Annotated in this window: 50 protein-coding genes (1 of these 50 only partly in view); 27 read left to right on the forward strand and 23 right to left on the reverse strand. The window is 30.3% G+C overall.

Translation table 11 applies throughout. The annotated features are described in order from the left end of the window. Positions 1–215 precede the first annotated feature (215 nt). Both GOY08_RS14225 and GOY08_RS14230 read right to left on the reverse strand, forming a co-directional pair. Positions 216–2,039: an acyl-CoA dehydrogenase gene (locus tag GOY08_RS14225; RefSeq protein ID WP_158999590.1), complete on the reverse strand. Its 1,824-nt coding sequence runs from the start codon at positions 2,037–2,039 to the stop codon at positions 216–218. A gap of 60 nt (positions 2,040–2,099) precedes the next feature. Next, positions 2,100–3,662, reverse strand: coding sequence for a tetratricopeptide repeat protein (locus GOY08_RS14230; RefSeq protein ID WP_158999591.1), 1,563 nt, complete (start codon positions 3,660–3,662; stop codon positions 2,100–2,102). A gap of 191 nt (positions 3,663–3,853) precedes the next feature. On the opposite strand from GOY08_RS14230, the gene GOY08_RS14235 reads away from it, so the two are divergent. After that, positions 3,854–4,522 carry a lysophospholipid acyltransferase family protein gene (locus tag GOY08_RS14235; RefSeq protein ID WP_158999592.1) on the forward strand — a complete coding sequence of 223 codons (669 nt, stop codon included), beginning with the start codon at positions 3,854–3,856 and terminating at the stop codon, positions 4,520–4,522. 6 nt (positions 4,523–4,528) lie between these two features. Here GOY08_RS14235 and GOY08_RS14240 read toward each other — a convergent pair whose 3' ends face one another. The 3 genes from GOY08_RS14240 to GOY08_RS14250 all read right to left on the reverse strand — a co-directional run bounded on the left by GOY08_RS14240 (position 4,529) and on the right by GOY08_RS14250 (position 8,742). Next, entirely contained in the window at positions 4,529–6,631 is a 2,103-nt protein-coding gene (locus tag GOY08_RS14240; RefSeq protein ID WP_158999593.1) for a hypothetical protein, read from the reverse strand. A 212-nt stretch (positions 6,632–6,843) separates the two neighbouring features. Further along, positions 6,844–8,322 carry a M20/M25/M40 family metallo-hydrolase gene (locus GOY08_RS14245; protein ID WP_158999594.1) on the reverse strand — a complete coding sequence of 493 codons (1,479 nt, stop codon included), beginning with the start codon at positions 8,320–8,322 and terminating at the stop codon, positions 6,844–6,846. Positions 8,323–8,355: 33 nt separating this feature from the next. Beyond that, a complete protein-coding gene (locus tag GOY08_RS14250) occupies positions 8,356–8,742 on the reverse strand; it encodes a J domain-containing protein (RefSeq protein WP_158999595.1) in 387 nt (128 codons plus the stop codon). A 117-nt stretch (positions 8,743–8,859) separates the two neighbouring features. Here GOY08_RS14250 and ccsA point away from each other — a divergent pair, with 117 nt between their 5' ends. The 11 genes from ccsA (at position 8,860) to GOY08_RS14305 (ending at position 24,379) form a co-directional block, all read left to right on the forward strand. Beyond that, positions 8,860–9,711 (forward strand): cytochrome c biogenesis protein CcsA, encoded by an 852-nt coding sequence (gene ccsA / locus GOY08_RS14255; RefSeq protein WP_158999596.1) that lies wholly within the window; start codon positions 8,860–8,862, stop codon positions 9,709–9,711. Between the two features lie 22 nt (positions 9,712–9,733). Then, positions 9,734–10,777, forward strand: coding sequence for an asparaginase (locus tag GOY08_RS14260; protein ID WP_158999597.1), 1,044 nt, complete (start codon positions 9,734–9,736; stop codon positions 10,775–10,777). A gap of 12 nt (positions 10,778–10,789) precedes the next feature. Continuing rightward, positions 10,790–12,175, forward strand: coding sequence for a glutamyl-tRNA reductase (gene hemA, locus GOY08_RS14265; protein WP_158999598.1), 1,386 nt, complete (start codon positions 10,790–10,792; stop codon positions 12,173–12,175). Positions 12,176–12,198: 23 nt separating this feature from the next. Continuing rightward, entirely contained in the window at positions 12,199–13,278 is a 1,080-nt protein-coding gene (locus tag GOY08_RS14270) for a hydroxymethylbilane synthase (RefSeq protein ID WP_158999599.1), read from the forward strand. A gap of 24 nt (positions 13,279–13,302) precedes the next feature. Then, positions 13,303–14,049 (forward strand): uroporphyrinogen-III synthase, encoded by a 747-nt coding sequence (locus tag GOY08_RS14275; RefSeq protein WP_158999600.1) that lies wholly within the window; start codon positions 13,303–13,305, stop codon positions 14,047–14,049. 107 nt (positions 14,050–14,156) lie between these two features. Next, positions 14,157–14,663, forward strand: a complete 507-nt coding sequence (locus GOY08_RS14280) for a hypothetical protein (RefSeq protein WP_158999601.1) — start codon at positions 14,157–14,159, stop codon at positions 14,661–14,663. A gap of 33 nt (positions 14,664–14,696) precedes the next feature. Continuing rightward, positions 14,697–14,948 (forward strand): BolA family protein, encoded by a 252-nt coding sequence (locus tag GOY08_RS14285; RefSeq protein WP_158999602.1) that lies wholly within the window; start codon positions 14,697–14,699, stop codon positions 14,946–14,948. Between the two features lie 35 nt (positions 14,949–14,983). Next, entirely contained in the window at positions 14,984–15,295 is a 312-nt protein-coding gene (gene grxD, locus GOY08_RS14290; protein WP_158999603.1) for a Grx4 family monothiol glutaredoxin, read from the forward strand. A gap of 117 nt (positions 15,296–15,412) precedes the next feature. Then, entirely contained in the window at positions 15,413–16,810 is a 1,398-nt protein-coding gene (locus tag GOY08_RS14295; protein ID WP_158999604.1) for a TIGR01777 family oxidoreductase, read from the forward strand. Positions 16,811–17,155: 345 nt separating this feature from the next. Continuing rightward, positions 17,156–19,048, forward strand: coding sequence for a hypothetical protein (locus tag GOY08_RS14300; RefSeq protein WP_158999605.1), 1,893 nt, complete (start codon positions 17,156–17,158; stop codon positions 19,046–19,048). Between the two features lie 45 nt (positions 19,049–19,093). Further along, a complete protein-coding gene (locus GOY08_RS14305) occupies positions 19,094–24,379 on the forward strand; it encodes an RHS repeat-associated core domain-containing protein (RefSeq protein ID WP_158999606.1) in 5,286 nt (1,761 codons plus the stop codon). 68 nt (positions 24,380–24,447) lie between these two features. Here GOY08_RS14305 and GOY08_RS14310 read toward each other — a convergent pair whose 3' ends face one another. The 10 genes from GOY08_RS14310 to GOY08_RS14355 all read right to left on the reverse strand — a co-directional run bounded on the left by GOY08_RS14310 (position 24,448) and on the right by GOY08_RS14355 (position 36,497). Continuing rightward, a complete protein-coding gene (locus GOY08_RS14310; RefSeq protein ID WP_158999607.1) occupies positions 24,448–25,890 on the reverse strand; it encodes a hypothetical protein in 1,443 nt (480 codons plus the stop codon). A gap of 291 nt (positions 25,891–26,181) precedes the next feature. Beyond that, positions 26,182–27,039: a twin-arginine translocase subunit TatC gene (gene tatC / locus GOY08_RS14315; protein WP_158999608.1), complete on the reverse strand. Its 858-nt coding sequence runs from the start codon at positions 27,037–27,039 to the stop codon at positions 26,182–26,184. Next, positions 27,040–29,901, reverse strand: a complete 2,862-nt coding sequence (gene polA / locus GOY08_RS14320) for a DNA polymerase I (protein ID WP_158999609.1) — start codon at positions 29,899–29,901, stop codon at positions 27,040–27,042. Between the two features lie 41 nt (positions 29,902–29,942). Then, a complete protein-coding gene (gene lysS, locus GOY08_RS14325) occupies positions 29,943–31,427 on the reverse strand; it encodes a lysine--tRNA ligase (protein WP_158999610.1) in 1,485 nt (494 codons plus the stop codon). 11 nt (positions 31,428–31,438) lie between these two features. Continuing rightward, the gene (locus tag GOY08_RS14330; RefSeq protein WP_158999611.1) at positions 31,439–32,278 is read right to left on the reverse strand and encodes a metal ABC transporter permease; all 840 of its coding nucleotides are present in this window, start codon (positions 32,276–32,278) and stop codon (positions 31,439–31,441) included. Between the two features lie 53 nt (positions 32,279–32,331). After that, positions 32,332–33,003 (reverse strand): ATP-binding cassette domain-containing protein, encoded by a 672-nt coding sequence (locus GOY08_RS14335; RefSeq protein ID WP_158999612.1) that lies wholly within the window; start codon positions 33,001–33,003, stop codon positions 32,332–32,334. Positions 33,004–33,026: 23 nt separating this feature from the next. Further along, complete coding sequence (locus GOY08_RS14340) at positions 33,027–33,998, reverse strand: metal ABC transporter substrate-binding protein (protein WP_158999613.1); 972 nt, start codon at positions 33,996–33,998, stop codon at positions 33,027–33,029. Further along, the gene (locus GOY08_RS14345; protein ID WP_158999614.1) at positions 33,995–35,254 is read right to left on the reverse strand and encodes an ABC transporter permease; all 1,260 of its coding nucleotides are present in this window, start codon (positions 35,252–35,254) and stop codon (positions 33,995–33,997) included. Before GOY08_RS14345 ends, GOY08_RS14340 begins: the two co-directional genes overlap by 4 nt. Then, positions 35,251–35,934: an ABC transporter ATP-binding protein gene (locus GOY08_RS14350; protein WP_158999615.1), complete on the reverse strand. Its 684-nt coding sequence runs from the start codon at positions 35,932–35,934 to the stop codon at positions 35,251–35,253. The genes GOY08_RS14345 and GOY08_RS14350 overlap by 4 nt, the downstream gene beginning before the upstream one ends. After that, a complete protein-coding gene (locus GOY08_RS14355) occupies positions 35,931–36,497 on the reverse strand; it encodes a ZrgA family zinc uptake protein (protein WP_158999616.1) in 567 nt (188 codons plus the stop codon). Before GOY08_RS14355 ends, GOY08_RS14350 begins: the two co-directional genes overlap by 4 nt. A gap of 123 nt (positions 36,498–36,620) precedes the next feature. Between GOY08_RS14355 and GOY08_RS14360 the strand changes: the two genes are divergently transcribed. The 6 genes from GOY08_RS14360 to GOY08_RS14380 all read left to right on the forward strand — a co-directional run bounded on the left by GOY08_RS14360 (position 36,621) and on the right by GOY08_RS14380 (position 40,773). Further along, positions 36,621–37,127, forward strand: a complete 507-nt coding sequence (locus tag GOY08_RS14360) for a Fur family transcriptional regulator (protein ID WP_158999617.1) — start codon at positions 36,621–36,623, stop codon at positions 37,125–37,127. Continuing rightward, positions 37,115–37,951, forward strand: coding sequence for an MnmC family methyltransferase (locus GOY08_RS14365; protein WP_158999618.1), 837 nt, complete (start codon positions 37,115–37,117; stop codon positions 37,949–37,951). Before GOY08_RS14360 ends, GOY08_RS14365 begins: the two co-directional genes overlap by 13 nt. Before the next feature lie 308 nt (positions 37,952–38,259). After that, entirely contained in the window at positions 38,260–38,769 is a 510-nt protein-coding gene (locus GOY08_RS14370; protein ID WP_158999619.1) for a DUF3015 family protein, read from the forward strand. A gap of 211 nt (positions 38,770–38,980) precedes the next feature. Then, the gene (locus GOY08_RS15650) at positions 38,981–39,115 is read left to right on the forward strand and encodes a hypothetical protein (RefSeq protein WP_268892506.1); all 135 of its coding nucleotides are present in this window, start codon (positions 38,981–38,983) and stop codon (positions 39,113–39,115) included. 288 nt (positions 39,116–39,403) lie between these two features. Further along, positions 39,404–39,685 (forward strand): HU family DNA-binding protein, encoded by a 282-nt coding sequence (locus tag GOY08_RS14375; protein WP_158999620.1) that lies wholly within the window; start codon positions 39,404–39,406, stop codon positions 39,683–39,685. Beyond that, complete coding sequence (locus tag GOY08_RS14380; protein ID WP_158999621.1) at positions 39,682–40,773, forward strand: mandelate racemase/muconate lactonizing enzyme family protein; 1,092 nt, start codon at positions 39,682–39,684, stop codon at positions 40,771–40,773. The genes GOY08_RS14375 and GOY08_RS14380 overlap by 4 nt, the downstream gene beginning before the upstream one ends. A gap of 12 nt (positions 40,774–40,785) precedes the next feature. Here GOY08_RS14380 and GOY08_RS14385 read toward each other — a convergent pair whose 3' ends face one another. Next, positions 40,786–42,291, reverse strand: a complete 1,506-nt coding sequence (locus GOY08_RS14385; RefSeq protein WP_158999622.1) for a hypothetical protein — start codon at positions 42,289–42,291, stop codon at positions 40,786–40,788. A 328-nt stretch (positions 42,292–42,619) separates the two neighbouring features. On the opposite strand from GOY08_RS14385, the gene GOY08_RS14390 reads away from it, so the two are divergent. The 3 genes from GOY08_RS14390 (at position 42,620) to GOY08_RS14400 (ending at position 47,189) form a co-directional block, all read left to right on the forward strand. Next, positions 42,620–45,583: a hypothetical protein gene (locus GOY08_RS14390; RefSeq protein ID WP_158999623.1), complete on the forward strand. Its 2,964-nt coding sequence runs from the start codon at positions 42,620–42,622 to the stop codon at positions 45,581–45,583. 690 nt (positions 45,584–46,273) lie between these two features. After that, positions 46,274–46,777 carry a hypothetical protein gene (locus GOY08_RS14395; protein ID WP_158999624.1) on the forward strand — a complete coding sequence of 168 codons (504 nt, stop codon included), beginning with the start codon at positions 46,274–46,276 and terminating at the stop codon, positions 46,775–46,777. A gap of 73 nt (positions 46,778–46,850) precedes the next feature. Beyond that, entirely contained in the window at positions 46,851–47,189 is a 339-nt protein-coding gene (locus GOY08_RS14400; RefSeq protein ID WP_158999625.1) for a carboxymuconolactone decarboxylase family protein, read from the forward strand. Here the strand turns inward: GOY08_RS14400 and GOY08_RS14405 are convergent, their stop codons facing one another. Then, positions 47,190–48,437, reverse strand: coding sequence for a protoglobin domain-containing protein (locus tag GOY08_RS14405; RefSeq protein ID WP_158999626.1), 1,248 nt, complete (start codon positions 48,435–48,437; stop codon positions 47,190–47,192). A gap of 252 nt (positions 48,438–48,689) precedes the next feature. Here GOY08_RS14405 and GOY08_RS14410 point away from each other — a divergent pair, with 252 nt between their 5' ends. Genes GOY08_RS14410 through GOY08_RS14435 form a run of 6 tightly spaced genes read left to right on the forward strand, consistent with a single transcriptional unit; the run spans position 48,690 to position 53,644 of the window. Next, positions 48,690–49,331, forward strand: coding sequence for a hypothetical protein (locus tag GOY08_RS14410; protein ID WP_158999627.1), 642 nt, complete (start codon positions 48,690–48,692; stop codon positions 49,329–49,331). Between the two features lie 12 nt (positions 49,332–49,343). After that, positions 49,344–50,078: an oxygen-binding di-iron domain-containing protein gene (locus GOY08_RS14415; RefSeq protein WP_158999628.1), complete on the forward strand. Its 735-nt coding sequence runs from the start codon at positions 49,344–49,346 to the stop codon at positions 50,076–50,078. Positions 50,079–50,101: 23 nt separating this feature from the next. Then, positions 50,102–50,464 (forward strand): methyl-accepting chemotaxis protein, encoded by a 363-nt coding sequence (locus tag GOY08_RS14420; RefSeq protein WP_268892507.1) that lies wholly within the window; start codon positions 50,102–50,104, stop codon positions 50,462–50,464. A gap of 21 nt (positions 50,465–50,485) precedes the next feature. Then, the gene (locus tag GOY08_RS14425) at positions 50,486–52,255 is read left to right on the forward strand and encodes a chemotaxis protein CheA (RefSeq protein WP_158999630.1); all 1,770 of its coding nucleotides are present in this window, start codon (positions 50,486–50,488) and stop codon (positions 52,253–52,255) included. Between the two features lie 19 nt (positions 52,256–52,274). Further along, entirely contained in the window at positions 52,275–52,724 is a 450-nt protein-coding gene (locus GOY08_RS14430; RefSeq protein WP_158999631.1) for a chemotaxis protein CheW, read from the forward strand. Then, a complete protein-coding gene (locus GOY08_RS14435) occupies positions 52,721–53,644 on the forward strand; it encodes a chemotaxis protein CheV (protein WP_158999632.1) in 924 nt (307 codons plus the stop codon). Before GOY08_RS14430 ends, GOY08_RS14435 begins: the two co-directional genes overlap by 4 nt. A gap of 3 nt (positions 53,645–53,647) precedes the next feature. Here the strand turns inward: GOY08_RS14435 and GOY08_RS14440 are convergent, their stop codons facing one another. The 6 genes in view from GOY08_RS14440 to thiC are tightly spaced (at most 10 nt apart) and all read right to left on the reverse strand, a layout consistent with a single transcriptional unit that may run on beyond the window. Continuing rightward, positions 53,648–54,733: a HesA/MoeB/ThiF family protein gene (locus GOY08_RS14440; RefSeq protein WP_158999633.1), complete on the reverse strand. Its 1,086-nt coding sequence runs from the start codon at positions 54,731–54,733 to the stop codon at positions 53,648–53,650. Beyond that, the gene (locus GOY08_RS14445) at positions 54,706–55,329 is read right to left on the reverse strand and encodes a thiamine phosphate synthase (protein WP_158999634.1); all 624 of its coding nucleotides are present in this window, start codon (positions 55,327–55,329) and stop codon (positions 54,706–54,708) included. The genes GOY08_RS14440 and GOY08_RS14445 overlap by 28 nt, the downstream gene beginning before the upstream one ends. Next, positions 55,322–56,098 (reverse strand): thiazole synthase, encoded by a 777-nt coding sequence (locus GOY08_RS14450; RefSeq protein WP_158999635.1) that lies wholly within the window; start codon positions 56,096–56,098, stop codon positions 55,322–55,324. The genes GOY08_RS14445 and GOY08_RS14450 overlap by 8 nt, the downstream gene beginning before the upstream one ends. Then, positions 56,099–56,311 carry a sulfur carrier protein ThiS gene (gene thiS / locus GOY08_RS14455; RefSeq protein WP_158999636.1) on the reverse strand — a complete coding sequence of 71 codons (213 nt, stop codon included), beginning with the start codon at positions 56,309–56,311 and terminating at the stop codon, positions 56,099–56,101. After that, positions 56,299–57,381 (reverse strand): FAD-dependent oxidoreductase, encoded by a 1,083-nt coding sequence (locus GOY08_RS14460; protein ID WP_158999637.1) that lies wholly within the window; start codon positions 57,379–57,381, stop codon positions 56,299–56,301. The genes thiS and GOY08_RS14460 overlap by 13 nt, the downstream gene beginning before the upstream one ends. A gap of 10 nt (positions 57,382–57,391) precedes the next feature. Further along, on the reverse strand, positions 57,392–57,671 hold the final stretch of the coding sequence (thiC, locus tag GOY08_RS14465) for a phosphomethylpyrimidine synthase ThiC (protein ID WP_158999638.1). Its footprint extends 1,376 nt past the window's final position; only the last 280 of its 1,656 coding nucleotides appear in the window; its start codon lies off the right edge, out of view; the stop codon is at positions 57,392–57,394.

The raw sequence follows: 57,671 nt of genomic DNA on the forward strand, positions 1-57,671 counted from the left end.
CTCCTTATATTTAGCGTTAATGGAACCAAAATTCTTTGGATTTTTATTTCGTCTTGATCTTTAGTAATTGAAGGAGGCAGTAGGAAAAAATATTCCAATTTGTAAATTGAAAATTAATTTTATAGGAATTTTTTTATTATAATTGAAAAGGTTTTATTACATTATATAATAAAACCAAATTTTTTAATAAATATTAAAAATTAAGAGATGAGAAATTAAAACTCAAAATTTAGGCATGAAACATCTTCAGAGAAAACATTTGCTAAATAAGCTTTAGCTTCAGGTAATATGTGATGAGCAAAGAATTTTGCAGTTTTAATTTTATTATTATAAAACTTTTTGTCGCTTGTGGACAATTTATTATTTTTTAAGGAGTTTTGGGAAACAACTGCTTGCTCAAGCAGAAGGCCACTTATTATTGTATGCCCGAATGCCATCATAAAAGGATAAGCGTTCAAGATAGCCGCATGTTTATCCCCTTTTTTTGCTAATTCACCCATGTGCATTGCTGCTTTGCCAATCTTATTTACATAATCTCCTAATAATTGGACTTCTTTAGATATTTCGGCATTTTCCTTATTCGTTTCGATAAAGCTGACATGTCTTTGAATCCATTTCATAAAAATAGCACCATCTTCCATCCGCATTTTTCTTCCAACCAAATCAAGTGCTTGTATGCCATTCGTACCTTCATAAATTGAAGTAATTTTAGAATCTCTAAGTAATTGTTCTACTGGATAATCTTTTGTAAAACCATACCCACCATAAGTTTGAATAGATTGAATGATTGATTGAAATCCCATGTCTGTGCACCAAGACTTCATAATAGGTGTGAGTAACTCTAAAAATCCATGTGCCGTTTTCTTGTCTTTGTCATTTAAAGCATGTTGTGATTCGTCATGCATAAGTGCAGTGGTGTAACAAAGAGCACGCATTCCTTCGACTAAACTTCTTTGGCGAAGAAGCATTCTTTTCACATCAGGATGATTTACGATAGCAATGCGAGGAGGATTTTCATTTCCTTTTTTAACTGCAATATCTACTCCTTGAATTCTTTCTTTCGCATACTGCTCTGCATTTAGAAAAGCTACTGATGCTTGCCCTAGTCCCTGTAAACCGACACCAATTCTAGCTTCATTCATCATTAAAAACATATAATTGATGCCTTGATTTTCTTTTCCAATAAGAAATCCTTGGCATTGGTCATTATCACCAAAGCTCATGAGACAAGTTGAATTTCCATGGATTCCCATTTTCTCTTCTAATGAAATGCAATATAAATCATTTTTTTCTGTTACTTTACCTGTATCTTTATCGAAGCGAAATTTAGGAACCAAAAATAAGCTAACGCCCTCAATACCGTTTGGAGCACCTTCTATTCTTGCTAATACTAAATGCAGAATGTTTTCGGTGAAATCGTTTTCTCCACCAGAAATCCATTGTTTTACACCTTTAATGGAAAAAGAACCATCTTTGTTTCTTTTTGCCGTTGAACGTAAATCCCCTACAGCACTTCCCGCAGAAGGCTCTGTTAGACACATTGTTCCTGTCCAAAATCCTTCAGCAATTTTAGGGATACATGTTTTTCTCATCCAGTCTTCACCAAAGTGATAAACAACATGTGAAGCAGATCTTGTTAAGCCTGGATACATAGTAAAGGCTTGATTTGCACTAGAAAATATTTCCATAAAAACAGAAGCAACAATACCTGGAGCTTGAATGCCACCAGCTTCTTGCGAATCTGCAAGAGTTAGAAAGCCATTTTCAACAAACTGTTTGTATGCTTCTTTTGTGCCTGGTGGAGTAGTTACCTCTTTTGTTTCTTTATTATGTATGCACCCAATCCTATCACCAACTTTGTTTAGAGGGCCTAAGTTTTGATTGCATAATGTAATAGCAGAAGTTAACATTTCTCCAACTGATTCAATTGAATGATCCGAAAAATAAGGGATATCAAATAATTTTTGGATTTTAAGATATTCAAATAATACAAACTCAATTTCTCTTCTGTCAATCATAAAGGAACTTGTAGCGGCCATTAGTGACATCTCCTAAGAAAAAGCAAAATCATTAAAAATTCAAAAAGGAAAACCTCTAGATTAATTTGAATCTTTTTCAGTCGCAAGCCACTTATCATCAGAATCTTCTAAGATAATTGAAGCAAATTGTGATGAATATTCAGAGTCAGATTTTAACGAAGCAAAATCTGAATCAAATCTTGCAAGTTCAATTAGTTTTTTATCTTCAATAAGTGCAAGTTTCAAGTTTTGTAAAGCTTCACTTTTTTTTCCAAGTAGGGCAAGCATACAAGCTTTATTGTAGATGTAAATAGCAGTATTTGGCTTTATTTTAAGAGCTGTTTCAAAATCATTTAGTGCATTTAAGTAATCTGTTTTTTTATAGTATGAAATCCCTCTCTCTGCGAAAATATCATCCTTCGATTGATCTAGTGCAATAGCTTTACTGAACATATCTATAGAATCATCATAGCGTTTCTGGTTTCTGAAAATTTCTCCAAAAATTGTGTAAGATAAAGAGAAATTAGGTTGTTCTTTTATTAAATATTTCAGAGCATTTTCTACAATATATAATGCATTTTGTTTTTTATATTCTGTAACTAATGAAACAAAGAACTGTTTGTTTTCATAAGCTGTTTCAGCTGAGTAAACAGCAGCAGTTGCTGCGTCGGAGTGATTTTTGTTTTTAAAGTGAGCCATTGACATATGCGCATAAACTAACGAGAAAGCGGTTTTATTTATATAGGTATGTTTACTTAGAGTTGCTAAAAGTTTATTTAAATTATCAAGAGACATTTTATACTTATTTTGTAAACTATATTGCATTACAGCTAATTGTAATCTAGATTCAATATCATTACCTAATGCAATGGCTTTTTCAAATGCATATGATGCCATTTCAAAATTTTTCAGCATAAGATAGGATAAAGCTGTTTTATGCCATAACCATCTATCAGGATAATTTTCTGAAAATTCTTTTAACATACTTGCAGAAATTTCTGGTTGATAGAGTTTTGTAAAAGCTATGGCCACTGATTGAGAAATATCATCAGTTGATGCTCCATTTTGTAAAGCAAATTTAGCATTTTCTATTGCTTCAGTTGGTTTTTTTTCAGCAAATAATCTAGCTTTTTCTATATAAGAATCTAAATGATTTGGATATTGATTGAGAGCTTCGAGATATAACTGTTCAGCAGCTTTAGCTTGTCCTGAGTAATATAAGATATCCGCTTTAGCAAATAACACTTTTGGTCTGTTAGGTGCTAATTCGTATGCTTCAGTCACTAGTTCCACACTTTTTTGCAATTCATATGGGTGTCTTAAACCTTGTGAAACCTGGATTTGAATAAGTTTTGAAAGTTCTATATAAGCATCTATGTCATTGGGATTTAATCTTATACATTCTATTAATAACTTTTCTGCTTTATTTTGTTCTCCAGGAAGAGCATTTATTAAGATAGCTTTTGCTTCTTTAAATAGTTTTTTTGCTATTTCAGTATCATTTTTTTGTTGTTTTTTATTCGTTGAATTATTTAAGTTAGCAAATTTCTGGATATCATTTTCATTTAAGTCATTAGCATAAGTTAACAACTCTATGTTAATACTGTTGCATAATATGCTTAAAGAAATAATTTTTTTTAGCAAACAATATCCTTCCTCAGCATGGGTGAATTCTATAAGCGGTATTCTCCCTATTGTGCATATCGACTTATTTGATGAATTATTAAGTTTTGTGTTATGAGGATTAGCTAGTTGAAATTATTGAAATTTTAACCTTATGATCATATTGGCTTAAAATTTCCTAGTATTCGTTATATATTTCATAGAGAGTATAAATGGCTAGAAATATTGTTTTTATTTTGGGTTATTATTTTTATTTATTGCTTGTGAAGACCTGCAAAGTTCGTCTAGTAGGATTTGATAACGTTGAAGAATATTGGCGGCAGAAAAAAAATGTAGTTTTTTGTTGCCCGCATAATGCAATATTAGCTTGTTTTATAGGGGTAGATTCTGTTCACAGACCAAATGTGGTACTGATTTCTAGTTTAAGTCAAGATGGTGAACTTGTTGCAAAATTACTCATAAAAAGAAGATTCGAAATGATTCGCGGTTCATCTAATAGAGGAGGAAAAAAAGCCCTTCTCGAATTACAAAAAGCTGCAAAATTAGGAAAAAGTGTGGGAATAGCTTTTGATGGCCCCAAAGGCCCTCCATTTGTTCCAAAGCGTGGAATTGTTGCATGCGCAAGAGTTGTAGATGGCCCCATTTTTTTTATCCATGCCCATGTTACAGGAAGTCGAATTTGGGGATTAAAAAAAGCGATACGAGTAAATTCTTGGGACAGATTTTTAGTTCCTTTACCTTTTTCAAAAATTTCAGTTCATTTTGAAAAAATCCCTGATAAAACTGAAGTCAATTTTTCTGACGATGAGCAATATGAAAAATTTGTTTTAAAAACTGTAGAAGAAAGAACCACTGAGTTATATAAACATATTTATAAATAAAAATTTTTAATCTGTTTTTTGAACAAAAATTGTTTGAGATTCTTTGTTTTTATTAACAACATCATTAATATCTAATATATAAAATCCTTGATATTGATTAGTTATATTTGATTTTTTAAAGAGAATAATTTTATCTTTTAATTTAATTGAATAATCTATAAGTTGAATATCATTTTTAGGTATTGAAGATAATAATTCAGTAAGAGAACCAGTCTCAATAACAGAATATTTAGTTGTATCTAGTATGTCATAATTACCATCTTTTTTTAGAAAGTATAGTTCATCATTATTAGATTTAGGAACTATAAACGCACTAAAAACATTGTTTACATAATTTTTATCAAGAGTTTTTTCAATTAAATAATTTCCATTATGCCCAGAATATGTCCCACTAATTACACTTGAAGCTTTAAGAATGTTTCCATTATCATCTATAAATCGAATATCCCAAATACCATTCCAAATATTCCCAATTTGATTAATACTATTTTTATTTTCACCAAATGCGAGGAGTTTTTTACCTGAATTAAAAGCATCAGTAGGATTACTACTTATCCAGTCTCGAGCCCCCCAATATTCGTATACAGTACCAAGACCAACAAATAATCCACTTTTATTAGACAAAAGTCTAAAACTTCCTTGTGATTCAGTGAGTATTAATGTGCTATTATTCATTGAACTAAAAGCATTAATAAACTTTATTTTCGTTTTGTTTAGATCAGAAAGTATATTGCAAATAGTAAATTTAAAATTATTTGTAATATTTCCAGATTGAATTTTTTGATCAGAACAATTTTCATTTAATATGTTTTTATTTTCTGTTATTGGTAAAGTAGCTACAGTTATGCTTGATCCAAATAAGTCACCATCTTTTAATCCAAATGTCATTCCAATATTTTCTTTAGATTTTCCGCCAATTAATTCAAGACATTTATTTCCATCTAAATCACATTTAAAGATAGATCCTGTTTTATTATTATCTTGATCTTTTCTGCCTTCAGCACCTATATAAATATAATTGTCAAAAACAATTAAACTAGAGCCAAAGCGGTCTCCATTTTCAAGAATAATTTCATGTTTTTTCTGGTTCTTTACTCCAAATAACTCAATACATTCTTCACCATTAGTGTTGCAACGAAAAACTGCTCCAATATTTTCAGAATTAATTCCAGATAAAAGACTACTTTTTCTTCCAGGTGCTCCTATATAAAGATATTCATTATTTCCATAAATACTAGATCCAAATTGGTCATTATTATTTAAGTTTAAATTAGTTATATTAAACTCTTTGCATTTTTTTCCTGATATTTCGCAAATAAAAGCAGTTCCAGACTCTTTATTTCTATTATTTGCACCAAAATAAATAAATTTTTGTGTTAAGTAAATACTTGACCCAAAATTATCATTTGGCAAAAGTTTGATATCAGGATTTCCAATTTTACCGCCTATAAATTCACTTCCACTAGTTAAAGTAATATTAAATTTAAATATTGCTCCTATATCATCATTTTGTCTAATTGTATTTAGGTAACTATCTCTCCCTGTAGCTCCAATATATATATTATCTTTTGTTGCAAAAAGACTTGAACCAAATCTATCATTTGAAACTAGATTAATAGAACTTAAATTGATTAATTCACAAATTTTTCCTAACAAGTCGCATTTATAAATTGCGCCATTAGATGATTTTGGATCATGCCTTGAGAATTGATCATAACCTGGTTTATATTTTGCACCAATGTAAATAAAGCTTTGATTAGCAGCTACACTTGAAGCAAAATGTTCGCCCTTTAATATGCTGATTACTTCATTTGGTTTTTCAAGATATTGTTGTAAATCCAAATTGCCGCCAATATATTCTAAGCATTTTGAACCATCAACTTGGCATCTAAAAACAGCACCTTTACCGGCTCTGCCTTCAGCGCCAATTAATAAATAATTTTGCATGTCTTGTTTAGGATTCATATCAATTGTAGCAACTGAAATATTAGAAGAACTACCATTTATATTTGATTGTCCATTTTTTAGTGAACAGCTGTATAGTGTAACTGCTCCTATCCATACTGAAAGATTTCTTATACCTAACAGTTTTTTATGGACATAAAACATGAATCCTCCAAGAAAGAAAAGCAATTCTTTACTTGTTCGGTTTCTTTAATGTATAACTTAAGTGATTTAAATTAATATAAAAAAAGGTAATTATTTATAATATCTTAAAAAAATATTCCAGTTATTAATTATGCTCTAAATAATTTTTGAAAGAGTATTAGTTGAGAAGATTCTAAGTTATTTAAGAGATTTTAGTTAATAGTATAAATATTTTATACTTTTTTAAATTTAGCTAAATCTGCTAACATATATATTTGGCCTTGGATTGATTTTTGAAAATCGCTAAGTAACAAACTTTCATTTTCTGAATGAGCATTGGTATAGGGATCTTCAACACCAACTAAGATAGCAGGAATTCCGCCAAAAGCTTCAGTTAGTGGTTGTACAAACGGTATACTTGCGCCGCAGCCTATAAATTGTGTTGTATGTTTGTAAGCTTTTTCTAAAGAACGAGCTGCAATTTGATAAACTTCTTCATTTGGGTTTGATATTGACCACCAATTACTTGCGGATTCTGGTGTTACTTTTAACCTGAATCCAGGGGGGCATACACTTTCAATATGTTTAGTTAGTTTTTGCAAAATATCTTGCGGATTCATATTTGGTACAATTCGAATAGAGACACGAGCCCATGCTGAGTCTTGGATGATGTTACTTACTAGTTTTTTAGAACCACTTTGAATTGCATTAATGCTTAAAGATGGATATCTCCACAACTTTTCAGCAAATTCAGTTTCTTTCGCTGTAAAGGGAAGTCCATTTAGCAATCCAGTTGCTCCGCGAGCTATATTTTCCATTTTTAATTTTGCAAAATTTTCTTTTTCTAATTCAGTTAAAATTTTTAGTTCGTCTAAAATACCCTTGACTTTGATGTTACCTTTTTCATCCATCAAAGTAGATAAAATTTGTGTTAGGGCAAAAACAGGATCAGGTAAAATTCCTCCCCACAATCCTGAATGCACAGGATGATCTAAAGCTGAAACTTCAATATCAACAGCTACAAGTCCTCTTAGAGCAGTTGTAATGCTTGGAATTCCTGAGTCAACATTTGCGCAATCTGTTACGATAATGCTATCTGCTTTTAATTTTTCTTTATGCGTTCGTACAAATTGTCCCAGATTATTACTACCTATTTCTTCTTCTCCCTCAATGATAACTTTTACATTAACAGGAAGTTCGCCTATTGTTTTTAAATAAGCTGAAATAGCGGCTGTATGTGCAATAATGCCTGCTTTATCATCTGCAGTTCCCCGACCAAAGAGTCGACCATTTCTTTCTGTAGGAATAAATGGGTTTGAATTCCATTTTTCTTCACGCCCTGGTGGTTGTACGTCATGATGAGCATATAATAATAAAGTTGGAGCGTCTGGTTTATGCAACCATTCTGCATAAACGTAAGGGTGAACATCATTATTTAAATGTAAAATTTCAACATTTTCTAAGCCTGCTGTTTGTAAGCATTCAGCGGTTGCCTCTGCACTAAGCTTTACTTCTTTGGGATCAAACCCCTGTAAACTTACGCTAGGTATTTTTACAAGTTTTTTTAATTCTTCATATTCTTTTGCAATATTTTTTTCGCTATATTCAATGGCTTTTAATGTAGAAGAACTCGGTGCTGTTATAAATAGAGGCTCGCCTTTTTCATTTTTACAACCACAATTTTTTGAATGGATATGAGGATTATTTGTCATTTTTTAAATCCTTTAAATAAGACTAGGAATTTTTTATATATTTTTTTTTAATATTTGCCAAGCTTCATTTAAATATTTCATTGCTTCAGGATTATTTTGGCTGTTTTTATCTGGGTGTAAAATTTGTGCTAATAATATGTATTTTTCCTTGATTTCTTTTAAATTAACAGGTGCTTGAAGATTTAAAATAGCTAAAGCCCAATCTTTGCTTCCACATTTATATTTTTCTGCATTAAGTAAACAATTCTCAAAGTTATAAGAATCATTTGATGAATTAGTTTTTAGAAGATTTTGTATATTTAAAATTAGATCTTTTTTTCTTGCGAGTCTTTCTTGCTTTGCTAATTTTTTTTGCTGCTTTAATTCAGCCTCTTGTTTTTTAGATTGAAAAGAGTCATCGTCAATAAAATCAATATCCATATTGGAAAAGTCCATTCACTGTTATATGTAATGCTAGAACTGAATACCTTTAAGCTTTTTGAATTTGTTCAGCAAATTGGAAAAGTCCAAACTACTTAAAAGGATATCATAAATAATATGCAACGCTTGATATTTCAAGACAACTTGATGGATAACATATTTCTATTAGAAGCAATTTCTCGTATCTCAATGAGCGTATTATTTGGTTTAGCATTATTGGGGTTTGGTTATACGTTAAGTTTAAAAGCTAGAGAAAAAAAGCACTATAATAAGTTCCACTATGTGGCAAGGATTTTCTTTATTCTTGGGAGTGTTTTTACAGTTATATATTCTACTTTAGAGTTCATATTACCAATAAATACAATTACAACACAAGTATATACTTCCATTTGTTTAGTTCTTTCTATTGCCGTCATTATTGTTGATAGAGGCAAAGAAGGATTACCTGCTTTTTCTTTTTTAGTTGGCGCATTAATTTTTTTAATCACAACACTAACTCCATTTTTAGATCCCAAACCATTATATAGAGCTGAATCATTAGACTGGTTAGTTTATTTTCATATTGGCACAGCATCTCTTGGTGAAGCCATTTTTGTAGCTGCATTTTGTGCTTCATTACTCTATCTAAGAGAATATCGAAAATTAAAGCAACGAAAAATAGATAAAAATCCTTCAGCAGCAAGTCTTTCTGGCTTAGAAAAATTGATGGAGCGCTCTTCGCTCATTGGACTTACTTTTATTACTTTTAGTTTATTCTCAGGTCTAGCCTTGATTTTCATTGGCAAAGAAGCTGTTCAAGTTGGATTAATTAAAATTTTATGGGCATTTTTAGTTTGGGGGTGGTATGTCATGACCATCTTTGGACGCAGTCGTTGGGGTTGGCGTGGGAGAAAAGGTGCTAAATTGGCAATTTTTGGCATGATCCTGCTTATTTTGGGATTATTTGGTACAATTTGGCAGTACTTTTGAATTTAGAAAGTTTTAGTTCATTATGAGAAAAAAAGTTTTAATAATCCACACAGGTGGGACTTTTGCAATGGTTTTAGGCAGCGGTCAAACCGCTACAAAACAACATTCGTCGAATCTTCTTGAAAATTTGTTACAACAAATACCTGAGTTAGCTTCGTTAGCAGAGATAGACTTAAAGGTTATTTGTAATATTGATTCTTCAGATGTAACAATAGATATTTGGAAATTATTAGCTAAAACTATTTTTGAAAGTTGGTCTCAATGTGATGGATTTGTCGTTGTACATGGAACGGATACTATGGCATGGACTGCATCTGCACTTGCATTTTTTCTTGGAGGATTAACTAAACCCGTTGTATTTACGGGAGCACAACGTCCGCTTACGGCTTTGCGCAGTGATGCTCGGATGAACATGATCGATGCCGTTGAATTAGCGACCCATGGAATTCCGGAAGTAATGATATGTTTTGATAGTAAAGTGCATAGAGCAACCCGTGCTACAAAATATAGTAATGAACATTTATATGCATATAAAAGCTATAATTCTCCAAAAATAGGAAGCTTTGGAGTAAATATCAAGTTAAACAAAAAGGTTCTTAACTCTATATTACCTGAGGCAAAACGGCATGCACCTAGTATTAATTCTGAAATAAATGGAAATATAACTTCTTTAATGTGTGTACCAGGGGCTATTCCTTCTTTAACTTTTATTGATGGACTCTTATCTTCTACAGAAGGTATTATTATCCAAGGGTTTGGAGCAGGAAACCTTCCTATTTCAGGAAAAATTTGGTTAGAACTATTTGAAAGAGCATTGGACAGAAAAATACCAATTGTTATTTCTACGCAATGTGAATCGGGAAGCGTTGATTTGCAGTTGTATGAAAATGGAAGACGGTTCGCAGCTTTGGGAGGAATTTCTGCTTTAGATATGACATTTGAAGCTGCTAGTGTAAAATTGATGATTATGCTTGGACGAAAAATTCCATTTGAGAAAAGACAATCTTTCTTTGCAACACCGCTTGCATTTGAATGCCAAAGTATTGATTCTATTCCAAGTATTTAAAAGAGGAATGTGATGGTAAATCCACATTTTTTTACCTATTGCGCTGTACATTATAAAACTTGTCCGGTTGAATTAAGAGAAGCCTGGGCATATATTGGTACCCCGCAAAAAATGAGTGAAGTTTGGAAAGATTTATTCCCTTCTACACAAATGGAATTTGTCATTATAAGTACTTGCAATAGATACGATGTTTGTTTTTTTGGCAATGTTACCATTCAACAAATAAATCAAGTGTATTTTAAGCTTTATTCTGAATATTTAATAGAAAAAAAAGAATATTTCAAAAATTTATCATCTAATTATTTAATAAATTATTTACAGTTTTTTTATGACTTAGATGCATTACGCCATCTTTTTAAAGTTACAGCAAGTTTAAACTCTTTGGTTGTTGGGGAACCTCAAATTTTAGGACAGGTAAAAGAAGCATATTTAACAGCTGTCGAATTAGGTCTGGCACATAACCTAGCAGGACCAATATTTAATAGATGTTTTAGAGTTGCTAAAAAAATTAGAACTGAAACTGAGATCGGTAGAAATGGAATTTCTATTGGACATGCAGCAATTGATATTATTGCTAGAATTTTTGATAATATTATAGACAAAAAAATATTAATTATTGGTGCAGGAGAAATGGCTAGAATTACTGCACAACATTTACTCTTTTCGCAAGCTAAAAATGTATTTATTGCAAATAGAACATTTGTTAATGCTGAAAAATTAGCTATGGATTTAGGAAAAGCTTGGCCATTAGATTTAGAAAGTGCATTAGAAAAAATAGATGAATACGATATTTGTATTGCTGCAGCAGGTGGTAGTCAATATCTTTTAGAAAAGAAACATCTGAAGAAATATTCTAAAAAAAGATATGGAAAATTATCTGTTATGGTTGACATTAGTGTTCCAAGAAAAATTGAACCTTCAATTTCTGAAATTGAAAATTTGTTTTTGTTTAATGTAGACGATCTCGATTCAGTTATGGAAAAAAATAGAGAGTCTAGATTATTAGCCGCTAGTCACGCTGAGAAAATAATAGAAAATGAAATTCAAGACTATATTTTTACTGAAATTCAAAAACAAAATTTAGCAAATGTTGGAAAGTTTCATAGTTGGGTTAAGAATGTTGTAGATTATGAAGTAAATAGGTATTTAAAAGAAATTAATAATGGTAAAAAGGTAACGCCAAAAATAATTTCTGAGGCAATTGCTAAAAAAATGGTTTCTATCCCCGCTTTGTTGGCCAAAAATAATATAAAAATAGAATCTGAAACAGAGACTGTAGGTGATTTACTAGAATTTCTTTTTAAACTATCAGAACAACCTTTATTGCCAGGTAATTTTAATAAAGATGAAAATATTTTAAAATTTCCTCTTAAAAACAAAATACAAGAAAATAAATAATTAAAGTTAGAAAGATTGTTTGCATGCTTCAGGAATTTAAAATAGCAACAAGAAAAAGTCCATTAGCTTTATGGCAAGCCGAAACAGTTCAGAAATTATTAAATAATTTAGGAGTTTCTATTGGTTTATTACCATTAACTACGACTGGTGATAAGTTACAAAAAACACAACTTTCAAATATTCAGTTAGGAGAAAGTAACAATCCACATTTAGCTACTGGTAAGGGATTATTTATAAAAGAAATTCAGGAAGCAATTATAAATAATAACGCACATATTGCTGTTCATAGTATGAAAGATCTTCCTGTAACACAAACAAAAAATCTTTCAGTAGTTTCTTTGCTTCCTCGTGCAGGAAAACATGATGTCTTAGTTTTATCTCCTATAATTCTAGCAGAGTTGACAAAAATTGATCCTTCTTTTTCTCTTGAACAAGAGGTAGATTATCTCAAATTAAAAAAAGTCTTATTACAATGTGCATCTTTTTCTAAATTACCAATTGGAACAACAAGTGCTAGAAGACAAATGTTATTGAAAAAACACTTGTCACCAAATTTAAATATTCAGGTTTTACGTGGAAATGTAGATACTCGTTTATCAAGGTTAAATAATAATGAGTTTTCAGCTATTATTTTAGCTGAAGCAGGATTGCAAAGATTGAACTTGTTTGATAAAAGGAAGATGTTTTTACTTCCTATTTCTTTATTTATCCCTGCACCAGCACAAGGTGTTGTGGCGGTTGAATTAAAAGATGAGACCAATAGTTTTTTATTCTCACAAGTTTTAAAAATATCTCACTCTAGTACAGTAATTGAAGCTGGGCTTGAAAGATTGTCCTTGTATCTACTGGGTGGAGACTGTCATTCTGCAGTTGGAGCTTGTTTCGAAAAGGATAAATTATACATTATCTGTGAAAGAAATGGTAAAATACGTGAAGCTGTTATGATAGTGCCATCTTCACTTACTTCTATCTTAGAAGCTCTTTTAAAAGATTCAGATTTTCAATTTTCTTTGTTTTTTGAGAAATTAAGTCAATCTTCTATCGCTGGTGAATTGAAAGAATTTCTAATAAGAAATGATTTTTCAGCTGTTGCTGATTTATAAAAATATTAAAGAGATAATATTGTCATGCAAAGTATTCGGGAAAAAATTCAGATTGAGTGTGGTATTTTAGGAGATAAGCCCACAAGAAAAGACTCATTTTTTTTTCCTGTATTAAAATTAAAACCACTTGAATTTAATTTCTCCTTTAAAGATACTGAATCTTTTGGAATTTGTTTTACTAGTAAAAATGCAGTTGATTTTTTTCTTCAAAAATTTCAAAGTAACATTGATTTAAATAAATTCTTATCTAATTGTTTTTGCATTGGTGCTGTTGGAGAAAAAACAGCAGAATATGTTAAAGCTATATTTCCATCAGCACTTTTGAAGCTCACTAAAAATATTATTTATCCTAAAGACGAATTAGGTTTAAAAAATTTATTATATGAATTAAATAAAATTACTTTAAAAAATAGAAACATTTATATATTTACGGGATTATCCGGAAAAACATCACAAATAATTTCTGAAAATGAAAAATATTTAAAATTGAATCTTTATAGTGTACCTGTCTATGATACAACAGAAATTGATAATAATTTATGTATAAAATTATTAAATGAAATAATTGGGGAAAAAAAAGTTTCAGATGCTGATCTCATTTTTTATGCAAAGTCAGGGCAAGTTATTAATTCTACAATAAAAATTTTGATGTCTTACTTTGAAATTTCCTTGGTTGATAACTTACCAGCTTCTATTTTTTTTATCCCTTGGGAAAAATCGGCGAAAAATGTTTTAAATGAGTTAAAATTAATTGACAGAGATATCTCTTAATGACAATTTTAGAAAGTGTTCCGCTATTATTAAGGAGAGTGGTAACTAAAAATGTGTAAGGTAATCTTAAATTATAAAAAATCTAGGATTACTTGAGGTAATCCAAAATGAAGCAGTCTGAACAAATCTGGATAGAAAACCTTGCAAGGGTAAGTCTAGGAAAAGCATTAACGACATCTATAAACCAACAAATTGTTCGGTTTGCTGTAAATGTTTTTTTGGAAGAGCTGTGTAATAAAATGATTAATTATGCCTCGCATTTAAATGCAATCCTTTCAGAAGTAAAACCAAATGAAACTGTTCAGGTTCTTCCTTTATCAATGCCAAGGACCGGGCTCATAATCTTAAAAGCTGGAGATAAAATGATAATTTCCCAAGTTGGGAAAATTATTCAGGTACGTACCGTTCAGGTGCATGTAGATAGCCAAAGAAACTATATGGCATATGATTTTGAATTGAAACAAAATGAACAAAATGGCATATTTTGGCGTTGTGTTAATGATGGACAACTCGTTAATCCAGAATTAGTTGCACAAAATTACTTAAGTTCTTTTTTGGTATCAGGATGTCGAGCTCTACCCCAAGTTTTAAGATTGGTAGCATCGCATCCATAATCGTAATCAATCAGTTTATCTAGAGGTACATGAGTGTTAAGTCATGAAGTAAAGCAAAGAATTGAAAGTGGAATTCCAAATACTCTTTGCTCAGTAAACGAATTTTCAGGCGGTACGGATCACTATTCTGTAGTAGTAGTTTCTAACTCATTTGAAGGGTTGTCTTCTTTAAAGCGACATCGCATGATAATGGATCTTTTCAAAGAGGAAATGGAGACGGGCGAAGTACATGCTCTTACCATAAAAGCCTTTACCCAAGCACAATGGGAAAATGAAAAAAAATAAAAATATATATTCTTTTGAATGAAGGAGTTGTTAGTATGGATTGGAAAGAAAAAATTGAAAAAGACATCAAAGAAAACGAAATCATGGTGTATATGCGCGGCACTCCAGACGCACCACGTTGTGGTTTTTCAGCAAAAGTAATTAGAACATTAGCTCAACTTGGTAAACCCTATCATGCAAATGATATGGATAGTGATCCTGCTCTTTGGCAAACATTAAAGGAAATGAATAACTGGCCAACTTCACCACAAATTTTTATCAAGGGCGAATTTATTGGGGGATGTGATATATTTGTGGAAATGTATCAGTCTGGTGAATTGCATGAAAAACTTGGCATTCAAAAGTAAATAGCTCAAAAATATTTTTGTGCAGATAAGAAAGTTCAAGCTTATTTTTCTGAAACTTTTTTATTTTAGAATTTCCTGATAAACTCAATTTGCTGAGCATTTATCAGGAGTTTTTTTATGCAACATCATTCTTTTTCGCGAAGTTCTACACTGCCTGTTTCCTGTGAAGAAGCCTTTCAATGGCATGAAAGAGAAGGTGCTTTTTTAAGATTGTTACCTCCTTGGATGCCAGCGGAATTACTTGAAAAGAAAGGAACTATTAAAAATGGTGACTCTTTAACAGTTAAAACCAAAGTAGGAATTATACCAATCACATTTCAAGCACTACATCAAAATTATATACAAAATAAACAATTTGAAGACATTCAATTAAAAGGTCCTTTTGCTTTTTATAAACATCTTCATAAGTTTGATAAAATTGAAGATAAAAAATGTAAATTAACGGATCAAATAGATTTTAGTTTGCCAATTGGGATAATTTCAAATTTTCTTGGACATTCATTTGTAGAAGAAAAATTAAATAAATTGTTTAGTTATCGTCATAGAACGCTAAAATATGATTTGTATTTACATGGAAAATATTCGCAAAAAAAATTAAAAATTTTAGTAACTGGTTCATCCGGATTAGTGGGAAGTACTTTAATTCCATTTTTAACTTCAGGCGGCCATCAGGTTATAAAATTGGTTCGTAGGAATATGGAAATTGATGATACTGAAAAACAAAATTTTGCTGTTTGGAATAGTGAAAAAGGTGAATTTATAAACCCTGAAAGGTTAGAAAATTTGGATGCTGTAGTGCATTTGGCAGGAGAAAATATCGCATCACAAAAATGGAGTGAACAACGCAAGCAGCAATTAATCAATAGCCGAATTCATTTTACGACAGCTTTATGTCAGGCTTTAAGTAAACAATTAAAAAACAAACCTAAAACATTTATTTCTGCATCTGGAATAGGGATATTTGGTAGCAGAGATTATGATGACATTTTACATGAAGATTCCAAACTTGGCGAAGGTTTTTTAGCAAATTTGGCAAGAGATTGGGAACAGGCAGCTAAAACTGCAAATGAGTCAGGAATACGGGTTGTACATTTGCGCTTTGGAACTATTTTATCCTTATCAGGAGGAGTATTAAAGAAAATGTATACTCCTTATCGATTATGCTTGGGTGGTCCATTTGGTACCGGTAGACAAATGATGTCTTGGATTTCTATTATTGATGTACTTGGACTTATTTTATTTTCCATAACCAATGATAAAGTAACTGGAGCGGTCAATTCAGTTTCTCCGCATGCTGTTACCAATGCGCAATTTTCTGAATTACTAGCGCAATCGTTAGATAGACCTAGCTCATTACGTATTCCAGAGCTTTTTGTTGAATCTTTATTTGGTGAAATGGGGCGGGAATTACTGTTATCTGGGCAACATGCAAAACCAACTAAAGCTCTTAAAAATGGTTATGAATTTATCCATTCACAACTACACGACGCTTTTGCTTATTGTTTAGGCGGATAAATTGTACTAGTTTAATATAAATCAATAAAAAGAAAATATGTATTATATTCAATTTTGATTTACATCAAAATTGAATTTTTATTATTCTGTCTTTTATTCTTACAAGCGATAAAAAAAGCTGTAAAAATCTCATGTAAATAATAGATAATATTAGAGTTAAATAGATAAAATAATATGTAAGAAATGTTAACAAAAAAAAATAATTTTTAATTTACAGTAATTAAATCTAATAAAATAAAGAAACTAATTGATTAGTTTTTGCTTATTTAAAGTAAAAGGATTTTTTTACTATCTGAATTAATTCTAAATATAAAATTTAGATTAATTGCTTTTTTTGGAGAATTTATGTTCAAATTATTTGGTCTTTTTATGCTATTATCCTTATCAGCTAATGCAACTACAATAACAAAAATAACATTAGATGCAGGACCAGTTTCGCCTACAGGGCAAAACACTGATATTTATGCAAATGGACAACAGCAAGCTAGACTTTATTTACATGCTTATGGTGATGATAAACAACCTAGTAAAGATGAAATAATAAATGCTCTAAGATTGTATAATAATAATAATAACCAAGAAATTCCAAAGGATGTAATTGAAAATAATTCGCTTTATTCTTTAGATGATCACAATTTTGCTGATGGAATAATTAAACAAAATTTTGCATTTAAGAACAATCTGAAGGATACAGATTGTTCATCAAGTACATTTTGTACTACAGTGCCCATTTATTTTCAGATAAGTAAAGAAACAACTACTCCAATTTGTGCTAAAATAAATGATTTGAGTACTTGTAGTGAAAGTTCTGATACTCCAGTAGTAGTTAATTCTAAAACCCCTGTAGTTTACAGTCCAAAAGATTTTACTGTGAACTGCCAACCTGGTGAGTTGGTTGATGTTGGTCATAATGTAGTGACAGGAATGGAACATGTTATTAAATTTACATGCTCTATTCAATTAAATAGTAGTTCTTCGCAATTACGTTTTATTTCTTCAATAAATGTGACAAATTCAAGTATTCCTTTTCAAAACCAATTTAATAACTATTCCTATACAAAAATAATTAATAGAACAACAAACAAAGTTACTTTTGAATATATAAAACCAGAAGGCATTGATACTCATACTGATTATATTTCTATTACTGGTATAGATAATTATGGAAATTTAATTAATAATTTAACTCTAGATCCTATTTCTACAGCAGATCCTAGCGGTTCTAAAGTAGGTGGATGTTCAGTATTTAAAATAGTATCTCCTAAAGGAATGATTGCAACAAATATTCAAACCACAGAAGGTTATTTAGAATATAATTCAAAATACAATATAATGGCATTAGCTGGAAATGAATTGGCAGCAAATGTCACTCAAAAAATTCCTGGATTACCTGGTAATGTGGTATCTTATCATGAACAAAATTTCTGCTTTCTTGAAGCTGGAGATATTCATACCCATATTGTTTCAAATAGCTACACCGGCGATTTCAATTTTTCAAATATAACTGGTTCATTTGGAAGTAATTTTAGTGGAGTTTCGTATTTATATGGAAATAACCTTAAAAAAATGCCATTAATATATTTATTACTTGATAATGGTTTAGTTGATCAAATAAATTATAGTTCTTTGCAAAGTGAAGGAATAAAAAAAGTAACTAATACTAATTTAAATGGATTAGGGAATTATCTTTCACAAGTTAAATTTTTTACTAGTAATGCTACTTATCAAGAGGCAAATAAAGAATCTAATTATTTCTTTTTAAATGACAATACGAATTATTTAAGCTGTGTTGCTGGTAATTATAATAACTGTAAGACTAGTAACGTTAATAATGATGATCACTGGAAAGGATTTTTAGCTCCATATATTAGTAAAATAAATGTGGCAGTTGATTTTTGGGGTTACTCAGGACTATTTAGTACATATTTTTTCTTAAATGATGGAACATATTTAAAATATGATAATATAAGTAATACTTTTGTTGATGGAGCAAAACCAATTAATGAATCCACTTGGCCAGGTTTAGAAAATTATGCAACTAAAATTACTGCTGCAGTAGCAGGAGCTGATGGAAACCAATACTTTTTTATAAATGATGGAACAAATGAAGATTCCGTTATCTTTTATGACATGAATAATGATAAACTAGCTTCTGATGGTCCTTATAAAATTGGTGATATTTGGCCTGAACTTAGAAATAAACATATTAAATCAGCATTTTTAGTGCCTGGTAATTAATAAATATTTCCAAATATTAAATTAGATTTATAAGGCTTAATTAAAATGAATAAAACAAAGAAACAAGCTCAATTAATTAGATTGGTAAAAATTATTGTAGCTTTTTTGGCTTCAACTGTCTATCTCATAGAAACGACGGGAATTGTATACGCACAAACTAAGAAAATTTCAACTGCTATATTGTTATCTGTTAAAAGTGAAAAAAACACTCAGTTTTCTAGTAATAAAGAAGATAATAATAAAAATAGTAAAGTTAAGGATGTTAAATTAACTGATGATCAAAAAGATTCGCTTGTTTCAAATGCATTTAATTTTAAAAATCTTTATGGATCATCTGTAGATCCTAGAACTGGTAGCTATGAATTTCATGCTGCATTAGGAACGCTTGCTTCAGCTGATGGAAATTCTCCAGATTTTCAACTACAAGCTTTCTATAGTCAAAATTCAAACTCTGATTTCTTTGGAATTGGGAAAGGTTGGAATTTTAATTTAACACACTTCTCATCCAAAAGCGGAAAACTTACTTTAGGCTCAGGTGGGACTTTTAAAGTAAATTTTGATAGATTAAATCAACCTTACTTACTATACTATAAATTATTAAATTTAAGAATTGAAAGAGATCCTGATATAAATTGTTTATTTAAAATTTATTTTAAAGATGGTCATATAGAAGTTATAAATAAACAAGGTTTTATTAGCAAAATAATATATCCTAGAGGAGATATTTTTTATTTCTCTTATTCAAATCAAAATATACTAACAGCAATCAATAATGGAAAAAATTCTATAAATTTTAATTTTAATTCTGGCAATTTTGTTATAACTAGTTTTGATACCTATGGAAATAAAATAAGTTCAGTAATTAATAAAACAAATAATCAGTTAACTTCAATTCAATTACCTGAAATTAAAAACTCGGGAAATAAATATAGTATTGGCTTTAAGTATTCCCTAGATCAAACAACTAATAGCAATCTTTTATATTCTATTTTGTATCCTACCGGTTTAACTGAATCTTTAGTTTATGCAAATATCCCTGTTCCTACAGGAGGGCCAATTCAATATTTAAATGTGGTTAAGACTTGGATTAAGGATCCTGGTTTTGGACAAGGTGCATTGAAAACCAATTTTTCTTATGGAACTTCAAACGACAAAAGAAACTTCTTGGGATTTGCATCAGGAATACCTTTTCAAGCAAATGTTGATAATTTGTATGAACGAGGAGATAATTATTTTTATACAACACGTGAAGATAATGGAGTTACATCAGTAACACACATTTATAATAAATATCATTTAGAAGTAGATAAAAAGATATTTAGTTTAAAAAATAATGTTCTTTTACAAGAAGAAAAAAAATACTACCCTGAAACTTCTGGCAAATCTATTAATGATTCAGATTTTCCTTTAAATTACGAATTACCAATTAAAACAGAAAATATTTATTTTGCTAAAAATGTAGAAAGACATGTTGTTAATACAGCAAATTATGACAACTATGGAAATGAAATACTAAGCACAAATAATTATGGAATTACTAGAAAAACTTTGTATTGTCCATTAGAAGGTAACGAACATTGCCCACAAAGTAATACTGGTTTTGTTAGTAATCCTGAAATAGTTGTAACATATCCAAGTCAACAAAATTCTATAAAGCAAAGCTCTTTGAATTCAGTAAGTCCAAAAGTACAAATTTATACATACAAAAATTTACAACCAATGAATCAAGAAGCTTTAGGATTTTTTGTCTTAGTAAAAAAAGAAAGCGGTTTTTCTAATGTCCAACTAACAAGAAATGATAAAAAGATAAAAGACAATTCTTGGAATATTTTTCAAACAGAAAGGATTGAATATAACGAAAATATGGCAGATAAAAATAATTATGGACTAGAAAAGTCGGTCACAGATATGGCTAGTTCATCTTATTTAAAATCATCATTATTATCAGTTAGAAAAGATATCAGTTATAGTTTTGAAGATAATGTAAGAACTAAGATAGAAACAATTGAACCTAAAAATTATCTAAATAATTCAGTAAATTTAATGCAAGAAAAATCTATTTTCAGTGTATATAGTGGGAAGTTAATTGAAACATCTAGTCCAGCTAAAACGGCTATTAAACAATCTTTTGACGAAATGGGCAGAATTACTTCAGAGGTAGTAGCTCCTGATACTCCTTTTGAGAAAGTGAAAACTTATTTCTATAAAGTAGGAAAAGATGAAAATTCTGTTACTATTATTTCACCTAACGGATTTACTGTAAAGCACTATTATGATGGTTTAGGACGAGAAATTAAAGTTGAATCAACAAATCCTGAGAATTTTTCTAACTCATTTAATGAAAATTTAGTCAATAATTTTATTATAAAATATGATAATTATGGAAGAGTTTCTGAAAAAGATGTTTTTAACTCTTCTTCTAGTGGAGATGAAATAGTCAATAAATCTTTTTATCAATACGATGAAATGGGAAGAAATATAAAAACAATAAATCCAGATGGAAGTAGTCAAGTAACAATATATAACGATGCTTATAGCCAAAACAGTTCAGCAAAATATTCTTATTCATTAAGCTCTGAAAATCAAAAGTTATATACTTCTGTTTCTGTTTTAGATAATTCAGGGAATTTAATTGAGTCAGATATTTTAGATGTAAATAATTCACAAGTAATTTCAAAAAGTACAAAAGAATATGATTCTTTTTCTCGTGAGTTTAGAAATATTGATGTAAATGGAAATGCTTACGAAATAAATTATGACGATGTCGGAAATCCATTCTTGGTGCAAAATCCAAATAAAAATAAGCAATATAGACTTTATGATATGCTTGGAAATGTTGTTGAAACAGGAATTATAAATGCAAATGGTGAAAAGAAATGTTTAGGAAAGAGAGAATTTAATTCATTTGGCAAATTGCTTTGGGAAGTCGATGCAAACAATAACTTAACAAGTTATAATTATAATAATGCTGGAAATTTAGTTACTGTAAAAAAAGCAAATGGTTTTGTCCTACATTTTGAATATGATACTCTAGGTATTAATATTGTCAAAAAATGGGTTGAAAATGATACAAATAATGTATATTCTACTTATTATCAATACGATGCAAAAACAAATTTACTTACAAGTATTCAAGATTTAACTGGAACAACTTTCTATACATATTATTTAAATAAAAAATTAGCAATGGTATCTCATAATAAAGATTCTTCTGTGCCAGGGTTCCAAACCCCTGCTTATTCATTAAATTATAAATATGATAGATTAGGGCAGTTGATATCGTTTCAAGATGCAAATGGAAATATAACTATTTATAATAGAGATATATATGGAAAATTGACAACTGTTTTATTTAACTCAACTCCTGTTGCAAACTATTTATATGATAATTTTGGAAGATTAGTTGAAACCCAAATTTTTAATAAAACAGGAAATAGTCTTCTTGCATCTAATTTCTATAAATATAATTTTTATAATCAACTCATTGAACAAGAAAATAAATTAAATTTTAATCAGACAAGTAATGAACAAATTTATTCATTTGTTAAATATAATTATGTTTACTACAATAATGGACTTCTTAAAAATAGATTACAAACTGATGCAAATAATAATCAAACATCTGAAAATTACAGCTATGATGATTCAAGAAATTTGAAAGAATATCAATGTGATGGTATAAATTGCCCATTTACATACAATAAAAAACAAATTAAAAAAGAAACTTATAATTTTGATGCTTACAACAATATTTCTTCTGTATCTATAGTTTATTTAAATACACAAAAAGAGTTACAAACAAATATCACAACTTATTATTATGATTCAATTAATGCTACAAAACTTTTGAGTTATACAAATTCAAACAGTGAATTTGGAAATAGTAAATTAATTACTTATGATAAAGAAAATCACGTTACTTCAGATGATCAAGGTAATAAATATACATATGATCCTTTTGGAAATATGATTAGTATTAATTTTTCTTCAGGCGAATTTGTCAAATACGGATACGATGGAAATGGATTGCAAGTTTGGAAACAAGCATTTAATGAAAATCCAATTTACTATATCTATAGTAATGGAAACGTTATCAATGAAAAACAAGGTGATTTAACTGCAAGTTATATAATAGGTTTAAATACTATAGCGAAAATATTAGCTGATTCTAATCTCCTATATTATTCATATGATCAGTCGTTAAACGTGGTTGCCACTTTTACTGAAAATAGTGCTTCTGTAGCTGTCATAAATGATCAATATTTTTATTCGCCTTACGGAGTTGAAACTTCGTTAAGTTCGTTGGCTAATTTAAATAATAAAAAAATTAATGTGCATAAGCAGTCCGCAATAGATCAAAAAGCAATTGGTTTTGACGGACAACGTACAGACAGTACATCAGGTTATCAATTTCTTGGAAATGGATATCGAGCATATAATCCTATGTTAAAGCGTTTTATGGCTTATGATTCAGTATCTCCTTTTGATAAAGGAGGAATAAATGGATTTATTTTTGCATCAAATAACCCTATATTTTATCAAGATCCAAGTGGACACAATTCGCAATTACTTGGGTGGTTAATTGGAGGATTGATTGGCTTTGCGACAGGTATTTTAACTGGTGGGTTTGGTGAAGGAGCTGGTGCGGTTGTAGCAAGCCTTATTGCAAATTCTATTGCATCTGCTGGTGCATCGATTGTTACTGATGTTGTAAATGGTGAAAAAATTAATTGGAAAAGTGTTGCAATAGGTGTTGGTATCGGTTTAGCAGCTGATGGTTTAGGATACGGTTTAGGTAGAGCTGGTGCAAAAATATTAGCAGAAGCTCCTAAAGATAAAATAGAATTTGCTCCAAATATGTTGGGTTATACAGAGAAAAGTGCGGCATCTTTACAACAGATGACTAAAAAATTTGAATCAGAGCAAGGATTAGAACATTATTTCTATTCAGATATTCAAGCTGCTGAAGGTATTAGTCCCATTAGAGCTCAAGAAGCAAAATATGGTTGTCAATCGCAGTATTTAACTGGTGGAGAATTTGATCCGCGAATGGGTTATACAGAGCAAGAATTTAATCAATTAAATTCTGGTCAGATGGAAGATTTATTTGCATTGCGCGGAATAAACTGGAATACTTCGTATATTGCTAAAAATGATTATATTCAAAAAACACCCATGCATTTACTGCAAAATATTCCTGATTTTATTGTTTCTCCTGAATTTACCAGGCAAGAATTTCAAAAATACTTTAATCATGAACCTGATATCCAAGCGTTTGCGCTATTTATGAAGGATTTTAATAAAAGATTAAATAACGTAACAGAAAATTAACAAAATAAAAAAAGAGAGTTTAATTGCCGTAACATCTAAACTCTCTTTTTAAGGTCAAGAATTAATTATTAAAAAGCATAAGCCATAGTTAAATAAGTTTTAGTTGAGCTCTTTTTGTTTACTACGCCATTAGTATCTGCATAAATATTTGTATCAGCACTATTAAACTCAAAGTTAACTGCTGTTTCAAAAGTATTTACCCCATATCCAACAGAGGCGGCAAATTGAGAAGCATTGTAATCTTGAGAAGTTGTTTTGCTTCCAAATGTTATGTTAGCCATCGCATAACTGATGGCATAAGTAATAAAGTCACCTTTTTGAAGCATCCCTGTTAGATAATTGGAAGAGTCGGCTGCAATACCTAAACCTGCTAAAGTGGCATTTTGAGAATCATCAGTTGCAGTATTGGTATAATTAAAGTCACTACCGCTTTTAGCAGCAGTTTTTGTACGACCAATATTTTCATTTTCATACCAAGCTGAAACACCATTACCAGAGATAACTCCTTTTCCACCAAACACAGCAGCGTTATTATATAGTAAGGAAGCTTCAATATGAGTAACATCTTTTGCTTTTGTTAAATTCCCATTAGAGTCTTGATCTGTTGGAGCGTTACCTTGGCTACCAATATAAGCCTTTGCTTTTACAAAGTGGTCTTCTTCAAAATTTACAGTTGCAGCTAAATGGCCTGCAATACCCATAGATTGGCTAAAGGAGTTATTTCCCCAATTTGCTTGTTTAGTTGTGGTAGTAGCATCTCCCCATCCTGTGTATCCACCACTTTGATTGTTAGTTGACGGATATGGGTTATTTGTAACAGCTATAATATTGTTGAAACCACCAACACCAAGTTCTATATTTGCTGATTTGCCAAAGACCATTGCTTGTTTTAAATAGGCCCCATCTTGACGGCCGTAACCTGTTGGTGTCCACGTCGTATCAGGTGCTGCGGTTGTGTCGCCACCACCAATGCGAATACCGCCTAATGATATTGTTGTTGTAAATACGTTTTGATCAGCTTTTAGTGTAAGTACATCCAAATTTAATTGAGCACGGCGAATTGTAACTTCTCCGTTACCATTATCACCAGAAGTTACTTGCGTAGTTTGACCATTTGAAGTCGTGCTAGAAACTGTTTGAGTTGATGACTTGTTGCCGGCAAGTTGAACTTCCACTTGTCCGGAAGCAATACCGCCTGAAACATTTACACCAAGACGCACTTTTGATGCAGAAAAGTCTGGTGCACTAGAACGTTGGGAGTCATTAAAGTTTGCGTTTAACTGAACTAAACCAGCAAAAGCAATTTTATTTTCAGTGACATCTTTTTTTTGCATTTCTTTTTTTAGAAAATCTATTTGTTCTTGCGAGAATAAAGTACCACCTGTAGTGTTAGATGCGTCTGCTACTTTAATTTCTTTATTTTCAGTAGATTTATTTTCTTCAGCAAAAGCGGAATTTCCTGCAACAGCTAAAGCGGAGATAGCCATACAATGAATAACAGATCTTTTCACAAATTACTCCTTTAATAGAAACAAGCTTGTCTGAGTGTAATAATAATCAAAACATTATCCTAAAATGACAACTTTTAGAAACTAAATTAGCAAGTTTTATTTGTCAACCTACGATTTATCCAAATCTAAAAATTCATTTTGATAACATTACCCACCTTAATGAAATTAAAGCGGAAAAAAAAATGAGAAACTATAATTGCCTTATTATAAAAAAAAAAAATAGGAGTCAATAGTAAAATAAAATAAATTATTTTCACTTTATATTAAATAATTGTTTTTTTTAAGATTATCTTAAGATTCTTCGGCAAAGTTTTCGCTTCGGTTTTTTTCTATTTTTTTAATTATAAATATTGAAATTTCTACCATTAAATACATAGGTATAGAAACTAGACAAAGGCTGATAACATCTGGTGGAGATAAAATAGCTCCAATTATAAAACAAGTTAAAAATGCAATTCTTCTATTTTGTATTAGTACTTTTGCTGGTAAAATTCCAGCTAATCCTAGTAGAGATAAAATGACTGGAACTTCAAACACCGCACCAAAAATTAATAGCATTGTAATTAAAGTGTTAAAATAATTTTCGTACGTGATCATGACTTGCGCGTATTGACTAGCCCATCCTAATGCGTTGGAAAAGAAATATGGGATGATAAGAAAAAAACCAAACGATATACCTAAATAAAAAAGAAGAATACTTGCAAATACGGATAGTTTTGCAATCTTTTTTTCTTGTAAATATAAGGCAGGGGAAATAAATTTCCAAATTTCATAAAGCATAAATGGTAAACTAAAAACAAAGCCAAGTAAAAAACAGATTTTAAAATTTACTGTGATCACTTCGAAAATACTTATTGAAGATAAATTTTGCGTAATTCCCTGTTCCTTTAATGAAACAAGGACTGTGTCATAAGGTTTTTTTAAAAAAACAATCAATGGTTCCATAAAAATAAAAGCTATAGTGGAAAATAGGCAAAGCCACATCACTGCTCGAAAAGCATGCCGTCTTAAATCTTTTATATGATCAAATAATGACATTTGTTCATCTTCTTGGCCTTTTATAAAAGCCTCTCGTTTTGCTTTTCTTTGTAAGCCAGAATTAAAAATTGATGACAGATAGTGAAATGGTTTAAAACCCATTCTGCTCATTTATTTTGCCTCCAACCAGTTTTTTCCTGCTCCAATTTCAACAAGCATAGGCACCGAAAAGTTTACTGCCTTTTCCATAGCGAGTTCTACAATTTTTTTGACTTGACTAAATTCTTCGACTGGTCCGTCTAGTACCAGTTCATCGTGCACTTGAATAACTACTTTTGTTTTTAAATTTGCTGATTTTAAATTTTTACTCACTGCGAGCATGCCCAGTTTCATTATGTCTGCTGCAGTTCCTTGAATAGGCGAATTGATAGCCATATTTTCTGCTAATTTTGCTTCTATAGGGTTGTTAGAAAGCATGGCGGGAATAGGACGTACTCTGCCAAAATATGTTTTAACCATAGCATGGGCATGTGCTGAAGCTCTTTGATCGTCTAAATATTTTTTTACTCCTGAAAAATTTGTAAAATATTTTTCAATAAAACTTTTTGCCTCGGCTAAAGTTATTTTTTGTTGCTTCGCTAAGCGTTGAGGTCCCATTCCATATATAATTCCAAAATTAATTGCTTTTGCACTGTTACGTTCTGCGTTTGTTACTTCTTCTGCAACTTTTCCAAGTATTTGTGCGGCAGTTTGCCGGTGGATATCTGCGCCAGAGTTAAAAGCAGCAAGCATATTTTTATCTTGGGATATGTGAGCTAAAACTCTGAGTTCTATTTGGGAATAATCTGCGGAGATAATATGATAATTACCTTTAGAGGCATTAAAAGCAGCACGGACTTTTTTACCCCAATCTGTTTTTACAGGGATATTTTGTAAATTAGGATCTGAACTAGATAAACGCCCTGTAGCTGTTCCTATCTGATTGAAATGAGTATGAACCCTTCCTGTAGATGATTTTACCAACTTAGGTAACACTAGAATGTAAGTAGAAAGTAGTTTAGATAGTTCTCTATATTGCTGTACTTTTTCTACAACAGGATGTTCCTCAAACTGTTCTAAGACACTGGCATCAGTTTTGTAACCTTGTGTTGTACGTGCAAGTTTTCCTTTGTAACCAAGTTGTTCATGAATTTTTAATTTTTCAAATAAAATATCTCCCAATTGTTTAGGACTAGATATTTTAAAAGTCTCACCAACAGTTTGATAAATATCTGATTCAAGTTTTAGAAGAGTTGTTTGTACTTCTGCAGTTAAACCACCTAGATATTCTGAGTTAATATGAACACCAGTTCTTTCCATTTCGCATAACAGAGATAAAATAGGCATTTCTAAATCATAAAAAAGTTTTTGCAAATCTAATTGCTGTTGTAAACGTTGATCATAATAATACCAAAGTCTAATAGTGGCGTCGACATCTTCACAAGCATAGGTTGCTAATTCTGATAAAGGAACAGCAAGCATTGAAGATCTACCTGTTTCTTTGCCAATTAAAGCAGAAGTTGGAATTTTTTGATAATTAAAATGTTTTAATGTTAAAAAGTCTAAACTAAAACCACCTTCAGCAGGATTTGTTAACCAAGCAGCTACCATAGTGCAACAATTTATATTTTCACCACATTCCACACCAACATTTTTAAGCATGTGCATATCAAATTTTAAATTGTGTGCTACTAATAATGCTTTCCTTTTATTTAAGGCAGAATTCAATCCTTGCCAAACTTCTTTTTTGGAATAAGTAGGAAGATCTTTTTCTGCTGAAAGTAGTGTTCCACCTAATAAGTGCTCTTCATGAGCAGGTATATAATATGCTTGACCTGGTTCAAAACTAATTGATACCCCTATTGGAACATCTTCAATAATATCAAGTCCTGTTGTTTCGGTATCAATAGCAACTACTTTTGTATTAGGATCAGAAATTTGTGCAAAAATATCAGCTAATTCTTGTTTTGTAAGAACTAATTTATAATTTTCTTTTTCCCATGGAATAGTTTCAATATGTTTAGATGTGATTTTTTGGTTTTTTGTTTTTTTAATTTCAGATTTTTTCTCTTCATTATTTTCTTTACTCTTTATTGTTTCTATGGATTGTGGTTTATCTCCATAAATAGATTTTAACAGAGTAATCATTCTGAGTGATTCAAGCAATTGCCTTGTTTCTTTATGATTCTTTAGTTCTGTAAATGTGTAGCGTAATGATAACTCAGAAACATTAAGAGGAATATCTGTTTTTATAGTAACAAGATATTTTGACAGAATAACCGCATCTTTTCCAGCTTCTAAAGCGCTTTTAGCGCGTTTATTTTGAATAGAGTCTATGTTTTTTAATAAATTTTCTACCGATCCAAACTCAGCAATTAGTTTTGCTGCTGTTTTGTCACCAATTCCTTTTGCACCGGGAATATTATCAACCGTATCGCCAGTGAGCGCAAGAACTTCAATTACTTTTTCAGGAGGAACACCAAAGTAGTCAGTTACTTTTTCAGGTGTTATTATGTCGTATTCATCCCCTTTTTTAAGGGAAAACATTTGAATATTTTCATTAACAACCTGCATATAATCTTTATCAGAGGTAACAAGATAAACAGTGCCATAATGTTCGAAAAATTTTGCTAATGTTCCAGCTAAATCATCAGCTTCAAACCCAGGTAAAGCAAATGTTGGAATATCTAAATCTTGTAATAATTTTTGAATTATTTTGATTTGTGGAATGATTTCTGGAGGAGTTTCTCCACGGTTAGCCTTATATAATGGAAAAACTTCGTGTCTAAATGTTTTTTCTTTTAAGTCCCAACAAACAGCAAAATGTGTAGGGTTTTGCTCACGAAAAATTTTAATCATGACTTTTAGGAAACCATACACAGCACCAATTGGTGTCCCATCAGGAGCTGTTAGTCGTGAACCCATAGCATAAAAAGATCTAAAAAGTAACGACATACCATCAATGATAAATAGGCGCTGTGTATTTAATTCCATGTTAATCCTTTACCCGTTTCTCTGTTTTTATAAACAGCTGACTAATTTTTTTCAATATTTTCTTCAGTTGTGTGGTGTTGAGGTCTTAACAATGGAAAGAGAATAGTATCTTTAATATTGTCACATCCGCATAAAATCATAGTTAATCTATCTATACCTATACCTACGCCTGCTATAGGTGGAAATCCGTGTTCCATAGCGGTTAAGAATTCTTCATCAATTGGCATAGCTTCATCGTCACCATGTTCACGAGCTTGCATTTGTTCTTCAAAACGTTCACGTTGATCAATTGGATCTACTAATTCAGAATAAGCTTTTACAAGTTCAACTCCATTGACAAGAAATTGGAAGAAATCAACGTATTGAGGCTCTTTTGCATTTCTTCTAGCAAGTGGAGCCATTTCAACAGGATACTTAACTAAGAAGCAAGGCTGAATTAATTTAGGGCGGGATACTTTCTTGTATAAGGAGTCAACCATATTTGCCCAACCTAATGTTTCAATATCATCATCTAAACGGATATTTTTAGCTTTAATTTCTTTTTTTAATGTTTCTTTAGTATTAAATTTTTTAATATCTATACCACAATCTTTAAAAACAAGTTCAGCATATTCGTATACGGGCCAATCACCAGAAAAATCAATTTCATTTCCACTGAGTGTTACTTTAACTGTTCCGAAAATTTTATGAATTAAGTCACGCATCATGCCTTCAACAAATTTGCGCATTTTATCTGAATTCCAGTAAGATGCGTAAAATTCAAGCATGGTAAAATCTTGAAGGTGTGTTGCGGAAATACCTTCGTTGCGGAAGCTTCTTGCAAATTCAAACACTTTATCCATACCAGCGCCGATACAGCGTTTTAAATATGTTTCGCATGCTATTCGCATAACGCATTCAATATCTAAAGCATTATGATGTGTATAAAATGGACGAGCTAAAGCTCCTGAAGGAGTTGTTTGTAAAATAGGAGTTTCAACTTCTAAATAACCATTATCTTCCAAATATCTGCGCAAGGATTTTACTATTTCAAAGCGTTTTTTAAAAACATCTCTAGATTCGGCGTTCATAATAATGTCAAGATATCTTTGTCTATAGCGAGTTTCTATGTCTTCAATCCCATGATACTTTTCAGGTAAAGTTCTTAGACATTTATTTAGTAATTTCCATTGACCAACTCTTAATGTGAGTTCTCCAGTTTTTGTGATGAACATCTCTCCTTCAACACCGACAAAGTCTCCGATAGAAACATTTGCAGAAAAATCATCAAAAACACTTGGGTTGTCATCAGTTTTACGCACACAAATTTGTACTTTTCCTGAAAAATCATAGATATGTGCAAATATTATTTTACCCATTGTCCGCATTCCAACGATACGTCCAGCGGTACTTACATTTTGTGTGCCTTCAGATAGTTTGCTAACTTCCTCTACAGTATGAGTTTTGTTATAAAAATCAGCTAAATTCCCTTTTTCGCGCTGTTCTAAGAATTTGGTTTTTTTTAATTCAAAGATATTCTCTGACATAAAAGATTCCCTTATTTTTCCCGTATCTGTACAGATAGCGTTTTGACAATAATTGAGAAAAATCCAAGTAATACAATGCTTGGACCAACAGGCCAATTAAAGCTGAAAGCAAGTAAAAAGCCCAGTATCCCTCCAATAAAGCTTAATAGAACAACAATTGGAGAAAAGACACTCTTAGGTTGATAAATAATTGTAGGTAGTGTTAGAAGTGAAGAAATCATTAATCCACCGACAGCAAATAATCCAGATAATATGGCTGCTGTCATTAGAACGGGAAATAATTTTTCCAGAAGTTTTACTTTGAAACCTGCAATTTCAGCAAACTCAGGGTCTGAAAGCCAAGCGTCCCAATGTTTTCTTAATATTATTATAGAAATTAATACGAACCCTAAAGTAATAGCTAATACGAATACATCAAGCCAAGTAAGGGTAAGTACATCTCCAAATAAAATACTTTCAGGATCGATTCTGGTATCTTTTGCATTAGAAATTGCAATAACCCCCATTGCAAAAAAAGAAGTTAAACAAATAACTGCAGAAGCATCAGGTGGTATTTTTAACGTTTTTAAAATCCATTCAGATAAAAAGGTCCCTATTAAAGCTGTAGCGATGGATCCTATTAATATACATCCCCAAAAAGGTAGAAGTGTAATTTTTGCAAGGACAATTCCAATTATAACTCCGGGGAAAACCAAGTGTGAAAGTGTATCTCCTAAGTAAGCTCTTTGCTTTAACACAACAACTGGACTTAACGTTCCACACATAATTGTTATTAAAATTATTGCAATGAACGCTATTTGCGCAAACTCAAAATTAAAAATTTGAAAAAAAGAGAGAAATTCTTGGAGCATGCAAAACGACCTCAGTTGCAATGATTTAAAGGCAGAAAATTTCTAAACACAAATTACATAATTATTGAAGAAATTTCTTGGTCATGCTTTCGCGTAAATTTTATTTTTTTTGTGATATATTGATTGAAATTTTCAAGATGGTGGTCAACAATAAAAACGCAAACTTTATGTTCTTGAGTTAAGGTTTCCAGAGTCTCAATAAGTTGTTGTTGGCAACAGGAATCTAAACTAGCTAGTGGTTCATCTAAAAATAGCATTTTGGGTTTTGAAAGAACTGCACGAATAATCATTGCACGAGTTTTTTGTCCTCCGCTTAATTCATGAAAACTTCGCGCACCATAACCGTCAAGTTGCCATTCATTTAATAAAGAATTAATTTCAGAAATATCTTGATCTTTAAAAGTGAAGTTAGGTCCTTTTCCTTGTTTTATAAAATCGTAAACACTGATATGGAAATACCGATTTACCGTATGAAATTGAGGGACGTAAGCTATACCTTGAGAGATATTGTGTTCTGTTGGAATAGGAGCATCGTTTAGTAGGACTGTACCACTGATAGGTTTAATCAGGCCAAGCCACGTTTTTAGCAAGGTAGATTTTCCACAACCATTTTGCCCAATAATAGCAAATATCCCTGGTGTTGTAATTTCACCTGAAAAGGGATTCGTTAAAGGTTTTTTGTTGGGGTATCCTACAACCAATTGCTGCCAACTTAAGTAACTCATTCATACATCTTCCATAAAAGTAATTATTCTTTTAAGGCTTCAAGAATAGTTTTCACATTTGCTTTCCACATATCAACAGCGGTCTCGGCTCCTGAACCTTTAGCTCCAAGAGAGTCGCTATAGAGGGTACCACCTATCTTTACACCAGTTTCTTTCGAAACGGTTTTTATATTACGCATATTTCCTGTTGTTTCAAGAAATACAGCAGGTATATTTTCTTCCTTGATTTCAGTAATAATTTCTTTCAAACGTGCTGCAGTTGGCGACGATTCATCAGATAAGCCAACAATGCTTTTAATTTTAAAACCAAATTCATCAGCAAAATATCCCAGTGCATCGTGGTTGGTTGCAAATTTTCTTTTTTGAGGTGGAATATTATCAATTTGCTTTTTTAAATCTTTAACTTCGGAATCTATTTTAAGAATATAGTTTTTAAGGCAAAGATCAATATTTTTCGCCTCTGTTGGGAGTTGTTTTTTGAGCTCAAGCGCAATTTTATGAGCTACAATCTTAGTGCGTGCCGGAGATTGCCAGATATGTGGATCATATTCTAATTGATTATGTTCATGATGATCATGGTGCGCTGCATGATCGTGGTGGTCATCATGATGATGATCGTGCTTCGTATTGTTATTTGCGCCTATTTTTTTTAAATCCATACCATCAGTAACAACAAGCCAGTTTTGGTTGTTATTTTTTTTAATTTTGTTAGCCCAAGGTTCGAATTCTGCTCCAATTAAAATCACTAAATTTGCTTTTTCAATACTAATTCTTTCTTTCTTTGTCATATGAAAATGGTGTGGATCACTACCTAATGGAATGAGAGTGTCTACATTTAAAGTTTTTATGTTGCAAGTTGTATTTGCTAAGATATCTGTTAAATACGGAATAGATGTTACTATATTTATTTTTTTATTATCTGATTGTGCAAACACAGGGGATAATATTTGATTAAATAAAAAGGTAGCTATTAATTTATTTTTTGTAAAAATCATATTTTAATACTCAATCCATCGGTTAAAGAATTTCTATAAGCTTTTAAAGCGGGTATTATTCCTATTAAACAAGCAAAAGAAATAATAATTAATATATAAATGTAATCAAAATTTTGCAATCCATTTTGGCTTATAAGAATACCAAATTTATTTAAGATAAAAGGTTTTAGAAAATACAAACTAATATAGCTAACAAATATTCCTAATATACAACCAAAAAAGCAGATAATAAATGATTCCATAACTAAGAGAGCAACAATAGCTATATAAGATGTTCCAATTGATCTTAAAATAGCAATTTCTCTTCTTCTGCTTTCAAGCGAAGTATAAATTGAAATCATCATACCAAGTATGCCTATCAAAATGACAAATATCAAAATTATTTGAAATGCTGATTCTGCATAAGATATTGTTTCCCAAAATTGACTCAAGATGCTACCTGGAATAGCTGCTAATAAGGGTTCTTTTTTAAAATCATTAATTGAACGCATTAAAGAAAGAGTATTTATTCTATTATCTGCTCTTAAAAGCATAGAAGTAATTTGAGTGACTTGAATGTCTTCTTTCTTAATTGCTTCCTTTGTATTTTTTTGGTGTGAAGGAATACCATCTTTCCAATCAATATGAATTGCTTCCATACCTTCAAGGGTAATATACAATGCTCTATCAATAGGAGTATTTGTTTCTTTAATGATCCCTGTAATGATAAATGGACTATCGTCATGTTTAAAAATACTTTGCTCAGTAATTCCATGCGCTAATGTAACTTTATCGCCAACTTTTAATTTTTCTACTTCTGCTACTCGTGATCCAATAACGGTATCATAAATATTTTTAGGAATACTTCCTGAAACTAGCTCAATTTTTTTATCACCAAGATAATGATAGTGATTATAAAAATTTTCATTTGTAGCTATAACTCTAAATCCATGAAAACTATCACCTAAAGAAAATGGTATAGTCCATTCAACATTTGGCATATTTTTTATAGATTCATAAGATTGCCAAGATATATTATTAGTTGCACTTCCTAAATGAAATATAGTATAAAGTAACAATTGAAGCCCACTTCCTCGAGCGCCTATAATAAGATCTGCTTGGCTTACTGTGTTTGAAAAGCTTTGTTTAGTTCCATCTCTTATAACATTTACGGCTAAAAATAATGTTACGCTTAAAGCTATAGATGCTATTGAAAGAATAAAAGGAGTTTTTCTATTCAATAATGATTTTATAGCTACATTAAAAAGAGTTATCATATTTTTACCTTATTTAATTCAGGTAGATTTATTTGTTTACTAAAAAGTTTTTTTAAATTAATATCATGGCTTACGAAGATTAATGAACTATTTTGAGTATTACATTGTTCAAATAAATGTTGAATAAATAATTCTCTGTTCTCTTCATCCAAAGAACTCGTCGGCTCATCTGCTATAATGATTTTAGGATCACCTAATAATGCTCTAGCAGCAGCAACTCTCTGTTGTTGACCAATTGAAATTTCAGTTGCTTTTTTAGAAAGAATTTGAGCAATATTTAAATTTTTTGCTATTTCAATACATTTCTCTTTTATCTCTGAAAGTGTTTTATTTTTTCTGCGTAAAGGATTTAATTTACAAGGTAATAATATATTTTCTAATACAGTTAAATAAGGTATTAAATTAAAAAGTTGAAATATATATCCCATTTCAGTTCCACGTATTTGATCACGCAAAGAAGGTTTTAAACCAACAAATTCATGATTGAGAACTTTCACAGAACCTTCATTTGCTGCTAAAATACCTGTTAAAATACTTAGTAAAGTAGTTTTCCCACAACCGCTTGGACCGTATAGAAATATTTTATCTTTCTCAAAAATTTCAAGTTTAGGAATATCTAATACTTTTTGATTTTTATGATATGAAAATAATAAATTATTTATATCAATTATATTTTTCATAACTCTAAAAAGCCTTTCTCATTTTTTAAGTGTAATGAGAATTGTTTTTCATTTGATAATCCTTCAATAAACATGCTTTCTATTTTAGGAAAGAACTTTTTTAGAGCAAAAGATAATTTAGACTTACTTAAAGGTTTTTCACATTTAGCAATAATTTCAGCTTTAAAATCCCCATGTTGAGCAGAATGTTTTTTATTTTTAGTTGATTTTAAAGTTTTTTGATCATCAGAATTATCTTCTTCATCTTCAGTTGCAAAAGGGTCAATCTTTATAATTTGGAAGTTACATTTGAGTCTGTCTTCTAAAATAACGATTTTATTAATATTATTTTCAAACTTTTGTTTGCTTTCTGCAACTAATTTTTTTTCTTTTGCATTCTTTGCTTCATGTTCAAAACCGTACATACTAGCGGCTGGGATCTCAAAGTTGAATTTTGCTTGATTACCATCAATGGCAACATCAATATTAGCTGTTCCATGATTATGCGCTTTATAGGCATGGGCATTAAGGAAAAATACGGTTGATAACAAGAAGGTCATTGAATGCTGCGAGAAATTTTTCATATATGACTCCCTCAGTAAAAATAGAACTCTTTATAAGTAGAAGAGTTTGATGTCACGAAGTCTTGCATATTTGCAAAAATTTTGCAATATGTCAGACAAGCAAGTCTTTGATAAGGAAGGCCAATGAACGATCACTGTTTACAAAAAGAAATCCAGCATACTCATTCTAGCCATGGGGATCATTGCAATGGTAAGTCATTTAAGGAACTTGCTTTTGAGGCTATGAAAGAAAATAATTTACGGATTACAAAATCACGCCTTGCTGTTATTCAATGTTTGGAAAATTCAAAAGTCCCTTTATCGCCCAAAAGTATATTTGATTCTTTATTAAAAGATTATAATATTAAAATAGATCAAGTTTCTGTATATAGGATATTGGAAGCATTTATCCAATTAAAACTAATACACCAGGTTTTTCCTTCAGGGGATTATTTGTCTTGTCATACTCGATGCGAAGAAAATCCTAACCATATCATTCTAAATTGTATTAAATGTCATAAGGTAATGGAAGTGCATTTAGATATCGAAACTATTTCAAGCATTTTGTTGAGTATTCAGGAAAAATTCCAATTTGAACCTATAAATCATATGTTTCAAATTGATGGGAATTGTGAACAATGTCGGAAATAGATCAAGGTAACAAATACGAACTTACGCAAACAATGCATGGTGATTTTACATTTAAGCATTTACAGACAAGTGAAATTTTACATGGGCAAGTTGGACCAAGACAAGAAGCAGAGCGCTTATATGTTGAACAATCAGGAATAAGAGAAACCCCTCAATCACATTATGTTGTATACGATATTGGGATGGGCTGTGGGGCTCAATTATTTGCTATGTATGATGCCTTTCTAGCAAATAAAAGTATTTCAAAATTAACAATTGTAAGCTTTGACTTGGAAAAAGAAGGACTTCGCCTATTATTGGAAAATATACAATATTTTCCTTATTTAAAGGAAAATATTGCACTCATAAATTTATTATTGAAAACAGATCATCTTCACTATTCTGTTTCAAATATAAAAGAATTTGAATGGATTTTTCTGAGCGGTGATTTTAATAAATTAAGTGATAATGATTTAAACTTTTTGCCTAGTGCAGATGTAATCTGTTACGATTTCTTTTCTCCAGCAAAACACCCACATTTGTGGACGTATAGTAATTTTAAGAAATTGTTTGCAAAATCTAATTTGAATTCCGTATTAATCACCTACTCATCAGCAACGGCTGTGCGTGCTGCTTTGCTTGCGGCAGGATATTTTGTCGGTTTTGGGGCTATTAGTGGAAAAAAAGCTAAATCTACTGTAGCTACTCGAAAATTGGAAAACTTGTTAGAACCTCTTCCCGTTGCATGGAAGAATACTTTTGCAGCTTCGTGCGCTAAATTTTCTAAGCAAGAAACTGATAAAAATATAATTCAACAAAAAATAAATTCACACCCCCAATGGTAATTTTATTTTAAGATATTATGTGTTAAGATAATAAAAAGATATTTTTATCAAATTTTTATTTTAGGACTATCCTAGTGCAAAACTATATGAAAAACATTTTATTTTTTATCTTGGTAATTGTTATTTTTTTTCTAGCATTTCGTTCTAATATGTTTTTTTAGAAAATATAAAAAAATTTTTAAACTTATTATGTAATTTAAATAATAAAATAATTGACAGTTATGTAATTCTATTTTTTTTTCAAATATGTATCATAAGAATTGTTAGTTTTGACTTAATACAATTTAATAATTGGAGGGTGGGTGAGTATGTCAATCATTCACATTGCTAAAAGTAAGCTATTTATTCTTAGCTGGATTTTATATTGCGTTGTGTCTTTTCAAAATGTTTATGCAGCTGGTGCTGCAGGTTGCGGATTAGGATCGGTTATTTTTTCCGACAATAGATGGTGGAAACAAGTTTTAGCTGCAACAACAAATAATTTAACTTTTACACAAACACTTGGAATAACAACCGGAACATCTAATTGCAATGCGAGCGGAGCTTTAACAAGGTACCAAGAACAAAAAGATTATATTGTTGTAAATTATGTAACACTGCAAAAAGAAGCTGCACAAGGAAACGGCGAAACATTGAAAGGTTTGGCTATTATCTCTGGTTGTGAGGATAATGCTTATCAAGATTTTGCTACATTACTACAAACTAATTATAGTGAGATATTTACATCAAGTAATACTGATCAAATTGTTGAGAGTATGAATTTTAAAATCAAAACAAATCCATCTCTAGTAAATAAATGTTTAAAAGGCACCATATAGAAGATTAATAAATTACTCCGTACTTAATACTTTAGTAAATAGATAACTACTGACTTCTAATATTAAGTGCTTGAATGAAAAAATACTCCTTCTGTTGATAAAAAGTTAAAAGAAAAATTGGATTAGGAAATAGAAATCTCTTCAAATTTGGTTCTAGAAGTTGAAGGTATTATCTAAATGAGTGAGAAGGTTCTTCCAGAAGGTTTTGGTGATGATGATTTGTGCACTTCCTGAAATTGATTTTGCTTCCCAAAATAGAAATATGCTTGAAGGGTTTTTGGGTTCATATACAGCTTTTCTGTTAAATCACTTTGATACTTTGGTAGTTTCTATTGAGTCAAAATAGCTCCTTCACTATTTCGATAGAATTAAACTATGTCTTACATATTTTTTAGTTGATTTATCCTTATAAATTAAAGACTTTTTTGGCATATAACTTTGCTTATCTGATGAAAAGAAATGCCAAAACTTATATTCGGGATGTGGTTAAGAAGATTCTTCGTATTTTTTTTAATTTTTTGGGTGCCAAAACTTTGAAAAATTTTCATTTCTATGAGATTGATTATTTCATATACTGTAAGCGGGATCTGAAAAGATCCCATTCCCATTGCACGTTTTCACTGGAGTCCCTTTTATGGTAAAAAGCGAACTAATCGAAATTCTTTCTTCTAAGGCGGATGTTACCTCTCCACAGGCGGAAGAATTGATCAATATGTTTTTTGATACAATTTCAGAAGCATTAACTGAGGACGGGCGTGTAGAAATCCGTGGATTTGGAGCATTTACTGTGCGTAAATATAAGTCCTATGATGGACGTAATCCAAAAACTGGAGAAAAGATCGAAGTACCAGAGAAAAAACTTCCTTTCTGGAAAACTGGTCTTGAACTTCGCCAACGTGTGGATGGTTTAGGTTGAAAATTGTTGATGTCAAAATCGGCAAAATAAAAGTCCCTTTAAAAAGGCCATTCAAAACGGCTTTAAGAACTGTTTATTTTGCTGAAGACATCATTGTGAAACTTATCACTCAGTCTGGCTTGATTGGCTTTGGCAGTGCCGCACCTACTGTAGCTATTACAGGTGACTCTCAAGATTCTATTTACCATACCTTAAAAAATGTTTTATTACCAAGGGTTATTGGACAAGAAATTGCTAGTATTGAAAGCATAATGTCTAAAATTCATGTTTCTTTGGTACATAATACATCAGCCTTATCTGCTCTAGATATGGCAATTTATGACTTGTATGCACAATCTTTAAATTTACCTTTATATAAACTACTAGGTGGTTTTCGTAATTTAACATTTACTTCCGTAACTATAAGTGCAAACTCTTCTGATGTTATGGTTGCCGACGCATTAGTTGCTTTAGAAGATGGTTTTTCTGATTTAAAATTAAAATTAGGTTTAGACACTAATTTTGATTTTGATAGGGTAAGTAATGTACGCTCCGCTGTTGGAAATAAAATAAAAATAAGTCTCGATGCCAATCAAGCTTGGGGTGCTAAAGAAGCTGTACGTCTTATTCAAAAAATAGAAAATGCAGGACTTAATATTGATTTTGTTGAGCAACCTGTTTTAGCTAGCAGAATTGATGACCTAAAATTCGTAACACAGCATGTAATGACACCTATTTTGGCTGATGAATCGGTTTTTACTCCCTTCGACGCATTTAAAATATGTGCTAAAAAAGCAGCTGATATGATTAATATTAAATTGGCTAAAGCTGGCGGAATTTATCAAGCACAAAAAATATTAAATATTGCTGAGGCAGTAGGAATGGAATGTATAATGGGTTGCATGCTAGAAAGCCAAGTTGCAGTAACAGCAGCTGCGCATTTAGCGGCTGCTAAAAAAACGATTGTTCGTTGCGATTTAGATTCTCCAGCATTGTTAGCTGAAAATCCGGTGGTTGGTGGTGTTACACTAGATGGCAACATCTTATCATTGAGTGAAAATGCTGCTGGGCTTGGCATTAAAGATATTTTAAATGTTGAGTATTTTTAATTTCAGCAAGCATTAAAAATAAATTGATAATACTCCTTTTGCATTCATTGGGGAAACCATGCGGTTGTAACCAGCATATGGGTATTCAAATTCAGCACTAAACTCTGCAGGAATCATGTAAGGTAATCCACTAAATTTTGATCCAACAACAACTGAATAGTATTGTTCATATCCATGGTCTGGGTGCATGGAAGATTCTCCTAAATAAAATTGATCACCCACGGTGTAAACAGGTTGCCCATTTAAATAGGCTTTTGCTGCAATATTATATTTGGCTTGTGTATATAAACCTAGCCACTTAAAGTTAGAAGAAACATTTCCTAATCCCCAAGAGGCTTGTAAAAATCCGATGTGGTGTAATCCTTTGCGCCAAAACTCTAGATCATTTCCTTGGCCGTCACCAGTAGATGTGTCGGCAGTGTTAAAAGATGTATTATCTAGCATACTTGTTCTACGTAAATTCACTTTATTGATTGAATATTCAGCTTGATGTTGCCAGCTTAAAATAACTCCAGGGACAACTACATAATCTAGGTTTAAACGCGCGATGGCATCATAAGTTCCACCACCAGTAATTAAGGTACCATCGCCGCCAGTAGAGCGCATTGCAGTTACTAAATTAAATTTTCCTGTAGGTATACGCAAACCACCACCGACTGAAAAATACAATGGCACGTGTCTGATAGGAGATTCTTCTGAAATAACGCTCCATAAAACACCAACTTGAATATCACCTAAACCGGAAGCACCATTTGTTGGTTGTGAAGCTGTGAGTAAGATATTTCTAATTTGATCCTTCAAGGGGCTAGCTGAGTTAAATGTAAATGTTTCACCTGTTGGGAGAGGGATAGTTAAGGTCGTAGAGTTATTTAATGATCCACCGCCATTGATAAAACTTGCACAAGTGTCTGGGGTTACGTTAGATCCGCACAAAAAACCATTGGCATTCTGGGATAGTTTAGTAGAGAGATCGTGGAGAACATGGTTATAATATTTCGCATATAATTCGGAATTTGCGGCTACGCTATCACCATTCATTCCTAGTTGGTAAGAAGCAGTATATGGGAAACCTACAGCAACAGACAGAGAATTGGTTAATCCGTATTGAATTGCAATCCCTGTAATGAACCGTTTCATGGAAATTCCGTTGTCTACTTTCTTTCCATTGCTATCAAATCCTTGATTGCCAAAACTGTAAGCTAAAGGTAAATCTATTTTAAATATGCCTTCTGGTAACGTTTTTCCTGTTTGCAGAACAGCATATTTAGGAGGAGTTCTTCCCTTTTCTCCCAGTCCTCCAGCCACGTCTGCAGTTGGATCTATTTTATGATTTTCATTCTTCTCATCTGTTGCATTTGTATTTTGTGCAATATTTGATGAATTCTTTTCATTAATTTCTTTACAAAATGCAGTACTTTGAAAAGTAAGTGAGCTTCCCAAGATAGCAATTAGAGAAGAATTTATTAAATTTTTTTTGACGAGAAATTTCTTTATATTTTTACTTGAAAAGCGAAGCATATATGTCCCTCTAAATGCTTTTAAATAGGAAATAAAAAAATGTTTTAAAAAAAGCCAACCAAAAATTTAGAGAGAGAGGTTAGGTAAATACAAGTTTTAATTAGCACCTAAATATTTCTTTTGCAACTCAAACAATTTTTAATTGATACTTGCCAAATTTTTTAGAAAAGTATACTTACAATAACAAGCCAACTATTTGATTATCTTAGAGAGAGAAAAAGGTTGGGGTGGAGTATTTTAGAGGAACTCCGTACAAGAAAAATAAATTTTATATTAAGTATTACTGTACTTGTAGTACTCTTTTGCCTAATTAAAAGAGGGAATTGATATGCGCCGTATTGTTTATTCTGTCTCTAGTTTTCTTTCTTGCCTTGCCATTGTTGGTTGTAATTTTAAAGGCAATACGGATATGCAGAAAGAAGGAAAGATAAATTGTCAAAAATGGGACGCGTTTGCTGCTAAAGTTGGTGTTCCTGGTTGTGATCAAGCTGTGCCTGCTACAGATAAAGCGGGGCTTGTAAAAAACTTAAGTGAAATGCCGCAAAACTTTGTAGCTGGTAGTGCTAAGTATGCTGAAGTAACAAAATTAGTTCAAAATTATGTAAGTCAAATAGGTGCAAAAACACAAGCTACAGAAATTGTGAGTGTAAAAAAATTAGCTGATGTTTTGGTAGAAGCTGGTTTTGCTGATCAATTGACAGAAGTAACAAAACCAGAATTTATTTCAATTCCTTATTATGAAAGAGATAAGGTAACACCAACCGATCTAAGTGCAATCAAAACGCTCAGTGGTATAAATAAAGATTCAAAATTTAAAATTTATTCTACCAAAGAAGGAAAAGTAGATACGAGTGATTTTGCTGAAGGTACAGCATATGTGCTCATTTATAAATTAAATGGTTCGGATCAAAAATATTCTTCCATTGTTACTATACCTGATAAAAAAAGTGATGATGAAAAGTTTAAAGTAATAATGTATGCGCATGGTGGTGACGCTGGCATTTCTTTCCGAAATATCGCAACCATTCTCCAAAATAATTTAGGAAAAGGAATTGTTGCTGCACCAAGCTTTCCGGGTGAACCTATTTGTTCTATTACAACAATTGGTGGTTCAGTTGAGAATAACTTCATACGCAGTTGTGGGGACGCAAAAGGTAACGTAATTAAAGCAGCAGTAACTGGAGAAGGTGTAAAATCACCATTGGATAATGATGTTAATGCTTTTTTAGGATTGCATAATGCAATTTCAAGAATGGCTTTTTCCATGAAGCCATTAATAGTAAAGTCAAATATTGATTCTGATTTTAATTTAAATTTAGATTATTACTCAAATAACAATTTACTTTTACAAATGCTTACTGGTCCTAAAACTATTGGAGTTTCTGATAGCCGTGGTGGTGCAACTTTATTAGCAGCAATTGGAAGAACGGGGATAATGCTTAAAAGTACTTTAGAAGGAGGTTTGGGGAATATTGATCTTAAAAATCCGCCTATTCTTCCTCTCTTTAGTTCTGCAGGGTTATTTTATACGCCTTCAACATTGTTAATTGGCAGTTTTAGAATTGTTACTCAAAATATGTTAGCGGGTAATATTTATGATACAAGTATTTTAAATGCTTTACCTATGATACCAGATCTCAAAAAGAATTCTTATATTACTGATTACAGAATAGCTCCAATTGGGCAAGACCAACAAGTATTAGATAAATTGGTTGGATGGATTGCTGCTTCTGATATCGTCTTTTTATCCCCTTATATTTCAGTGGGAATGCAAAATTGGAATGTTACTATAAGTGAAATTACAAGAACATTTAATTCGGTTTTATTTCCGAAATTAAAAAATGATGAAAAATTTAAACCAATTTTAGATTTTTTAGAAGGTCTTGTTAGTGATAAATTAACTGCCGATAATTCTTTATTGCTAATGATTAATGATTCTATTATTTCTGCAAATCAAAATAAAGTCAATGTTAAAGAATGCAATTATCTAGCAGATGTTACAATACCAGGTAATAATTCATGTTCGATATATAATATTTTAGTAAAAGGTCAAAAATCTGTTAAATTAGGTGATAAAATAGTACCTGAAATTAAACCTCTAATTAATGAAGACGAAGTTGAGAATTTTACAAATTTTATTTCAGATTTTGATAATGCAATAAAAAATTTATTAATTTCCAATGAAGCAGATAAATTTACAATTTTAACTAATTTACTTATTTCTGCTAGTGTGTATAAAATTCCTTTGGATAAATTAACAGATATTATAAATTTTATTGGAGCATCATTATACTCAGCAAAAGAATTTCCTCAATTAAGTTTTAATAATCCAAGCGTAGAGTTAAAAGCAAGTATTATAAAAAATCTTTTAAATTTGGGTAAATTAGACGAAAGTTTAAAGAAATTTATTTCTACATTGCCTGAAGAACAAAAGAAAAATCCTTTATCAGTAATACTCAAACCATATTTAGACATTTTAATGAAGGAACGGAAATCTTCTCCTGGATCAATTATCTTCTTACATTCTACCCAAGATGGAGTTGTTCCTTATACTCAATCATTAATTGCTAAAAAAGCAATGGATACGGTATTTGATGCTGTGTATGGAAGTACACAAATTCCTAATAATCCGTTAACAAGCTTTAATATTCCTGCTGTAGGATCACAACTTTTTGCATTTCAACCTGAAGATCGCTTTTATACTATAAATTTAGGTGAAAAAACTTCAGATGGAGGAGTTTGTTCAGCCTTAGGGTATGATGGAAATGCGGCGACAAATTATAATCCAGATGTAAAGAAATGTTTCGGTAAAATGGAATTAAACAAATCTCATGACGGTACATTTGCGCATGGAGATACGGCTGTAAGAACTGCGCGTCTTATTTCTGAGCCATTAAATGCGATGAGTTATAATGTGAATAAGTCTGATATCATAAATTCATTGCTTTATGGAAATCAATCTAAAATCAATAATGCTTATTCAACAAATATAAATACACAATTAATTACTTTTAACTTTGCTTATAATCTTGCAAATAAAAAAGAAAATGCAAATATTTTCTATTCTACTGATTGCACTGATCCTAAAACAGGTATTCGTTACCTTTTTAATGCTTGTCCAGCTTCTGGTTCAAACTTTCCTTTATTTAATAGAACACTATTTCAAGACGGTTTGCAAAAAGATGCAATTGTAGATGGTAGATGGGAACAGAAAAATAAAACTAGTTCTTTAACCCCAACTGATATCTTTACATTATGGATGGAAAGTGCTGCTAAAGAGGCTAGTAATTAAAAATAATGTTTCACTTATAAAAAACCACCTTAACTGAGGTGGTTTTTTATTATTTTAATAAATTTCTTTTGAAAATAAATATTTTATACAAATTGGTGGATTATCTAAAGAGAAGATATTGTCAAATGATAATTCTTTTTCATCGAAGATACAAAATTCTATTTCATTAATTGGGCAATTTGTATTAAAATTATTTAATGATGATTTTGGTTTTGCTAAAGGAAAAGTGAGGAAGTTCAGATTGTTGAATACAAACAAAATAAAGAAATCGTTTTAAACCTTTTAGCCAATCATTTTCCCATTGAAATTATCAGTAAATTAACAGACCTACCTATTTCTAAAGTAGAGAAATTAAGCAAGTAAGTTAATTGTTTAAAAAGCAATTTAAATAATTTAATATTTATCGCAAATTAATTTAAATTTTCTTAAAAATTGTTAGTAGTAAATTTTATTTTTCAACCTAAATAAAATTAGGATGTTTTTAAAATTAAAAAAAAATAAATTTTGGCTTAGAAAACTTTTAATATACTTCTTTTAATAGATTAGTATAAGTAATTAATTAAAATTTAGATTAATTATTCTCCTATTTTAGAATAATAAAAATGAATAAAGTTATTTATTTAAAAATGAAGAAGTGTTAATTAAAAATGTGAAGGTAAAAATTTAATAAATTTATTGGAGGATTTTAAAATGAAATATTTTTTATTATTTATAATTATAATTTCTACATTTGTCAGAAATAATGTATATGCTACTTCAAGATTTCTTATCTTTAACAAAACGAATGAAGTTCTAGAATTTATAAATGATTCTTATATTAAATATACGCTATACCCTATTCATATGATGGGCTATAATAAAGTTAATATTGAAGAATATGGTTATTTTTACAATGGTGACGACCTATATGTTAATAATATATTTCATTTAAAACTAAAAGAAAAAAATATTGCTTGCTCATGGATTAGTATTTTAGGCTTTCAAATTAGACATGGAGTAGTTATAGATATTTTCATTGATCATCAATTAAAAGGTCAATTTTGTGCTAATAAGTATTCAATTGTTGATATTCATTTCAATGCATATGTAGAAGTATTTAAAACTAGTGCAGGAAAATATCAGATTAAGTTTCTCAATGTAGGTTGGTGGCAAAATGACACGGTAGCACCAGTACAATTAGAGCTAGAAGTTTAACATTTTTTTTAAATATTATGCTATAATCTTATAAAAGATACCTTAATTCATCTAACATAGAAGGAAACTGTGTATGCTAAATTGGGAAGAATATCGCAAAGAAATAGCAGAAAGAGTTAAAATATTAGCCAAACACAGTCCAGAAACAATTAAAGGCTATAAGACACTTACTGATGCTGGAAAATCAACTAATCATTTAACTCCTAAAATTCGTGAGTTAATTGGCATTGCAGTTGCTGTTACCACTAGATGCGATGGTTGCATATCTGTTCATACAAAAGAGGCGTTAAAGCATGGTGCAACGTTAGATGAAATTTCTGAAGCTCTTGGAGTTGCAATTGCACTTAATGCAGGGGCAGCTATGGTGTATGCCGCTCGTGTTATGGATGCAGTTGCTGATCACACGAAATAATCAACTTGCAATTCCTAAAATATCGTAATTTTCTTCTAAATATTTTTTCAATAGATCAGAAATCATGCAACATGATAAGGATAAAAACTCTTTTACATTAAATTTTTCAACATGTTCTTTAGCAAGTAATTCGAGCTCTAAATTGCTTATCAACGATGAGATATGCAATAATCCAAAACTTGCAAATAAATTTTTATATTCATGCAATATTGTTTTACCTGTAGCTATGTCATCACAATCTAATAGAGTAATGTTTTTAGTCGCTATTGTTTTTAACATATTTTCAAATTCATTTTTTTGTTTTATAATTTTTATTAAAGAAATATTTTTAGCATTATTGTCTTCTATGACTTGCTGATTCTTTATATGTTCTGATATATCTGTAGCACAAATTACTATTTTTTCAGGTTTTTTATTGATATTTAAAATAGGTGTATAAGATAATTTTAAGGTTTTATTATAAAATTCAATAGTAGAAGGAAACATATTGAAAATTGATTCAAGATTAAATAAATTTTCGAAATATTGTTTTATAGCTAAAACTAATATGTCACCTCTTTTTACTCTTGGATCTGTGAATACAGTTGGAAAATCTTTTCCAGCTATATCTGTTTCAAAAATAATATGACATGATCTTGAGACTACATCACTTACTATTAAATTTTTATCAATTATAAAGTATGCATCTTTTATATTATTTAAAATTTCTTTTACTTTTGTTTCTTCATTTACAAGTTTTTTCTCTAAAAATGAATAGTAAGTATTAATAGTAAAGTAAACTTCAATAAATAATAAATCAGTGGTAATAGATTGTGCCTCAAACAATTCTATTATATCCGAAAATTTTGTTTTCCAAATTTTATTTATTGCTGAACTTAGAGTACCTAAGGAAGCTAAGTAAGCATCATTGGGTATTCCCCGTTTAAAGTGTAAATATCCAATTTTTATTTTTTCAGAGTAATATTCTATATCAAATGGTCCAGAGAATAAATATGGTATATAATTTCGATTAGTTTTCATTAAGCGCTCTACTTCTGCACTACCATGAAAAAATTTTTTGGTTTTTTCATTATTTAAATTAAAGTCATAGAAGTCTTTTAATACGCTTTCTATATTTTCTTTTAAAATAGAACTCAGTTTTTTTGCTGTTTCTTTTTTTTTCTCATCAAAGTTTAAATATTTTTCAAACTCAGCAATAGGACTATTGATAAAATAATTTTTCAAATATTCATTATATTCGTCATTCATATTCTCATCCTTAATTGGAGTCTTAAAGTAAATTTAACATATTTATAGGCAAAGGATAGTCAGAAAAAATGGTTTTGGATATTTTAATTAGAAAATTTTTAAAAAAAAGATATATTTATAGGAATTTCATATAGTAATAATTTTAAAAAAATTAGTAGGTAAAAAATATCAGAGATGGTGTTTTGACATTTTAATGAAGGACTTCAACTAAGTTACGAAAGGTGAGTGTAATTGTTTGAATGGAAGAAAAGTATGCACTCAGAACAAAGTCTTAAAAATTTATTTAATATACTTGCTGATTTACGAAAAGAATTTAATTTTTTAAATAATGAAGCAGATTGTCTAAATGAAATTGCAATGAATGCTGCTGTAACAGCTGGACAGACGGGTAAGTCAATTCGTATTTATACTGAAATTTCAAATCATATTGCGCATTCTGCAAAAAAAATGCACAATTATATAACTAAAAATAAGAACGAAGTAAATACTATATTAAATCTAACTCTAAAAATTATGTCAAATAATACATTAAATAGTAAATATCATTTAGAACATAATAGTAAGACAATTTTAGTAAATAAAAATTTAATTAAAGAAAAAATGTATGAATTAAAAATAAATGATCATCTTTTAATTCAGGAATTAGTATCGCATATATATCAAGCAAAAACGTATTTGAAAACAATATTGCAATTGCAATACAAACTATTTGGTGTTTACAATTGTTTGCAAATTGAAGCTATTCAATTAGAAGGAACTGCTTATCACGCAATAAAAACTTTAAGTGAAAGTTTATTTAACTCATTTGATATAACGATTAATAGTATAGATAAGCTTTTTTCAATTTTAAAAAAAATATCAAGAATAATAAAAAATATATTATTTAACTTTTGATGGAAACGATTTATGCTGTCTAAAATCTTGTACGAAAATGAGAATTGTAAATGGATCATGCTAGCAAGAGATCCGCAAAAAAAGACGAACGTCATTGATACAAATGAATATGCCATTATTGTAAATCAAGAGGCAATTTTACTAGATCCGGGTGGAATTGAAATATTTCCTATGGTTTTGACTTCCATTTCAGAAATACTAGATGTCAAAAGTATTAAAGCATATTTGTGCAGTCATCAAGATCCTGATGTCATGTCCTCATTGCAATTGTGGTTGGGTCTTACTCCTAATGCTAAAGTGTATATGTCATGGCTTTGGGCTGGATTTATTGCACATTTTGGTGGAGAATATGTAAAAAATTTTGTTACTTTACCAGATGAAGGACTTGCTCTAGATTTCAATCAAAGAAAATTTGAATTTGTACCAGCTCATTACTGCCATTCTTCGGGCAATTTTCATTTTTTTGATCCTGAAGCAAAAATATTATTTAGTGGAGATATGGGCGCAGCTTTAGTTCCGCTAGACTATCCAACAGTGGTAGAAGATTTTAAAGAGCATATTAAATATATGGAAAAGTTCCATCAACGTTGGATGCCATCAAATACTGCAAAAAATAAATGGGTTCAAAGAGTCAGAAAATTAAATCCTAGTTTACTTTGTCCGCAACATGGGTCTGTATTTGCAGGAGAAAATGTCCAACTTTTTTTGGATTGGCTTGAAGATCTTGAAGTTGGAAAAGCAAAATAAAATGAAATTTGATGGAGGAGTTTATGGAAGAAAGTAATTTAGAAAATATTTTGACAAAAATGCTGACATCAGAAAAAAAAGTTGAAGAATTATCTGTTGCTTTGAGTAAAATTGAAAAAATGGTTTTCACAGTACGTGATATCTCAACAAAGACTGATTTGCTTTCCTTAAATGCTTCCATCGAAGCTGTAAGAGCTGGACAATCTGGTAAAGGGTTTGCTGTTGTAGCTGATGAGGTTGCCCGTTTAGCTGAAAAAACACAAGATTCTATTTCAGAAATAGAAACTGCTGTTGAGTTATTTCGAGATGGCTTTGAGAGCTTACGGGAATTTTTTGTAGAAACAAAAGACATGGTTAAAGCAACAAAGCAAAAAAAAGTTATTTGAAACTTTAATTATTAGGTATTTATGGAAATAAATAATGAATTACTACAAGTTTTTAATGAGGAAATTTCTGATTTAATAGAAAGAAGCAGAAATTCATTAGATCACTTACTTGAAACTGAAAATAAAGTTGAAAGTTTTCGGGATATTTTAAGAGTAATTCATACTATTAAAGGAAATGCAGGAACAGTTGGATATAATGATGTTAAAAAATATGCTCACGATTTAGAAACAACTCTTTTTGATTTTAAAAATAAAGAACATTTAATTAATAAAACAACAATTGATAAAATCAATAAGTTTTTTGATTACTTAGAAAATATTGTAACTGGTGAGGGAAATTCAGAAAAGTATAATGCTGATGATGGCGCTAAAGGTGAAATGGAAATATTTGCTAAAAATGAAGTTGATGTTAGAATTCAAAAAATACAAGAAGAGGCAAGTGTTGGAAAAGAATTTGAGATATTTAATAAAAATGAAATTGAAGAGGTGAGAAATTTTACAAAAATAAACAATGATGTGACCTCGCAAGATCCAAAATCTTTGGAAGGAAATAAAAATAACAATGATTCAAAAAAAGGTATCAATGATTTTATTAGGGTTCCTATAGAAAGACTGCAAAAAAATTATGATATTATTTCGGAAATATTTTTAATAAGAAATCAAATGCGTTATTTAGTTGAGCAATATCGAGCAAATCAAATTGGATATGAAAATTTTTTTCAAGATTGGGAACTACTTGATAATTCGCTACGAAAAAGTATAGGTGAGATAGAAAATGTTTCAATGTCTATGCGAATGACTCCAGTGAGGAGTCTATTAAGGAGAATGGAAAAAACAATAAGGGGATATCTTGAAACGCATATAGATAAAGAAATACAAATATCTATTGAAGGGGAAGATGTAGAAATTGATAAAAAAATAGTAGATTCTTTAGCTGAACCCTTAATTCATTTGACTCGCAATGCCATGGATCATGGAATTGAAACAAGAGTAGAAAGATTAGAAAAAGGCAAATCTCCACAAGCAAAAATAAAATTATCAATTCAAATTATTGCAAATGAAGCTGTTATTTCCGTAAGTGATGATGGAAGAGGAATAGATGAAAATAAAATTTTAAATTCAGCTGCTAAAAAAGGTTTAGATATTAGTAATGTGCATACTAAAGAAGAAATTATTAATTTAATATTCTTGCCAGGATTTAGTACTGTAGATAAATTAAGTGAAGTTTCAGGCAGAGGAATTGGAATGGATTCTGTCAAATCATATGTTGACAGTATGGGAGGATATTTATCTATATTTACTGAGGTAAATAAGGGCACTGAATTTACAATAAGATTACCTTTAGGAATGTCTGTTGTACCAGTTATTATAGCTAGAGCAAATAACATAAAATTTGCAATTTTAAATACCGAAGTACTAGAATTGAAAAAAATAAATATTTCTGAAGTCAAAAAAAATGGGAATGATTTTTATTTTAAAAGAAAAAATGATTTTATAAAATGCATAAATATTGAAGATGGTTTGTTTTGTCATTATAAAAAGAAATCTCAGTTGTATGAAAAAAAAGATAAGTTATCTATTTGTATTATTGGAAAGACTGGAAAGTTTTTCGCTGTACAAATTGGTGAATTTATTGAAAATGCTGAAATTGTTTTAAAGGAATATCCTCAAGGTGCACCTAAATTTCCATATGTAACAGGTATCTCTATTTTAGCAACTGGGGAACCGACTTTTTTAATTTCTTTAAGTAAATATTGTGAAAATTTTGATAAAATGAATGAAAAAATTTAAATTTTTAGAATGGTGAGTTATGTTAAATTTAGAAAAAATTCAACAAATGCAAATTGATAAAGAAATGCTAGTTGCTGAAGTTAACGAGCAAAATTTAGTTCGCTTCCTTGCTTTTGAAAAATATTATGCAGTAAATATTAAAAATGTAAAAGAAATTATTGAAAAAATAGAATTCACACCTTATCCTGAAAAAATAAATTATCATTTAGGCATAATAAATGTAAGAGGTCTTGTTATTCCTCTCATTCAATTAGAAAAAATTAAAGAATCAAAAAAGAAAGAATACACTAAAGTAATTATTCTTGAATTCTCATCAGAACATTTAACTGCAATACAAGTAGATAAAATTAGTAAATGCTCAATCAATTCTCCGTTCATTTTACCAGGACAAACATTAAATTTAAATGATACTCCTGCAATGTATATTGATGAAAGTAATTTTGATAATTTATTAAAAGGCAATTTATGATTAATAATGAGCAGTTGTTAAATACAATTGATGGAAAGACTATAATAATCTTACCATTTTCTTTACGGAACGAAGAAAATGAATTACATTTAGCTTTAAACGTACAAAAAATTTCTGCGGTTTTTGAAGAAAGTCAATACTCACTATTGCCAGGTGTTATGCCTCCTTTTGTGTATATGATAGATATGCATGGTAAACCTATTCCCGTTTTAGATATTAGCAAAATTATAAAGGAGCAGTACTTTACTAAACAGGATGCTAGTAAAGCAAATGAAAAGAAAAAAAATGTTAAGAAAAGAATTATTATTTGTCATGTCTTATCAATTCTTGTAGGTATTATAGTAGATGCTACTCGAAAAATAAAAACTGTACCAAACTCTCAAGTATTGCCTCCTCCTGAATTATGGAATGATAACGAATCTTTTTTTGTATCAGGTATTATTCAAGAGAATGGTATTTATCGTTACTTATTTGATATAGAAAAATATTTGAGTACTTTAGGAATGAACATAGGCAAACTTCACACAGAAAAAAAAGAGTTATCTATAAACTTCAAAGGTAAAAAAGGTTTGGTTGTTGAAGATTCTAAAGTTTATCAATTACTAGCTAAAAAATTCTTTGAAAAATACGAAATGCAATTGGATTTAGCAAGTAATGGAAAAGAAGGTTTAAATCTCTTATTGGAAAATCATTATGACTTTGTAATTACTGATATTGAAATGCCTATGATGAATGGAATTGATATGATTCGTGAATATAAATCAAATCATACTTCAGATGTTATGCCCATAATATTCCATTCATCAATATCAAACAGTGAATTAAGTAAAGATTTAGAAAAAGATAAACTTGGTATTATGATCACAAAGTTTAGTGAAGATGTTTTATTAGATTCACTAACTAAAATATTAAAAAATTAAAGGTCAAATTTTTTTTGAATAAAAAGCATTAAATCCATTTTTTCTAAAAAATTCACAAGCAATTTTACTTTTTATTCCATAATTGCAGAAAAAATAAAATGTACTTTCAATATTTATTTTTTGTTCATTTAGTATTGATTTAATTAGTTTTATATTACTATTCAAAATTGATTGGAAAAGTTTTTCACTTATATTAAAATCTAAGTCATATTGTTCATGCTTTTCTTGACGAATATTGAAATTTATTTTTACAGAATTCAGACTAGATTGGTTTTTAAACTCATCATAGGAAATTAAGTATAAATTTTCCCTATTTGTATTTTTTTGTTCAGTTTTTATTAAATCTTTACAAGTAAAGCAGGATTGATCTTTGACCCAAAAAAATTTTTTAAAATTATTCTCCTTAAAATTAAATTGGTAATATGTATTTACTTTATTTTGATTTAAGCAGGTCAAAAATTTTATTGTTTCATTAACAACAAATGAACCAATGAGTCCACAAACAGAAGGTAATACTCCAAATAAAGAACAGTTAACTTCAGATGATTCAATATTTGGGAATAAGCAGGAAAAACATCCTTGGCCTGGTTGGAATAGTGCTACGTGTCCGTTCATTGCTAAGACACCCATATCAATCCAGCTGATGGAATGCTGAATTGAGAATTCGTTTATTTTTTTTCTGGTAGTAAAATTATCACTTGCATTAATAATTAAATCTATATTTTTGGGAAAATTGATATTATTTTGATTTGTAAAAAAACAGTCATAAACTTTAATTTTTGTTTCAGGATAATGATTTTTTATGTAATTTGATAATACTTCAACTTTTTTTTTACCAAGATCTTTTTTTGTAAATAAAATTTGTCTTGGTAAATTTGATTCTTCTATAATATCTTGATCAAAAATAATAATTTCACCTATCCCTGAGCTAGCTAGATATTGACAACAATTATGAGCTAAAGCACCAGCACCTACAAGCATTATTTTACTTTTTTTTATTGTTTCTAGACCCTTTATTCCAATAAATGGAAGAGAAATTTGTCTAGAATATTTATGTAAATTTAAAAAAGGTTTTGTTTCTTTAACCATTGTTGAAGTCTTTCATCAGGATTCTGTGCCTTTGTGATATCACTAATAACCGAGATGCAATCTGCACCTGATTGATAAATTTTTTCAGCATTGGAAAGTTCAATTCCACCAATAGCAACAAGTTTGATTTCTGCAGGAATTATTTCTCGCCATTGTGTAATTTTGTTAATGCCTTGCGGCAAAAATCGCATAATCTTCGAAGAAGTCGGAAAGATTGGGCCTAACGCTATATATTTGGGTTCTAAATGAATTGCATGTTGTAGTTCTTTTTCATCGTGGGTGCTCAGTCCAAAAACTAATCCACTTTGCTGTATTTTATTTATATCAGCTAATAATGAGTCTTCAAAGCCTAAATGAACTCCATAAGCATTGTATTTTAAAGCAAGTTCCCAAAAATCATTAATGATAAGCAAATGATTATTTGCTTTTGCAATTTCAATTGCAGTTTTTATTTCTTCTTCTAGCTTAGTAGAAATTGTTTTTTTTACTCGATATTGACTAATAGGAACTTTATTTTCAATCATTTTTTTTAACCAATAATGGTTATCTACAATTGGGTAAAAATGAAATGGAAAACGATTAAACATATTAGACATGATAAAACGGGACTCCATGAGTAGGTGAACTTGCATTTGCTAAATCTGATTCAGGCATAATTCCACTTTGATATGCCAGCCGACCACATTCAACAGCTAAGGAAAATGCTTTTGCCATTTGGATTGGTTCAAATGCCTGGGCTATTGCGGAATTTAACAAAACTGCATCCATTCCTAACTCCATTGCAAAAGCGGCATCGCTTGGTGCTCCGATTCCTGCATCAATAATAATTTTTATTTTTGGAAAACGATCGCGCATAATTTTTAAATGATAAGGATTAATTATTCCTTTACCCGAACCAATGGGTGATCCCCATGGCATAAGAACTTCACAGCCTAAATTTATTAATTCTTTAGCAAGAATTAAATCATCAGTCATATATGGAAAAACACAAAAGTCATTTCTAATTAATTCTTCTGTAGCTTTTAAAAGTTCAAAAGGATTTGGTTGGAGAGTATAGCTATCACCAAAAATTTCAAGTTTAATCCAATTAGTTGCAAATAGTTCTCTTGCTAATAGAGCTGTTTCAACTGCATTTTTTGCATTATAACAACCAGAAGTATTTGGTAAAATTCTGACATTTAAATTTTTAATAGTTTCCCAAAATTGATTTTTTTCTTTTTTTTCTGGGGAAAGCCTTCTTAATGCTACAGTAACAATACTTGTATTAGACGTAATAATTGCTTCTTTTAATATATTTAATGAAGGATACTTTGCAGTACCAATAATTAAGTGTGAGTTTAATTTCTCTCCATATAATTCTAACATTCAACCTCCTTCAAAAGGGGTAACTATTTCAATTTCATCACTCATTCGTAACTTAACTGAAAGTATTTTATCTTTAGGCACTAGAACATGATTTAATGCTATTGCGATACCTTGCTGAGAGATTTGTTCTTTTTCTAATATCTCAGAGATTGTAATATCGGTTTGTGTATATATTTTATCTTCACCATTTAGTTTTATTTTTAAGAGCTGCATAATTTTTCCCATATAGATTGGTCTAAATTTTTTGGAAGTTTGTAATTATGATGGATAAATTGAGTAAAATATTGACTAATTGTTGGGCTAATTGTTATACCGTGTCTATATAATCCATTTAAATAAAATATATTTTTTTGTTTAATTATTTTTGGCTCAGAGTTTAAAAAAGTTGGCCTAAGATTAACCCTATGTTCTAAGATATTTGCTTCTAAAAAACCTGAATCAAATTTGCAAGCCATACTTAATAATTCTAATGTATCAGCGATTGTAATAGAATCTAAACATTCTGTTTCATGAGATGTTGCACCAATAATAAATGTTTGATTTCCTCTCGGAACTATATATATTGGATAACGAATATGACCTAAGCGAACAATGCAATCTATTTTTACTTGTTTTGCTTTTACAACAATAAGAGCTCCTCTAACACCTCTAAGTAAATTATTTAAATTATCTTTTGCATGATATCCAGTCGTATTTACAATTATATCGTATTTATTTTCATTTGATCTTGTGGAAATATTATCAATATCACTTATAATTTCGCAGTTAAAATTACATGATATATTGTTTTTTTTAGAAAAATATTCATTGCTTTTTACAATAAAATTTCTTGGATCTAGGCACTTTTCACTAGGAATAAAGAACCCGTATTGAAAATTTTGTTTTTCTCTCATAAAAAATTTTTCAAATAAAATTGAATCCATTTCAATTGGAGAGAAATTAGGGTCTTTTTTAGCTATATATTTCAATAAGTATGTAATTTTTTCTTTATCAGTACCTGTTACTAAATGTGAGCATCCACAATGAATTAAAATTTCTTCCGCATTTATGGATTTTAAAATTTCTTGCCATCTTTTTAATGAATGTATACCAAGTTTAAAAACAAGTTCTGAACTTTCTAAAATTTCTGACCATGGAGTAAGCATTCCAGCAGCAGTGGCACAACTAGATTTTGTAGAACAAGTATCATCTTTTTCAAACAAAGTAACAGAGTGACCAAGCAATGAAAAGTCAATAGTTAACATTCTGCCTAAAATTCCTGCTCCTATGATAGCAACTTTCACTTTTTATCCTTTAGTTTTGATTTGTATTATAAATTTGAGAACTAATACGCATTGAGCAGAAACGAGGTCCACACATAGAGCAATAGGGTGTATGTAAGTTTCTTTCTTCAGGTAAACTTTCATTGTGATGATTTTTTGCTGTTTGTGGATCTAACGCAAGATTGAATTGATCTTCCCAATGAAAATGAAATCTTGCATAAGACAAAGCATCATCCCAAGCTCTTGCTGCTGGATGACCTTTTGCTAAATCAGCTGCGTGTGCGGCAATTTTATATGCTATTAAACCTTGT

Origin of the sequence: Pigmentibacter ruber (genome assembly GCF_009792895.1) — a bacterium.
Lineage (GTDB): Bacteria > Bdellovibrionota_B > Oligoflexia > Silvanigrellales > Silvanigrellaceae > Silvanigrella > Silvanigrella rubra.

What these genes read in the sequence shown, in the direction of transcription:
- GOY08_RS14225 (WP_158999590.1), bottom strand. Translation starts at nt 2,039, where the DNA reads ATGGCCGCTACAAGTTCCTTTATGATTGACAGAAGAGAAATTGAGTTT.
- GOY08_RS14235 (WP_158999592.1), top strand. Translation starts at nt 3,854, where the DNA reads ATGGCTAGAAATATTGTTTTTATTTTGGGTTATTATTTTTATTTATTG.
- GOY08_RS14240 (WP_158999593.1), bottom strand. Translation starts at nt 6,631, where the DNA reads ATGTTTTATGTCCATAAAAAACTGTTAGGTATAAGAAATCTTTCAGTA.
- GOY08_RS14245 (WP_158999594.1), bottom strand. Translation starts at nt 8,322, where the DNA reads ATGACAAATAATCCTCATATCCATTCAAAAAATTGTGGTTGTAAAAAT.
- GOY08_RS14250 (WP_158999595.1), bottom strand. Translation starts at nt 8,742, where the DNA reads ATGGATATTGATTTTATTGACGATGACTCTTTTCAATCTAAAAAACAA.
- ccsA (WP_158999596.1), top strand. Translation starts at nt 8,860, where the DNA reads ATGCAACGCTTGATATTTCAAGACAACTTGATGGATAACATATTTCTA.
- GOY08_RS14260 (WP_158999597.1), top strand. Translation starts at nt 9,734, where the DNA reads ATGAGAAAAAAAGTTTTAATAATCCACACAGGTGGGACTTTTGCAATG.
- hemA (WP_158999598.1), top strand. Translation starts at nt 10,790, where the DNA reads ATGGTAAATCCACATTTTTTTACCTATTGCGCTGTACATTATAAAACT.
- GOY08_RS14270 (WP_158999599.1), top strand. Translation starts at nt 12,199, where the DNA reads ATGCTTCAGGAATTTAAAATAGCAACAAGAAAAAGTCCATTAGCTTTA.
- GOY08_RS14275 (WP_158999600.1), top strand. Translation starts at nt 13,303, where the DNA reads ATGCAAAGTATTCGGGAAAAAATTCAGATTGAGTGTGGTATTTTAGGA.
- GOY08_RS14280 (WP_158999601.1), top strand. Translation starts at nt 14,157, where the DNA reads ATGAAGCAGTCTGAACAAATCTGGATAGAAAACCTTGCAAGGGTAAGT.
- grxD (WP_158999603.1), top strand. Translation starts at nt 14,984, where the DNA reads ATGGATTGGAAAGAAAAAATTGAAAAAGACATCAAAGAAAACGAAATC.
- GOY08_RS14295 (WP_158999604.1), top strand. Translation starts at nt 15,413, where the DNA reads ATGCAACATCATTCTTTTTCGCGAAGTTCTACACTGCCTGTTTCCTGT.
- GOY08_RS14300 (WP_158999605.1), top strand. Translation starts at nt 17,156, where the DNA reads ATGTTCAAATTATTTGGTCTTTTTATGCTATTATCCTTATCAGCTAAT.
- GOY08_RS14305 (WP_158999606.1), top strand. Translation starts at nt 19,094, where the DNA reads ATGAATAAAACAAAGAAACAAGCTCAATTAATTAGATTGGTAAAAATT.
- tatC (WP_158999608.1), bottom strand. Translation starts at nt 27,039, where the DNA reads ATGAGCAGAATGGGTTTTAAACCATTTCACTATCTGTCATCAATTTTT.
- polA (WP_158999609.1), bottom strand. Translation starts at nt 29,901, where the DNA reads ATGGAATTAAATACACAGCGCCTATTTATCATTGATGGTATGTCGTTA.
- lysS (WP_158999610.1), bottom strand. Translation starts at nt 31,427, where the DNA reads ATGTCAGAGAATATCTTTGAATTAAAAAAAACCAAATTCTTAGAACAG.
- GOY08_RS14330 (WP_158999611.1), bottom strand. Translation starts at nt 32,278, where the DNA reads ATGCTCCAAGAATTTCTCTCTTTTTTTCAAATTTTTAATTTTGAGTTT.
- GOY08_RS14335 (WP_158999612.1), bottom strand. Translation starts at nt 33,003, where the DNA reads ATGAGTTACTTAAGTTGGCAGCAATTGGTTGTAGGATACCCCAACAAA.
- GOY08_RS14340 (WP_158999613.1), bottom strand. Translation starts at nt 33,998, where the DNA reads ATGATTTTTACAAAAAATAAATTAATAGCTACCTTTTTATTTAATCAA.
- GOY08_RS14345 (WP_158999614.1), bottom strand. Translation starts at nt 35,254, where the DNA reads ATGATAACTCTTTTTAATGTAGCTATAAAATCATTATTGAATAGAAAA.
- GOY08_RS14350 (WP_158999615.1), bottom strand. Translation starts at nt 35,934, where the DNA reads ATGAAAAATATAATTGATATAAATAATTTATTATTTTCATATCATAAA.
- GOY08_RS14355 (WP_158999616.1), bottom strand. Translation starts at nt 36,497, where the DNA reads ATGAAAAATTTCTCGCAGCATTCAATGACCTTCTTGTTATCAACCGTA.
- GOY08_RS14360 (WP_158999617.1), top strand. Translation starts at nt 36,621, where the DNA reads ATGAACGATCACTGTTTACAAAAAGAAATCCAGCATACTCATTCTAGC.
- GOY08_RS14365 (WP_158999618.1), top strand. Translation starts at nt 37,115, where the DNA reads ATGTCGGAAATAGATCAAGGTAACAAATACGAACTTACGCAAACAATG.
- GOY08_RS14370 (WP_158999619.1), top strand. Translation starts at nt 38,260, where the DNA reads ATGTCAATCATTCACATTGCTAAAAGTAAGCTATTTATTCTTAGCTGG.
- GOY08_RS15650 (WP_268892506.1), top strand. Translation starts at nt 38,981, where the DNA reads ATGATGATTTGTGCACTTCCTGAAATTGATTTTGCTTCCCAAAATAGA.
- GOY08_RS14375 (WP_158999620.1), top strand. Translation starts at nt 39,404, where the DNA reads ATGGTAAAAAGCGAACTAATCGAAATTCTTTCTTCTAAGGCGGATGTT.
- GOY08_RS14385 (WP_158999622.1), bottom strand. Translation starts at nt 42,291, where the DNA reads ATGCTTCGCTTTTCAAGTAAAAATATAAAGAAATTTCTCGTCAAAAAA.
- GOY08_RS14390 (WP_158999623.1), top strand. Translation starts at nt 42,620, where the DNA reads ATGCGCCGTATTGTTTATTCTGTCTCTAGTTTTCTTTCTTGCCTTGCC.
- GOY08_RS14395 (WP_158999624.1), top strand. Translation starts at nt 46,274, where the DNA reads ATGAAATATTTTTTATTATTTATAATTATAATTTCTACATTTGTCAGA.
- GOY08_RS14400 (WP_158999625.1), top strand. Translation starts at nt 46,851, where the DNA reads ATGCTAAATTGGGAAGAATATCGCAAAGAAATAGCAGAAAGAGTTAAA.
- GOY08_RS14405 (WP_158999626.1), bottom strand. Translation starts at nt 48,437, where the DNA reads ATGAATGACGAATATAATGAATATTTGAAAAATTATTTTATCAATAGT.
- GOY08_RS14410 (WP_158999627.1), top strand. Translation starts at nt 48,690, where the DNA reads ATGCACTCAGAACAAAGTCTTAAAAATTTATTTAATATACTTGCTGAT.
- GOY08_RS14415 (WP_158999628.1), top strand. Translation starts at nt 49,344, where the DNA reads ATGCTGTCTAAAATCTTGTACGAAAATGAGAATTGTAAATGGATCATG.
- GOY08_RS14420 (WP_268892507.1), top strand. Translation starts at nt 50,102, where the DNA reads ATGGAAGAAAGTAATTTAGAAAATATTTTGACAAAAATGCTGACATCA.
- GOY08_RS14425 (WP_158999630.1), top strand. Translation starts at nt 50,486, where the DNA reads ATGGAAATAAATAATGAATTACTACAAGTTTTTAATGAGGAAATTTCT.
- GOY08_RS14430 (WP_158999631.1), top strand. Translation starts at nt 52,275, where the DNA reads ATGTTAAATTTAGAAAAAATTCAACAAATGCAAATTGATAAAGAAATG.
- GOY08_RS14435 (WP_158999632.1), top strand. Translation starts at nt 52,721, where the DNA reads ATGATTAATAATGAGCAGTTGTTAAATACAATTGATGGAAAGACTATA.
- GOY08_RS14440 (WP_158999633.1), bottom strand. Translation starts at nt 54,733, where the DNA reads ATGGTTAAAGAAACAAAACCTTTTTTAAATTTACATAAATATTCTAGA.
- GOY08_RS14445 (WP_158999634.1), bottom strand. Translation starts at nt 55,329, where the DNA reads ATGTCTAATATGTTTAATCGTTTTCCATTTCATTTTTACCCAATTGTA.
- GOY08_RS14450 (WP_158999635.1), bottom strand. Translation starts at nt 56,098, where the DNA reads ATGTTAGAATTATATGGAGAGAAATTAAACTCACACTTAATTATTGGT.
- thiS (WP_158999636.1), bottom strand. Translation starts at nt 56,311, where the DNA reads ATGCAGCTCTTAAAAATAAAACTAAATGGTGAAGATAAAATATATACA.